Annotated in this window: 63 protein-coding genes, 1 pseudogene and 1 other annotated feature (1 of these 65 running past the window's edge); of the genes and pseudogenes, 14 read left to right on the forward strand and 50 right to left on the reverse strand. The window is 41.2% G+C overall.

Annotated features, from left to right (window positions below):
- Positions 1-308: 308 nt before the first annotated feature.
- On the reverse strand, positions 309-503 hold the full coding sequence (locus NV379_RS16305) for a hypothetical protein (RefSeq protein WP_258208397.1): 195 nt from the start codon (positions 501-503) through the stop codon (positions 309-311).
- A 14-nt stretch (positions 504-517) separates the two neighbouring features.
- Positions 518-1,417, reverse strand: a complete 900-nt coding sequence (locus NV379_RS16310; protein ID WP_258208398.1) for a hypothetical protein — start codon at positions 1,415-1,417, stop codon at positions 518-520.
- 255 nt (positions 1,418-1,672) lie between these two features.
- Between NV379_RS16310 and NV379_RS16315 the strand changes: the two genes are divergently transcribed.
- Positions 1,673-2,278, forward strand: coding sequence for a hypothetical protein (locus NV379_RS16315; RefSeq protein ID WP_258208399.1), 606 nt, complete (start codon positions 1,673-1,675; stop codon positions 2,276-2,278).
- A 69-nt stretch (positions 2,279-2,347) separates the two neighbouring features.
- Here NV379_RS16315 and NV379_RS16320 read toward each other — a convergent pair whose 3' ends face one another.
- The 9 genes from NV379_RS16320 to NV379_RS16360 form a co-directional block, all read right to left on the reverse strand.
- The gene (locus tag NV379_RS16320) at positions 2,348-3,013 is read right to left on the reverse strand and encodes a hypothetical protein (protein WP_258208400.1); all 666 of its coding nucleotides are present in this window, start codon (positions 3,011-3,013) and stop codon (positions 2,348-2,350) included.
- A 114-nt stretch (positions 3,014-3,127) separates the two neighbouring features.
- Positions 3,128-3,724 carry a YdeI/OmpD-associated family protein gene (locus NV379_RS16325; protein WP_258208401.1) on the reverse strand — a complete coding sequence of 199 codons (597 nt, stop codon included), beginning with the start codon at positions 3,722-3,724 and terminating at the stop codon, positions 3,128-3,130.
- Between the two features lie 91 nt (positions 3,725-3,815).
- Positions 3,816-6,071: an ATP-binding cassette domain-containing protein gene (locus NV379_RS16330; RefSeq protein ID WP_258208402.1), complete on the reverse strand. Its 2,256-nt coding sequence runs from the start codon at positions 6,069-6,071 to the stop codon at positions 3,816-3,818.
- Between the two features lie 129 nt (positions 6,072-6,200).
- Positions 6,201-6,620 (reverse strand): SRPBCC family protein, encoded by a 420-nt coding sequence (locus NV379_RS16335; RefSeq protein ID WP_258208403.1) that lies wholly within the window; start codon positions 6,618-6,620, stop codon positions 6,201-6,203.
- A complete protein-coding gene (locus NV379_RS16340; RefSeq protein ID WP_258208404.1) occupies positions 6,617-6,946 on the reverse strand; it encodes an ArsR/SmtB family transcription factor in 330 nt (109 codons plus the stop codon). Before NV379_RS16340 ends, NV379_RS16335 begins: the two co-directional genes overlap by 4 nt.
- A 274-nt stretch (positions 6,947-7,220) precedes the next feature.
- Complete coding sequence (locus NV379_RS16345; RefSeq protein WP_258208405.1) at positions 7,221-8,522, reverse strand: DUF4179 domain-containing protein; 1,302 nt, start codon at positions 8,520-8,522, stop codon at positions 7,221-7,223.
- Positions 8,509-9,057, reverse strand: coding sequence for an RNA polymerase sigma factor (locus NV379_RS16350; RefSeq protein WP_258208406.1), 549 nt, complete (start codon positions 9,055-9,057; stop codon positions 8,509-8,511). The genes NV379_RS16345 and NV379_RS16350 overlap by 14 nt, the downstream gene beginning before the upstream one ends.
- 200 nt (positions 9,058-9,257) lie before the next feature.
- Positions 9,258-10,067, reverse strand: a complete 810-nt coding sequence (locus tag NV379_RS16355) for a CPBP family intramembrane glutamic endopeptidase (RefSeq protein ID WP_373426122.1) — start codon at positions 10,065-10,067, stop codon at positions 9,258-9,260.
- Between the two features lie 78 nt (positions 10,068-10,145).
- On the reverse strand, positions 10,146-10,940 hold the full coding sequence (locus NV379_RS16360) for a MerR family transcriptional regulator (RefSeq protein WP_258208408.1): 795 nt from the start codon (positions 10,938-10,940) through the stop codon (positions 10,146-10,148).
- 328 nt (positions 10,941-11,268) lie between these two features.
- Here NV379_RS16360 and NV379_RS16365 point away from each other — a divergent pair, with 328 nt between their 5' ends.
- Positions 11,269-11,493 (forward strand): DUF6199 family natural product biosynthesis protein, encoded by a 225-nt coding sequence (locus NV379_RS16365; protein ID WP_258208409.1) that lies wholly within the window; start codon positions 11,269-11,271, stop codon positions 11,491-11,493.
- A 69-nt stretch (positions 11,494-11,562) separates the two neighbouring features.
- On the opposite strand, the gene NV379_RS16370 is transcribed toward NV379_RS16365, so the two are convergent.
- The 7 genes from NV379_RS16370 to NV379_RS16400 all read right to left on the reverse strand — a co-directional run bounded on the left by NV379_RS16370 (position 11,563) and on the right by NV379_RS16400 (position 19,775).
- Positions 11,563-15,090 carry an ABC transporter ATP-binding protein gene (locus NV379_RS16370; protein ID WP_258208410.1) on the reverse strand — a complete coding sequence of 1,176 codons (3,528 nt, stop codon included), beginning with the start codon at positions 15,088-15,090 and terminating at the stop codon, positions 11,563-11,565.
- Between the two features lie 24 nt (positions 15,091-15,114).
- Positions 15,115-15,273, reverse strand: a complete 159-nt coding sequence (locus tag NV379_RS16375) for a hypothetical protein (RefSeq protein ID WP_258208411.1) — start codon at positions 15,271-15,273, stop codon at positions 15,115-15,117.
- Between the two features lie 210 nt (positions 15,274-15,483).
- The gene (locus NV379_RS16380; RefSeq protein ID WP_258208412.1) at positions 15,484-16,479 is read right to left on the reverse strand and encodes a Gfo/Idh/MocA family protein; all 996 of its coding nucleotides are present in this window, start codon (positions 16,477-16,479) and stop codon (positions 15,484-15,486) included.
- A gap of 111 nt (positions 16,480-16,590) precedes the next feature.
- A complete protein-coding gene (locus NV379_RS16385; RefSeq protein WP_258208413.1) occupies positions 16,591-17,415 on the reverse strand; it encodes a GNAT family N-acetyltransferase in 825 nt (274 codons plus the stop codon).
- A gap of 45 nt (positions 17,416-17,460) precedes the next feature.
- Positions 17,461-17,698 (reverse strand) — a binding site (T-box leader).
- 144 nt (positions 17,699-17,842) lie between these two features.
- On the reverse strand, positions 17,843-18,529 hold the full coding sequence (locus tag NV379_RS16390) for a hypothetical protein (protein ID WP_258208414.1): 687 nt from the start codon (positions 18,527-18,529) through the stop codon (positions 17,843-17,845).
- Entirely contained in the window at positions 18,522-19,400 is an 879-nt protein-coding gene (locus NV379_RS16395) for an ATP-binding cassette domain-containing protein (RefSeq protein WP_258208415.1), read from the reverse strand. Before NV379_RS16395 ends, NV379_RS16390 begins: the two co-directional genes overlap by 8 nt.
- 6 nt (positions 19,401-19,406) lie before the next feature.
- On the reverse strand, positions 19,407-19,775 hold the full coding sequence (locus NV379_RS16400) for a GntR family transcriptional regulator (RefSeq protein ID WP_258208416.1): 369 nt from the start codon (positions 19,773-19,775) through the stop codon (positions 19,407-19,409).
- A 318-nt stretch (positions 19,776-20,093) separates the two neighbouring features.
- On the opposite strand from NV379_RS16400, the gene NV379_RS16405 reads away from it, so the two are divergent.
- Positions 20,094-21,020 (forward strand): cyclase family protein, encoded by a 927-nt coding sequence (locus NV379_RS16405; protein ID WP_258208417.1) that lies wholly within the window; start codon positions 20,094-20,096, stop codon positions 21,018-21,020.
- Positions 21,021-21,045: 25 nt separating this feature from the next.
- Here the strand turns inward: NV379_RS16405 and NV379_RS16410 are convergent, their stop codons facing one another.
- The 6 genes from NV379_RS16410 to NV379_RS16435 form a co-directional block, all read right to left on the reverse strand.
- Positions 21,046-21,366, reverse strand: coding sequence for a LysR substrate-binding domain-containing protein (locus tag NV379_RS16410; RefSeq protein WP_308860303.1), 321 nt, complete (start codon positions 21,364-21,366; stop codon positions 21,046-21,048).
- Complete coding sequence (locus NV379_RS16415; RefSeq protein ID WP_258208418.1) at positions 21,303-21,965, reverse strand: LysR family transcriptional regulator; 663 nt, start codon at positions 21,963-21,965, stop codon at positions 21,303-21,305. Before NV379_RS16415 ends, NV379_RS16410 begins: the two co-directional genes overlap by 64 nt.
- A 154-nt stretch (positions 21,966-22,119) precedes the next feature.
- A complete protein-coding gene (locus tag NV379_RS16420; RefSeq protein ID WP_258208419.1) occupies positions 22,120-22,596 on the reverse strand; it encodes an alpha/beta fold hydrolase in 477 nt (158 codons plus the stop codon).
- A gap of 104 nt (positions 22,597-22,700) precedes the next feature.
- A complete protein-coding gene (locus NV379_RS16425; RefSeq protein WP_258208420.1) occupies positions 22,701-22,934 on the reverse strand; it encodes an alpha/beta fold hydrolase in 234 nt (77 codons plus the stop codon).
- Positions 22,935-23,032: 98 nt separating this feature from the next.
- A complete protein-coding gene (locus NV379_RS16430) occupies positions 23,033-23,323 on the reverse strand; it encodes a transporter suffix domain-containing protein (RefSeq protein ID WP_258208421.1) in 291 nt (96 codons plus the stop codon).
- A 254-nt stretch (positions 23,324-23,577) separates the two neighbouring features.
- Positions 23,578-24,468, reverse strand: a complete 891-nt coding sequence (locus NV379_RS16435; RefSeq protein WP_258208422.1) for a LysR family transcriptional regulator — start codon at positions 24,466-24,468, stop codon at positions 23,578-23,580.
- A 114-nt stretch (positions 24,469-24,582) separates the two neighbouring features.
- Between NV379_RS16435 and NV379_RS16440 the strand changes: the two genes are divergently transcribed.
- Complete coding sequence (locus NV379_RS16440; protein ID WP_258208423.1) at positions 24,583-25,863, forward strand: adenylosuccinate synthase; 1,281 nt, start codon at positions 24,583-24,585, stop codon at positions 25,861-25,863.
- Between the two features lie 216 nt (positions 25,864-26,079).
- The gene (locus tag NV379_RS16445; protein ID WP_258208424.1) at positions 26,080-27,066 is read left to right on the forward strand and encodes a DUF3994 domain-containing protein; all 987 of its coding nucleotides are present in this window, start codon (positions 26,080-26,082) and stop codon (positions 27,064-27,066) included.
- Positions 27,067-27,182: 116 nt separating this feature from the next.
- Here NV379_RS16445 and NV379_RS16450 read toward each other — a convergent pair whose 3' ends face one another.
- From NV379_RS16450 to NV379_RS16490, 9 genes and pseudogenes are all read right to left on the reverse strand, one after another.
- A complete protein-coding gene (locus NV379_RS16450) occupies positions 27,183-27,680 on the reverse strand; it encodes a DUF4358 domain-containing protein (RefSeq protein ID WP_258208425.1) in 498 nt (165 codons plus the stop codon).
- 31 nt (positions 27,681-27,711) lie between these two features.
- Positions 27,712-28,860, reverse strand: coding sequence for a DHHW family protein (locus NV379_RS16455; protein ID WP_258208426.1), 1,149 nt, complete (start codon positions 28,858-28,860; stop codon positions 27,712-27,714).
- A 14-nt stretch (positions 28,861-28,874) separates the two neighbouring features.
- Positions 28,875-30,278, reverse strand: coding sequence for an MBOAT family O-acyltransferase (locus NV379_RS16460; protein ID WP_258208427.1), 1,404 nt, complete (start codon positions 30,276-30,278; stop codon positions 28,875-28,877).
- A gap of 26 nt (positions 30,279-30,304) precedes the next feature.
- Positions 30,305-30,973: a GDSL-type esterase/lipase family protein gene (locus NV379_RS16465; protein ID WP_258208428.1), complete on the reverse strand. Its 669-nt coding sequence runs from the start codon at positions 30,971-30,973 to the stop codon at positions 30,305-30,307.
- A gap of 162 nt (positions 30,974-31,135) precedes the next feature.
- Positions 31,136-31,789: an SDR family NAD(P)-dependent oxidoreductase gene (locus NV379_RS16470; RefSeq protein ID WP_258208429.1), complete on the reverse strand. Its 654-nt coding sequence runs from the start codon at positions 31,787-31,789 to the stop codon at positions 31,136-31,138.
- Positions 31,790-31,869: 80 nt separating this feature from the next.
- Entirely contained in the window at positions 31,870-32,505 is a 636-nt protein-coding gene (locus NV379_RS16475; RefSeq protein ID WP_258208430.1) for a PadR family transcriptional regulator, read from the reverse strand.
- A gap of 13 nt (positions 32,506-32,518) precedes the next feature.
- Positions 32,519-33,757, reverse strand: a complete 1,239-nt coding sequence (locus tag NV379_RS16480) for an MFS transporter (protein WP_258208431.1) — start codon at positions 33,755-33,757, stop codon at positions 32,519-32,521.
- Positions 33,758-33,905: 148 nt separating this feature from the next.
- Positions 33,906-34,169 carry a YiaA/YiaB family inner membrane protein gene (locus tag NV379_RS16485; protein ID WP_258208700.1) on the reverse strand — a complete coding sequence of 88 codons (264 nt, stop codon included), beginning with the start codon at positions 34,167-34,169 and terminating at the stop codon, positions 33,906-33,908.
- Positions 34,170-34,208: 39 nt separating this feature from the next.
- A pseudogene (locus NV379_RS16490) lies at positions 34,209-34,349 on the reverse strand (YiaA/YiaB family inner membrane protein); the annotation flags it as partial.
- Positions 34,350-34,857: 508 nt separating this feature from the next.
- Between NV379_RS16490 and NV379_RS16495 the strand changes: the two are divergent.
- Positions 34,858-35,532 carry an HAD family hydrolase gene (locus tag NV379_RS16495; protein WP_258208432.1) on the forward strand — a complete coding sequence of 225 codons (675 nt, stop codon included), beginning with the start codon at positions 34,858-34,860 and terminating at the stop codon, positions 35,530-35,532.
- A gap of 89 nt (positions 35,533-35,621) precedes the next feature.
- Here the strand turns inward: NV379_RS16495 and NV379_RS16500 are convergent, their stop codons facing one another.
- Positions 35,622-36,617: an aldo/keto reductase gene (locus NV379_RS16500; RefSeq protein ID WP_258208433.1), complete on the reverse strand. Its 996-nt coding sequence runs from the start codon at positions 36,615-36,617 to the stop codon at positions 35,622-35,624.
- Between the two features lie 111 nt (positions 36,618-36,728).
- Between NV379_RS16500 and pdxR the strand changes: the two genes are divergently transcribed.
- Positions 36,729-38,174 (forward strand): MocR-like pyridoxine biosynthesis transcription factor PdxR, encoded by a 1,446-nt coding sequence (pdxR, locus tag NV379_RS16505; protein WP_258208434.1) that lies wholly within the window; start codon positions 36,729-36,731, stop codon positions 38,172-38,174.
- Positions 38,175-38,199: 25 nt separating this feature from the next.
- Here the strand turns inward: pdxR and NV379_RS16510 are convergent, their stop codons facing one another.
- The 5 genes from NV379_RS16510 to NV379_RS26090 all read right to left on the reverse strand — a co-directional run bounded on the left by NV379_RS16510 (position 38,200) and on the right by NV379_RS26090 (position 42,763).
- The gene (locus tag NV379_RS16510; protein ID WP_258208435.1) at positions 38,200-39,567 is read right to left on the reverse strand and encodes an ABC transporter substrate-binding protein; all 1,368 of its coding nucleotides are present in this window, start codon (positions 39,565-39,567) and stop codon (positions 38,200-38,202) included.
- A 138-nt stretch (positions 39,568-39,705) separates the two neighbouring features.
- Positions 39,706-41,154 (reverse strand): sensor histidine kinase, encoded by a 1,449-nt coding sequence (locus NV379_RS16515; protein ID WP_258208436.1) that lies wholly within the window; start codon positions 41,152-41,154, stop codon positions 39,706-39,708.
- Positions 41,147-41,809 carry a response regulator transcription factor gene (locus NV379_RS16520; protein ID WP_258208437.1) on the reverse strand — a complete coding sequence of 221 codons (663 nt, stop codon included), beginning with the start codon at positions 41,807-41,809 and terminating at the stop codon, positions 41,147-41,149. The genes NV379_RS16515 and NV379_RS16520 overlap by 8 nt, the downstream gene beginning before the upstream one ends.
- A gap of 73 nt (positions 41,810-41,882) precedes the next feature.
- Entirely contained in the window at positions 41,883-42,431 is a 549-nt protein-coding gene (locus NV379_RS26085; RefSeq protein ID WP_308860298.1) for a sigma factor-like helix-turn-helix DNA-binding protein, read from the reverse strand.
- Between the two features lie 8 nt (positions 42,432-42,439).
- Positions 42,440-42,763: a sigma factor gene (locus tag NV379_RS26090; protein WP_308860299.1), complete on the reverse strand. Its 324-nt coding sequence runs from the start codon at positions 42,761-42,763 to the stop codon at positions 42,440-42,442.
- 179 nt (positions 42,764-42,942) lie between these two features.
- Here NV379_RS26090 and NV379_RS16530 point away from each other — a divergent pair, with 179 nt between their 5' ends.
- Positions 42,943-43,371 (forward strand): VOC family protein, encoded by a 429-nt coding sequence (locus NV379_RS16530; RefSeq protein WP_258208438.1) that lies wholly within the window; start codon positions 42,943-42,945, stop codon positions 43,369-43,371.
- A gap of 80 nt (positions 43,372-43,451) precedes the next feature.
- On the opposite strand, the gene NV379_RS16535 is transcribed toward NV379_RS16530, so the two are convergent.
- From NV379_RS16535 to NV379_RS16545, 3 genes are read right to left on the reverse strand one after another with little or no spacing between them, the layout of a single operon-like run.
- Positions 43,452-44,111, reverse strand: coding sequence for a DUF2306 domain-containing protein (locus NV379_RS16535; protein ID WP_258208439.1), 660 nt, complete (start codon positions 44,109-44,111; stop codon positions 43,452-43,454).
- Between the two features lie 16 nt (positions 44,112-44,127).
- Positions 44,128-44,760 (reverse strand): NAD(P)-dependent oxidoreductase, encoded by a 633-nt coding sequence (locus tag NV379_RS16540; RefSeq protein ID WP_258208440.1) that lies wholly within the window; start codon positions 44,758-44,760, stop codon positions 44,128-44,130.
- Positions 44,757-45,596 (reverse strand): GDSL-type esterase/lipase family protein, encoded by an 840-nt coding sequence (locus NV379_RS16545; protein ID WP_258208441.1) that lies wholly within the window; start codon positions 45,594-45,596, stop codon positions 44,757-44,759. The genes NV379_RS16540 and NV379_RS16545 overlap by 4 nt, the downstream gene beginning before the upstream one ends.
- Before the next feature lie 200 nt (positions 45,597-45,796).
- Here NV379_RS16545 and NV379_RS16550 point away from each other — a divergent pair, with 200 nt between their 5' ends.
- The gene (locus NV379_RS16550) at positions 45,797-46,495 is read left to right on the forward strand and encodes a response regulator transcription factor (RefSeq protein ID WP_258208442.1); all 699 of its coding nucleotides are present in this window, start codon (positions 45,797-45,799) and stop codon (positions 46,493-46,495) included.
- Positions 46,492-47,808, forward strand: coding sequence for a sensor histidine kinase (locus tag NV379_RS16555; protein ID WP_258208443.1), 1,317 nt, complete (start codon positions 46,492-46,494; stop codon positions 47,806-47,808). The genes NV379_RS16550 and NV379_RS16555 overlap by 4 nt, the downstream gene beginning before the upstream one ends.
- A 6-nt stretch (positions 47,809-47,814) precedes the next feature.
- On the opposite strand, the gene NV379_RS16560 is transcribed toward NV379_RS16555, so the two are convergent.
- From NV379_RS16560 to NV379_RS16575, 4 genes are all read right to left on the reverse strand, one after another.
- Positions 47,815-48,426, reverse strand: a complete 612-nt coding sequence (locus NV379_RS16560; RefSeq protein WP_258208444.1) for a polysaccharide deacetylase family protein — start codon at positions 48,424-48,426, stop codon at positions 47,815-47,817.
- Positions 48,423-49,115, reverse strand: a complete 693-nt coding sequence (locus tag NV379_RS16565; RefSeq protein ID WP_258208445.1) for a glycosyltransferase family 2 protein — start codon at positions 49,113-49,115, stop codon at positions 48,423-48,425. The genes NV379_RS16560 and NV379_RS16565 overlap by 4 nt, the downstream gene beginning before the upstream one ends.
- Positions 49,116-49,251: 136 nt before the next feature.
- A complete protein-coding gene (locus tag NV379_RS16570) occupies positions 49,252-50,730 on the reverse strand; it encodes an Lsa family ABC-F type ribosomal protection protein (protein WP_258208446.1) in 1,479 nt (492 codons plus the stop codon).
- Positions 50,731-50,980: 250 nt separating this feature from the next.
- On the reverse strand, positions 50,981-51,733 hold the full coding sequence (locus tag NV379_RS16575; protein ID WP_258208447.1) for an alpha/beta fold hydrolase: 753 nt from the start codon (positions 51,731-51,733) through the stop codon (positions 50,981-50,983).
- A gap of 131 nt (positions 51,734-51,864) precedes the next feature.
- On the opposite strand from NV379_RS16575, the gene NV379_RS16580 reads away from it, so the two are divergent.
- From NV379_RS16580 to NV379_RS16590, 3 genes are read left to right on the forward strand one after another with little or no spacing between them, the layout of a single operon-like run.
- Complete coding sequence (locus NV379_RS16580) at positions 51,865-52,455, forward strand: TetR/AcrR family transcriptional regulator (protein ID WP_258208448.1); 591 nt, start codon at positions 51,865-51,867, stop codon at positions 52,453-52,455.
- Positions 52,456-52,514: 59 nt separating this feature from the next.
- Positions 52,515-53,132: a TetR/AcrR family transcriptional regulator gene (locus NV379_RS16585; protein ID WP_308860300.1), complete on the forward strand. Its 618-nt coding sequence runs from the start codon at positions 52,515-52,517 to the stop codon at positions 53,130-53,132.
- Positions 53,133-53,156: 24 nt separating this feature from the next.
- Complete coding sequence (locus NV379_RS16590; RefSeq protein ID WP_258208449.1) at positions 53,157-54,350, forward strand: MFS transporter; 1,194 nt, start codon at positions 53,157-53,159, stop codon at positions 54,348-54,350.
- A gap of 61 nt (positions 54,351-54,411) precedes the next feature.
- Here the strand turns inward: NV379_RS16590 and NV379_RS16595 are convergent, their stop codons facing one another.
- Entirely contained in the window at positions 54,412-55,077 is a 666-nt protein-coding gene (locus tag NV379_RS16595) for a formylglycine-generating enzyme family protein (protein ID WP_373426125.1), read from the reverse strand.
- A 182-nt stretch (positions 55,078-55,259) separates the two neighbouring features.
- Between NV379_RS16595 and NV379_RS16600 the strand changes: the two genes are divergently transcribed.
- Entirely contained in the window at positions 55,260-55,607 is a 348-nt protein-coding gene (locus NV379_RS16600) for a hypothetical protein (RefSeq protein WP_258208450.1), read from the forward strand.
- 24 nt (positions 55,608-55,631) lie between these two features.
- Here the strand turns inward: NV379_RS16600 and NV379_RS16605 are convergent, their stop codons facing one another.
- From NV379_RS16605 to NV379_RS16615, 3 genes are all read right to left on the reverse strand, one after another.
- Positions 55,632-56,747: a sensor histidine kinase gene (locus NV379_RS16605; RefSeq protein ID WP_258208451.1), complete on the reverse strand. Its 1,116-nt coding sequence runs from the start codon at positions 56,745-56,747 to the stop codon at positions 55,632-55,634.
- A gap of 18 nt (positions 56,748-56,765) precedes the next feature.
- Positions 56,766-57,458, reverse strand: coding sequence for a response regulator transcription factor (locus NV379_RS16610; protein WP_258208452.1), 693 nt, complete (start codon positions 57,456-57,458; stop codon positions 56,766-56,768).
- A 150-nt stretch (positions 57,459-57,608) separates the two neighbouring features.
- A protein-coding gene (locus tag NV379_RS16615) for an FAD-dependent oxidoreductase (RefSeq protein ID WP_258208703.1) crosses the window boundary here: on the reverse strand, positions 57,609-57,671 show its final stretch. The gene runs 1,887 nt beyond the window's last position; 63 of the gene's 1,950 nt are visible here — the last part of the coding sequence; its start codon lies beyond the right edge, outside the window — the gene reads right to left on this strand; its stop codon occupies positions 57,609-57,611.

The raw sequence follows: 57,671 nt of genomic DNA on the forward strand, positions 1-57,671 counted from the left end.
TAAATATGTCTATAAAGTCATTATTGACGATATAAAACTTTCTTCGAAAAAACATAACGTAACCTCCTAGAGTACTTATTTATTTGATCTGTTCTTTCACGCACTTTCGGATATTTCCGATAACGTTCTTGTATCTACGAACCCTTACTGCCTTAAGGGAGTGACAGCGACGACCGTAGCGCAGTTAGGCAGTGCAGGGTTGTCTGCTGATTCTACTTCCGCGAATAATCATCGGGCAGACCAAGGAGCGTAGCGACGCTGCGTAGATACGCTGTTATGTGAAGTCATACACTTCTTGATACTGCTTACTAAAATCCTCTGTTTATATCTTTTTTTAAAACCACTTCATTTTTTATCTCACTAATTTCTTGGGATACAATATTCAATATCGCATCTACCAATTCTGAAATATAAGGATTGTCTAAATAAAGAAGAAGATCAGGATATTGCGATTCAAATTTTCGAGTCATTTTTTCTTTTATTTCTCTACTAGAAACATACATTTCTTATCCTCCTGTCAAAACAAACTGCTTTTCCGCTCGTATTTATTGGTTATTGTAATAATAATTAGTTCAAGAATTTCTACTAGTTCATTAAGTAAGGAGATAACTTTCTCCTTTATTCTAAAATAATCCTTTATTGAGTTAGTTGTATACAAATAGTTATTAAATGCTTCATTCATACTCTGCTTCTCTTCTTCTGTTAGATCTGGGATTCCAACAATTTTATCCTTTAGAATAACCGTACTCAAATAATCCTTTTTTGTATTAATTAAGTCTTCAACATTGAAGAATGATTTAATCCCTACTTCATTTTGTGTAATCTCATAGCCCAGATTTTCTACCTGAGTTTTTAGGAAATCAAACGCACTTTGTTTAATTTCTTCTATTTGTCCAACATAAGAAGTAATATTCTCCTCAAGGGATAATAAATATGCCCTTAGATAATTTGGCATTTGGTAATATCTCGAATCATTTTTAATCCTTATCCAAACTTCAAATTGAGCAAAATTTGAATGTCTATAGGTTGAGTCAAATGATATTCTTACAACCTCATCATTTAAAAAATCTTTAATCAAACTCTTAAATTCAATAAGCAATGGTTCATAAATTGTTTTCTTATTTATTATTGCACTTTTAATGTGGTTACTCTGAATTAATGACTGTATTGTAACGAAGTAAGTAATTATTCCACCAACAGTAGCCCCGAGTAGTGATGCAAGTATTGCTACGCTTCCTGAATTATTAAGGAAATTCGAAATACTGAATTTTGATATACTCAAAAAACAAATTATTAGACCGATTAAAGCAGCTAGAAGTAATAGTGATATAAATACGTAAAGTGTTTTTAATATTAATGGATTTTTCAATCTCTTTTTTATTATGAACGCTCTTAGTGATTTGCTCATTTTCTTCATTCTCTTCTCCTTTTGTATGATTGCACATAACTCCTTATTTACGTACTTCGCATAATTATACCATACATTGGTATTTACGAACTTCGTAGATTCCCCAACATTGTCGGTATTCCTGCTATATTATCACAACTCAACAGATCCATTTAATCTGTGCAATTTAAATAGAAATAATTCCCTATATATGATACTATTAAATCTCTTTATCTTTCAGTCTTATCATTAAAATATGAATACACCAAAGGAGCGTTTATACTAGTGAAGAATAAGCTTGTTCTATTAGCAGCCATCATGATTGTACTGGCTGGATGCAGCACTCAAAAAACGGCAGATACTGCAGGTAACACAACACCTACTGAAACACCTAAATCACCAACAGAAGCTCCCAAAGCGTTAGCAGAAAGTCCTAAGCCAGCTGCAGAACCCCCTAAACCACAACCAACAGAAGCTCCCAAGGACAACAAGGCTTCTACTGGAAAAAAACTAAAAGAAGAAGAAAAATTAGCACTCAGTTATGTAAATGAGTTTTTAAACGAAACAGATCCAAAAAAGAAAACAAAGTTTGTAACTGACTACGTACATAAGGAAGTAAAACCAATTTTCGAAATTGCAGCATTAAATATTCCAACCGCTGAGAATATGTATATTAATTCAAGAGTAATTGAATCAATGGCTGGTGATGATGTTGGGCAAAAGCATTTTATTCTCATTCAAGCTGATTCCAAAAGTGGTAATATGAAGGAGATCATCGTTCTAGTAGTAGATAAAAAAATTGGTCTAGGACTCACTCCTGGTAAGGAAAAAGAGGCAAACTCTAAATTTGAAGAATTAAGAGAGTTCTTCAAAACACCTATCCCAAAATAAACAAACCGAGTCATTAGACTCGGCTTTTATTTTCCCTAAATATTACTACTAAATAAGCTATGTACAACACTATAAATGAACAACTTCAGTTTCATTGTTTGTCAACAACGGCTCTAATTTAGTTACGAAACTATTTATCGGAATGAACCTATCGCCTACATCTAGCAATATAGATGCAAGTTCGCCGTCGTTATTTGTGTAATGAAACACTAAGAAAAAGTTGTAGTTCTTAATTTCTTTAACCTTTACCTTTGACTTCGATATTTTATAGGGATTATAAGTTAATATTGGTATAGGTCTACTAGTTTCAAAACTATCCATCACATGCTCAATCTCGATTTCATTTGTTAATTCTACTGATCGAATCTGTTCAAGTGTTAGATGAAAGACAGTTCCTCCACCTTCAATAGTCAGTTGGTCCTCTGTTACGGTCAAGATGCATTCTGTTTTCGGAGACAAAGGCAATCCTTGAACATGATATCCCCATCCTCCTGCAATAACTCCGAATTCATTATCCTCATCCTTCTTAGGGCGCCATAGAACTGCTAGCAAAGGATAGGTAAGACAACTAAATAATAGAAAAAGTATTAAACCCGTTTTTCTAAATCCCAAAGCTGGATCAGAATAAGCATAACTCATAATAAACATTATGAAGAAGAACACTGCTAATAATAAGCTAACAAATCCTAGAAATATAGGAATACTCTCCAGCTCCTTCCTTGGTAAATAATCCAATCCTATATTACCATGAACACTGAATTCACAACATAGCAAAGCCGCTCTAGTATCAACAATTTCTCGCTAGAACGGCATTCAATATAACACTTTTTCTATTATCGAGACAAACCACTAATCATTCAATCCCTTGCCACTTAGAATAGGCAGTACACATTTTTCAATGCGGGAGATGCGAGTCTTGGCTTGTTTGGCTTGAGAGAAGTAGAGCAGGTATTGTCTTTGTCGACCTGGAGTTAGTGATTCGAAGGCTGTTTTCAAGTTAAGATCTTGATTGAATTTGCTTTGAAGTTCTTCTGGAATGGTGTATTCATCATTCTTCTTATACTCAACTTCCAGACCCGATTTCTCAACTTCAATTGCTTCAAGGATATATGCTTTAATAATGTCTGCCATCTCATCAATCTGATTCGCATTGGTAAATCGAATCTGACGAGCGGCTTGTACATTCTCCGTCTGTTGGATGAGGATACCATGAGGGTCTTTTAACAAGACGCCTTTGTGAAACAGAATCGCACAGTATTCTTTAAATCCGTGAATGAGTAAGATGTTCTTATCATCTAACGTGTAACAAGGATGCATCCACTTCACATCTTCGGTCAGATCATCACAGCCCAGAATGATTTCTCTAAGTTTCTCAAACGCTTCTTTCCACTGCTTCTGTTTACGTAAAAATCCATCGACTTTGGGATTATATTTACTCATTGTCATGTAGGAGCACCTCTATTATTTATTTCCTTATGCTAATGACTGCCGATATGAACGACAGCCCTCTTTTTACATACATAAGTTTAATTTACGTTTACTTCAAATACTTCCCTGTAATCGACTGCTCCGCATGGATGATCTGTGAAGGCGTACCTTCAAACACCACTTGACCACCTCTGCTGCCCCCGTCTGGACCCATATCAATAATCCAATCCGCCTGGCTGATGACATCAATATTGTGCTCAATGACGATCACGGTATTGCCTGCGTCAACTAATCGATTCATGATCTCAAGTAAGTGACCGATATCTGACATATGAAGTCCAGTAGTCGGCTCATCCATCACATAGATACTGCCTTTCTTGTGCAACTCACTTGCCAGCTTGATACGTTGGCATTCCCCACCAGATAATGTGCTAAGTGGCTGACCGAGTGTAATATAGTTAAGCCCCACATCACTCATCGCTTGAAGTTTACGTACTACCTCTTTAAGCTCGAAAAATTCTAGAGCCTGCTCCACGGTCATCTCCAGCACTTCTGCAATTGACTTTCCATTAAGCTTATAGGCAAGAACTTCTTCCTTAAAGCGTCTACCTTCGCATACTTCACATGGCAACTTCACACTGTCCAGATAGGAAAGGTCTACGTACACGACACCCAAACCTTGACAGTTCTCACAAGCTCCTTTGGAGTTGAAGCTGAAGAGACCTTGGTTTACCTTATTTGCTGTAGCAAATGCTTTGCGCACATCATCCATGATTCCAGTATAAGTAGCAGGATTCGATCGCGAGGATACTCCGACTGCGGACTGGTCAATAACAATTGCATCCGAGTGTTCGCTCAGGAATATATCATTAATTAGTGTACTCTTACCCGATCCTGCGACACCTGTAACCACCGTTAACACGCCTGTTGGAACATCGACACTCACATTCTGCAAGTTGTGAAGTGTTGCATGATGAATGGACAACTTACCTGTTGATTGTCTGCAATCATCTTTTAGCTTAAGAGGACGTTTCATATAGTTGCCTGTCAGTGTATCTGATTGAAGAAGGCCATCATAGCTTCCTTCAAATACCACGTTACCACCGCGGCTTCCTGCAAAGGGCCCTACGTCAACAATATGATCTGCGACTTTAATGACGTCTGGATCATGTTCAACTACAATTACGGTATTACCCTTGTCGCGCAGCTTCACAAGCAATTCATTAAGACGATGTACATCACGCGGATGCAAGCCAACGCTTGGCTCGTCGAAGATATAAGTAACATCGACTAGACTACCGCTAAGATGTTTCACCATCTTCATACGCTGCGACTCACCGCCTGACAATGTATCTGTCTCACGATCTAACGTTAAATAATCAAGTCCGATATCGGCTAGATACTGTAGACGCTCAGTCAATGACTTCACGACTGGTCCGGCAACGGGATCTGTAATTTCCTTTATAATGCGAATAAGTTGGCCAACTTCCATGGAGGAAAGTTGTGCAATGTTGTATCCATTGATTTTACAATTAAGCGCAGCCTGATTGAGTCTTGCTCCTCGACAACTAGAACAAGAGCCCTCCGAAATGAATGGTGCAACTGTTTTCTGTGTTCGCTCGGACTTCGCTTTGACATCCTGCTTGATATATTTGTTCGAGAACTTCTCAATCGCACCTTCAACAGTAATGTTCGTCGCCTTTCCTGCGAAATCCATCTGCACTTTTCTTGCTTTGCCATAGAGCAATAGATCAAGTTCCTCTTCGGAATAATCACTAAGCTTCTTATCGGCATCGAATGATCCGGATTGCATCAACAAGTTCATTTCCCAATCGCCAAATCCATAGCCTGGTAGCATAATCGCGCTTTCATTGAGTGACTTTGACATATCCACTGCCTTGCCCATGTCCACGCTGAGTCTACGTCCAAGCCCATTACAATCTGAGCACATCCCTTGAGGATCGTTAAACGAGAACATACTTGCAGAACCAACATGCGGCTGACCTACACGTGAGAAGAGAAGACGAAGAATCGGGGAAATATCTGTAATCGTACCCATTGTGGAATGGGAACCACCGCCTAATCTCTTCTGGTCGACGACAACCGCCATGCTCAAATTCTCAATTGAGTCTGCATCTGGCTGCGGAAACCGCGGCAGGAAATTGCGGACGAACGTGCTGAAGTTTTCATTCAATAAACGCTGGGATTCAGAAGCAATGGTGTCAAACACGATCGATGACTTGCCTGATCCCGATACCCCTGTGAAAATCGAGATCTTCCGCTTTGGAATACGTAAGGATACGTTCTTAAGATTGTTCTCTCTCGCTCCCGTTATAACGATATACTCTTGATTAGATTGACTCATTAACTACATCCTTCCAAGTATAAGAATTACTATTGAATAACAACCAACCATATGTGACATAAACCAGCTGCAATCCAAATGCAGCCAGCTTATATGAAGTCGTTCATACCAAGTACTGCTAGCACGAAGTTATTGCTCCAACACCTCTTCAATTTTACCAAACCATGCACCCCATCCGTATTTAGCCCCATTAAGTGCTGGCTCGTTCGAGATTCCCGTCTGTTCCAGATGAAGATTGACCTTACCATCCTCTAATACTTGAAGTGTCCAAGTGACGGTATGCTTCTCTCCACCTTCCCATGTATAAGACAACTTGTGAGGTTCATCCACAATTAGTACTTCACCTTCAATGATGCCATTCCACCACTGCGAAGGCTCTGTACGGAATTGGAATCGATGCCCAACTTCCGCTTTAAAATCATTCTCCATTGCTACACCAGTCTGGATATTGAATACCCACTTCGCAAGCTTACTTGAATCCGTTAAAGCAGACCATACCTTTTCGATTGATGCATTATACTGATAATCCAAATTCAATGTTAAACTCATTCTTCTTCCTCCTCTAATAGATCGCCTAATCGTCTTAAATTCATACTCCAGAACTGGCTGTAGAACGATATCCAATCCTGAACTTCCCTAAGTGGAGCGGCATTTAAGCTAAATAACGTTTCTCTTCCGACTTTTCTGCTATTTATGAGCCCTGCTTCTTTAAGTATTGTCAAATGTTTGGATACTGCCGTACGGCCCATATCAAATTGTGCCGTTAACTCATGCAGCGGTAATTCCTTAGCCTCTGCCAGCATACGGATCAACCTACGCCTTGTTGGATCTGCAATTGCGTCATACACATCTCGTGTATGGTTGATATCGCTCACAACACCCTCTCCTAAATGAAATTATCATGGATACCCGTTGGATCAGTTCCCCCATAAGATGTTGTTCTTCTGAGGTTTAGCAACGCGAAGATAATTTTAATAAGACACCATTCAGTGTCAATTTGATTATACGACACCATTTGGTGACATGTCAATTCGAGATTTTATTTTTTGAAAATATTATTGCGATGCTCTTAACATCTCTCGACTTATAACATGTTAATTAAACAAAAGAGCCTCAACCAACAAGTGGTTGAGGCTCTTTATACTTCAATTATTTGATCGGGATATCTGATTTGTAGCCTAAATGTTTCGGGTAACTGAACCCTTTAATCTGTAAATAATCCCATCCTTCTCTATTTGGAAATACAAATGTCACGTTCATCCGAGTGGTTCCATCCGCTGCGGTATGATAAGTTGCTGGTCCTGATGTTACCCAAGACATAGAATCTGATTTATTCACAAGTTTAATTCCTTCAAGTCTAACCAGCGATTCTGTTTCAATTGTCACTTCAGTCTCTTTATCCACTTGTTCGACTTTAGCTATTTTAACCGGCTTGTCTTCAATAAATAGCTGTTTGTTTATATCGGTTAGAGGGATACGCATACTGGATTCATGAAAGTCTTGATATTCTTTCAGAATAAGCTGTAACGATTGAAGCTTATCTGTTAACGGACCATACTGAAAAATGAATTCATATCTCCCATCTTCTATACGTGTTAATCCACCTTTCCTTTTTTCACAAGTTATATCATTAGAAACCAATTGCAATCCATCTAACACTCTGGCTGCTTGATCGAGTTGTTTGGTTGATTCAACCTGCACCTCACCTTGTATAAACGTCATCGTTGGAGTCGCTGTGATCGATTTAAAAACAAGAGTATTGTCGTCTACAGTAATCGACTGATCCATAGGTTGCTTAAATATCGTTGTCAGCGCTTCATCCGGATGATAGGGAAGTACAATTTCACTTAATTGTCTATGGTCTGTTCCTGGTATACCCTCCCAGTATGAGAGTGTTAACTTCTTCGCAAGAGGGCTTACTGGTTCAAAAGAAATGTATCCTTTAACCTCTGTTCCATCCTTGGACGGACTTGCCCCACCTATACCTGGGGAAGAATTCGTTCGAAATCCTTTCATTTGGACAGGTGCGAAAATATTAGAATCAAGTTCAGGAATACCATTAGCATTGTTCAGCGTGTAAAACAGTAGTAATTGATTCTCATCTGACATAAGTCCATTAATCGTAAGCACTGTCCCATCCATAAGCTTGACCTGTTCATTGAGTACTTGTCCTCTTCCCTGATTGTTAAGCTGACTGAGTGTGCTGGTTAATACCTTGTCAAAACCAAGCAATGTCTTGCTGTAATAAGCGAGGGCATGATAATTATTCCCAACAAATAACGATAAAGCGATAATAGCCGCTGCAAATTTCCATTTGGTATTGAATACTGATTTCTTTACTTTCCGAACTGGTGCTGATTCTAGCGCTTTTCTAAGTCTCGCTTCCATATCTTCTGGTGCCTTAATCCCGCTTAATTCTGCATCATTTAAGGGTTTCTCAGTGTAATTCATTGTCGTTCCTCCCATGAATCTGTCTCATTTTCTTAATCCCATTAAAAATCCTTGATTTCACTGTTCCAATCGAAGTGTTCGTCATATCCGCAATAGTCCCATAGTCCAAGTCGCGGTAATACTTCAGAATAATCGCCTCCCGCTGCTCATCATTTAGATGAATCATGAGATCTTCTAAATCCATCTGATCCTCCACTTGACGATAATCAGCCGTGCCTGTCTGACCAACTTGCTCACTTGCTTCGTGCAGGCCATCTCCTAGCGTGATCACTTTGTTGTTCTTCTTCAACATCTGGATACACTGATTAACCAGAATCGTCTTGCTCCAGGAATAGAAGGACTCCACTTTCTTTAATTGCTCAATCTTCTCATAGAGCTTAACGATCATGTCCTCCAGTGCATCCATGGCATCTGCTTCATTCTTCATATACGAATAGGCTAGCCGATAATACGCATCCTTCTCCGCCATGATGAGCTGCAGCAAAGCCTCCTTGTCCCCTTTTTTGGCTTTCTTCACTTGCCTTGCTAACTTCATTTCTTCACCTCTCCTTTTCTCTAAGAGTAACGAGGCGTGCAAAAAGTTCATTTTCAAACAAATAAATATGTAATAGTATTAATAACACAAAAAAATCCGGACCCCATTACGCTCAGGAATCCGGATCACTCTATTTATCTTTCCCTAAATGAATCTTAGAATGTAAGTTAAAGCCCGACTCAGTCAATCATTTCAAGCCGCTACTGTTTCTTATGTTGCTCCCGTCCATACAACACTTTCTTCGGATTTATCAGGATAAGAATAATCGCTACAATCGAATACAAACATGCATAGTACATAATAAACTCAAGAATATCACCGTTCCTAATTCCGATACTGAAGTTAAACAGGAAATGAACGATAATAGGAACCCACAAATTCTTATTTAGATTATAAAATGTGGTCATGATGATCGTCGTAGCTATAATCGCAATCATAAAGAACACAATATATTGAAGCAGATGAGCGCCTGTGAACCCTGTTGTGAACCAGATTGGAGCATGCCACATCCCCCACCAGAAACCTATGATTACTGCTGAGCGCAATGCTGAATATCTCTTCTGGAGTTCATTCAGTGCAAACCCTCTCCAACCTAATTCTTCACCAAACGGTCCAGATACTAATGTTTTTATAAAATAATAAACAAGCATTCCAAGGGATGAAATCGTGATGCTTGGGCTTAAAGCATCATTTTTCATAAACATGATTATGATAACTACTACCGCTATACATACTTGGATGCTAACAATCACAGCTACTTTCGAGAATTGAAGTCGTTCTTTGAATCTGCTTTTTACATATGCAATAAAGTTCTGCTCTGGATAAATTCTCCGGAAAAGAATCATAAACGCAAAGGTTGATGACCAAGCTGAAATACCTAATATCAGATCAAACACAATCTTAGGCAGCTCCAACATGGCGGTTAATCCAACGAGCAAGAATAGCGGCCAGAATATGAGATTGGTTAATACAATAAAACTTACAATTGGTTTCTTTAATTTCTTCTCCATCATCCACATTCCTCATCTTATTAGTTTTTATAAAATGAGTGTAAACCTAGGAGTAAGACCCAGGTCAATACGGATTATTTACTTGATAGGCACATACACTTCTAAGAATACACGCTCAAGCCCCTCTTCATACGTTGCAAGTAGAAGATTGATATACACCAATCCCAATAATTCATAACCATTGTCCTGAGCGGCTTGTTTAATACTAGATTCCACCTTGTTGTCTGTATTCTTCCCACCTGTTGACCATCTACCATCTTCAATAACTGTGTACATACATCTTGGATGGGAACGAATCTCACCTTCTGTCTTTTGATCTAGATCATCAACCTTCTTGACAATGACAAATTGATCTCCGATCATACCTTGATCATTGAATTGGATAATTCTCCTTAGTGATGTGAGGGTAATTGCTTTTTTTAGATTGTCTGTATGTTTACTAAGCGTTTCATACTCATCGTATGCTGTGTAGTGCTCGAGTTCACCCTTGATCTCAATGGGTTTCATCTCTTTGATCGTGAATTTTCCTAAGAATTGTTCAATCTTCTGGCAGTCTTCTTTCACACTCTGCAGTTTAGTAAGAAGAAGCTTCTGGTATTCGATTTCCGCAAGTACGTCTTGTTCTTTCTCTTCTAATAGAGATTGTAATTCTGCTATGCTTTTGTTGTTACGAATCTCTTGAATCTTCTTAATCTCAATATCTATTTCTCTATAAAAATTGATCGTTGTGATGTCATAAATATCATGTCGATTGTAGGTTCTATACCCGTTCTCATCATTGTGTTTCGGCCTTACGAGTCCCTTATCTTCATAGAATTTCAACGTATCTCTAGACATGCCTAAGAACTTGGCTACTTGTCCAATTGTGTACATATGTATTATCCTCCCTTTAGGGCACGAAATAATGCAAGACTGTTAATTGTAGTTTTGCACAGCAGTTCTGTGATTTCTTTATATTTTATTGGAAAATATCATGATTTGGTAGTCTCACCATAGTCATGGTCAATATTAACTATACCTTTATACTGACCATACATTCACACTCACCATCAATCCTAATTTGGATGAAAGCCGCAGAGTGATGACACTTGAGACTTCTTATGGTCGGGTAATGGCAGTCTTAACGCCTACGATTCAAGCAGCAGGATTTACTCTTTTTGGAAAATGGGATATAATCTCTTGACTTGAAAAGGGGAATGTTATGGCTGGACTTATTGTTCTATTCATCATTATGTTACCACTGTTTGCTCTATTGATTTGGGGAATTATTGACCCTCTTGAGTTTTTACTTTTCGGAAGTAGATGGAAATATGATGTAGAGCCTGAATATTCGGAAGGTTATTTGCGGTATACGAGAATTGCATGTGTAGTATCGCTAGTAGTCATTACGTTGATTTTTCTATTTGGAATTATTTCAATTCTTTGATCTTCCTCTCGATAAAATAATAACATAACAAAAACCGGCTCTTATGCAAGCCGGCTTTCAATGATATCATTATGCTTTTACTACTTCCTCTAACGGTTTACGCAGTGTCCACCTCTGAGCTCTTCTGCGCTCTTCCCAGAAATGACGGTAAATGCCTCCGCTTGCTAGCAACTCTTTATGTGTGCCAGACTGTGCGACGCTTCCGTTGTCGATTACGACGATATGGTCAGCACGACGAACGGTATGAAGTCGGTGTGCGATAATAACAACTGTCTTATCACGGGCAAGCTCTTCGAATGCTTCTTGAATGTACCGTTCATTGTCAGGATCAACGCTAGCCGTTGCTTCATCTAGTAAAATTATCGGTGCATCTTTAAGGATGGCTCGCGCAATGGAAATGCGCTGACGCTGGCCGCCAGATAGCGTTCCACCACCTTCTCCTACCATTGTATCGTACCCATCAGGTAGCTTAATAATAAAATCGTGACAGCGTGCTTTACGAGCTGCGTACTCCACCTGCTCTATACTAGCCTCTGGGTTGCCGAATCTAATATTGTTCGCGATCGAATCATTGAACAGATATACATCTTGGAATACAAAAGCAAGCTGCTTCATCAATTCATCGGAGTTCATCCCACGCACATCCGCACCACCAATCGTTACCACGCCTTGCTGCACATCCCAGAAGCGGGCGATCAGATGCAACATCGTCGTCTTCCCACCACCTGAAGGTCCCACTAATGCTGTCGTCCCTTTCTCAGGTATAACAAGATTCAGATTGTTTAGCACAGGTTTATCTCCGTAGCCGAAGGTTACATTGTGGAATGTTATATGAGCATCTTGTATCGGACGACGTTCTGACTGCAAGATTGGCATGTCTTCGACTTGGATAATATCGTTCATATGGTGTACGGCTGTAGCGAACATCCTTTTAAATAACGCATAATCCATCAGTGGTATCGGCTCATAGAAGCAAATCGCGAGTACAAGTAGCACCATGAAACTTGCTGGCTCAAGCGTTCCTTGCCCCACAAATAATCCACCGACGATCAAAACTAGCGCCAAGCCTACTTCAAAAGCTATGTTATAAACAGCTGTATATGGCGTTAGTCCTCGATTAATTTCAATACTAGCATCTCTGTACTTACGAATCGTCTCTTCATAGCTTTGCATCCGACTCCCAGTAAGTCCGAAAGAACGAATGACGGCTATTCCGCGAATATACTCCAATATTCGGCTATTGGCAGCCTGCCTTGCGATCGACAACTTCTGCATGACTTCTTTCAACTTCCGCTCCGCAAGCCATGCTGATAGGACGCTAAGCGGAATGCCTACTAATGAAACTAATGCAAGTCTCCAATCCATCCAGAACATCGCAATCAGAATCAATGGCGGAATAACGCACGCCTTAATCAAACCGATAACGATTGAGGGCACGTAGATATAATTACCCGCATCTGTCTTGACACGAGATTCCAAGACGGAAGCATCCTTTTGCAGGAAAAAGCCATATGGTACTTTACTCAGCCTATCGCCTAAATACAGACGAATATGTGTTAAAAAATGACCGAACAACGGAAATGACCATTTGTTAGTTAGATAATAGAAAAATGCCTGACCGGCAAACATCAATGCCATAAAGCCCACTGCACGCCAAGCTCCTTCAAGCTGACCAGCAAGCAAATAATACAATACAGCTGCCACTGAAATTGATCCAAGAGCTGTAAATATGTTCTCGAAAAATGAAAACACGAGCGCACCACGAAGACGCTTTCCTTGCTCACCTGCTAACAGTAATGACTGTCTAAATTCGGACATTTCAGCCAAACGCATGTGTGGATCGTCCGCCTCTTTCGTGCTTAAACCTTGTTTGATGAAAGATTGTGAACTTGTAGCCAATGGCTCGTCCGTATGTGGATGTGAAGTTATATTTACTGACGTGGTTGCTGTTTCGACTGCAGGACAAGAAACTGCCTGATCGATTTCCAAATCTTCCGTTCCTGCCTCATATGCCTCCCACAAGCGACGATACAGTTCACTGCTCTTCTGTAGTTCACCATGTATACCAACTGCTGCAACGCATCCCTCATCAATAACTGCAATTTGATCGGCATTAACCACACTACCCAGTCGATGAGCAATTGCAAGAATTGTTTTGGGGTTTCCAGAGGTTGGATGAAGCAGCCCCGCCAGTGCATCTTGAATACGGGCTTCATTCTCAGGATCGACAAGTGATGTCGCCTCATCGAGCACGATGATTGGAGCATCTTTTAGAATGGCACGAACGAGACTGATGCGCTGCCGCTGACCACCGCTGAGTGCAATACCACCTTCCCCTACTGCAGTATGATAGCCTTGGGGCAATTGTTCAATGAACGTATGACAGCCAGCTCGATGGGCTGCATCGATGACCTCTTTATCAGTAGCAGAAGGCTTCCCGAATCTGATATTCTCCATAATCGTTCCTTGGAACAAGTAAGCATCCTGAAATACGAACGACACAAGAGACATTAACTGCTCTTCGCTCATCTCACCAACATCAATACCGCCAATCGTTACGCTACCACTGTCCGTATCCCAGAAACGAGGCAATAAGCGAGCAATGGTTGTCTTACCAGCTCCTGATGGACCGACCAACGCCGTCATCGTTCCTGCTGGAATTTCGAGTGATACATTGCTCAGTACGGCTTGCTTGTTGTAGGCAAAGGTCACATCCTGAAATCGGATAGTCGCATCTCTAGGTGTCTTCGGATGATCAGTCTGCAACATTTCCTGCTCCTCTAGCAACTTACTGACATTTTTAAGCGATGCTGCCAACCGGAAAGCGGTCATACCGCTCGAACGAAGCATTTTGAATAAAGCAGCCCCTACTCCTAGTGACATGAGGATAAAAAAGATAAGTACAGGAATCGTAATTCCCTCTTGCGAGTATAACCAAATTCCCGAAGGGACTATGATTAGCAGGATTGTCCTAGAGAGGAGGACTGCAATCGTCTTGGCTGGCATTCCCTTGCTCTCGATGTGAGAAGTCGTCTCTGAAAACTCGCGAACTGCTTTCGAAAAGGTATCAAATGCTAACTCTGTTCGGGAGAAGGCGCGTATGACTTTCATGCCGTATACATAGTTAAGGATGGCACTGCTAACCGCTGCTCCTGCCTTTCCATAACCAGCTTGAAGCGGTTTCAAATAACCCATCACGAGTACGTATCCGACAACCGTTATCAAGACAAAAGTAAGTACAGCAAGTCCCATCCGCCAATCCATCGAGAACATGATCGCAAAGGAAAGGATTGGCAAGGCCATGCTTGAAGTAATATCCGGAATTAAATGTGCAATACCTTCCTCCAGCTGCTCCACATCTTCGTTCAGCGTGTGCTTTATCTTGCCGCTATCCGTACGGTCATAATAGCCGAGCGGTAGCTTAGCAAGCTTATCTGCTAAAGCCATTCGAACCTCATATACCACATCGTAGGCAACACGGTGCGTCCAATTCGTCGAAAGCGCAGTTAGCAGACCTTTGAACGTGATTGCAAGAAGTGCAATTCCTGCTAGGATAAGCAATTGTGTTGGATCGCTGATCAAGTTACCGGATGTCAATCCAGCACAAATTTCATAGATGACCTAGTATGGAATAAGTCCCATCAGAACAGCAACAACACCTGTCGCAATTGATCCGACCAACGCTGCTTTTCGCTTGAGCAGGAACGGTTTTAAACGGGATATAGGGGAAGGTGGTTTTGATTTACCTGTCTTCGACGTTCTATTCGATTTGTCTTGCATGACTTTAGATTCCGTAAAGACCACTCCTTAAATGATATTGATAATCATTTTCAATTATAGCAAGAAGATATTTCCTCTTCAATACTATTTGTTAAGGATTGTCAAATAAGACGTTAGGCATTTATGAGAAATTCCAAAAAACCTTTCATCCACAAAGGACGAAAGGTTTATCTTCTGTGGTACCACCGTACCACCTCTATTGATTGATCGTTAAGCCCGATTCACACACTCGTTCACGTAACTTTCTTTTTGCAAAAGAGCCTCAAGTACACGTTGAACTTCATATCCCGCTTCGAAATCAACAAGATCAGCATCCTTACCATTAATTGCACGAACTAAATTCGTGATTAGATCCTGTGTGGAGTCATTCGGCTCTACGGTAATCTCTGCACTAAGCTCATTGTACTTGCCGACTTCAAGGCGACCCCAATTTACCAATGCGATTGTCCCCTTGCTGCCATAAATCACGAATTGAATCTGTTCCTCTTGACCGATCTGACTAAGTCCATTAATGAGTACAGAGTTCCCATTAGCTAACTTCATCGTAGCAATAATACCTGTCTCACATTTCGTTGGATCATCCGGGTATTCTAACTGAGACTCGATCCGATCCATTTTACCGAACAAGGCTTGCGTCAATTGAATGTAATGAGGAAGAACTTCTCGAACAAATCCACCCTGCTCACGTCCTCCGATCCAATCGGTTTGCTGCCATTCACGTGGCCATTGATGGAAATGTGTCATGATTTCAACTCTACGAACCTCTCCAATGGATCCAGAAGATAGACGGTTTTGGATTTCTTTAAACACGTTTTTATAATAAACTGGGAAATTCATTGCATGTATGACTCCAGCCTGCTTCGCGTGCTCTGCCATCTCCCTTGCTTCTATTAAGGAGTTCGCGAGTGGTTTCTCACAGAAAATATGCTTACCCGCAGCTATGACATCTAATGCTATCTGATGATGATATTTGGGAGGAACTGCTACATAGATTAGGTCAATATCTGGACGCTTCGTCAACTCCATATGGTTGGTATACCAAGCGACTCCATTTATCTGCTCGGAAATCGTCTTTACTCTGTCCTCAATTACATCACATATAGCTACAACCTTAATGTCTGTAAGCTTCAGAAACGCATTAAGTACATTCTCGCCAATAACACCTAACCCAATAATGCCAACACGAATCGTAGATGATTGCTGCATGGAGTTACCACCTTTTCTAATATCATTTATGTGATTAATATCTTCTAGCACTAACTACTCTAAATTATATAATCATTCCATCCATTTAAAAAGTCAATTTATTCGATCGCATCAATCGGGTAAACCGATAGTAAACCTCACATCAGCAATTTTTCCACTTACTACGAAACCAATGTCTTGATAAATCTTATTGGAAGTTGGATTGCTCAAGTCTGCATATAGAACCGGAATGAATTGTTCTTCACGAAGTATGGAGCAGATTTCTGCTGTTATCGCACTTGCATAGCCTCTCTTGCGCTGCGATTTCGGAGTAAATACCGAATTAATTCGTCCGTGTCTTGGAGAACGATGTGCAATGTTCGCCATTGAGACTACTTGCTCTTCAACAATCCATAGATACAAGTTGCCTGCATGAATTGTTCTTTCTGCAACTGGGATTTGATCCTCAAGGTTAACAGATAGCCCATGAGCTTCTTCAGCGTACTCAACCAGAAACTTAGCAACAACGTCAATATCCTGCTCCGCAGCTTTGCGAAGCTCCCCTTTCACACCTTCTGGTTTAACCAGATTCGGACAGCAGTAAGACTCCATCATCATGTGTGTATGGTAGTGCAGATTCGTCTCTTTCGAATACACTTGTGCAAAATGTTCGATTAGTTCCGGTTCTCCAGATATCCCCGGTATTGTCTGATGCTTCAAATGATTGACTAAGTTCATTAACATCTCTTCCTTAACGTCAGCAGTTGCTTCCCCCGAAACCCATAACCAGCCAGGGTTACCTTGAGTCTGTGCGTATATCATCTGCCCGTTAGATGACTTGATTAAGGTTGCACTGTCTGATTCCATAATCCGGTGAATCAAATTAAACTGAACTTCATTACGTATAAACTCACTTGACGTCAGAACAACATCATTTTGCAAAAAATGAACGAACATATTTCCGCACCTCCATATTTGTTAGAACACAAAAAAATCCGCCCCATTAGGGACGGACTTGATCCGCGTTACCACCCTGATTGATGTATATCACTACACCCACCTTAGCCATCATCTATCAATGATGCTCCAATATAACGGTCGGATTCCGGATCTGCCTACTTGAATTTCGAAAGACCTGCTCAGAGGTGATTGTTCAATTCTTGTCACTGACTGCTTCGCACCTACCAGCAGCTCTCTGAGCAGTATACTAAGATTTACTTTTCCTCTTCGTTGCATGTACATCTTAAATTCTTTATAGTCTACTATTTTGTGAAAATACAGTCAATTAAAGTAGGATGATTTCTTTATAATTGAGGGTATATTCTTTACGTTCTTCATCTGATATCATCCTTTCACAGACGATTACTATTATTTAATAATTCAATTAACTAAGCGTGCGTTTTTTTGTAAACCACCATCCACCATACAAGCAGATACACGAGATCACGAACGTAAGTCCGAAGCCTTGCAATAGTGAATCATTAAAGAGAAGTATTAGCAAGCCATCAGTCAAAATTGCTCGAAGTGGTGCTATTGATGTAAAGATAGGAATAGCAGCTATAAGAAATACCCAAATCACCCAACCTACAACATGACGTGATCCAGATATTAAAAGGGTGAACAAGGACAAGACTAACAAGTACGCACCGAACTGGTATATAAACATGCCCACTAAACCAAATTGGTTCCAATGGAAGATTTCAAGAATATTGAACGTTTGCTCATAAAGATGGATAATTCCTATTTCTACTTGAAACCATACAATGTTTATTACTGCGAACGCCGCAGCGAGTAGCGAATACACGCACAATATCCCTACATAATATTCTTTGCGTGTAGCTCCTAGATTGATCATGCGCTTGAAGAAGTTTCCCGGCAATACAGTACCTACAACCACAAGAAGCAACGTAAAGATATTGGCTATAGATACATGTGTATTCTCACCTTTTCCCATAGACAAGCTTACGATCACACTAACTAGCGTGTTTACTGCTATTATGATAAGGAATATCCATAAATGTTTTCTCAATTGCAAATAAGAAGCTCTCATCATAACGCTCGGCTTATTCATTGTGTTGACCTCCCTCTATTAAATAGGAGAAAAACTTCTGGAGCGGTAATCCTTCAATCGAGATACCCAGTTTGTTTGCCTGCATTTTATCTGTTTCTGTAAATGTACCGTATACCGCAGATAGAATGCCTCTTACGTGGTCTTCCATATAAAAGACTTGCCGATCACCAATAAAGCTTTCCATGACTTCATGATTTCCAACTAATACATACGAATGATTGCGAATGTTATCCACCTCATCTTCCATCAAGATTGTACCTGATTCCATGATATAGACACGTTCAACGACTTTCGCAATTTCATCTATTAAATGGGTAGAGAGCAGAATCGTTCTCGGGTAATTCGCATAGTCTTGAACCAGCACTTTGTAAAACCGCTCTCGCATCAATACATCAAGCCCAAGTACAGGTTCATCATAGAACGTGATAGGTGCTCGACTAGCTAACCCTATGGTATTGCCAACTAGGGACTCCATTCCTCTGGAAAGCTGTTTCATTTTCTTGCCTGCGTTGAGCTTGAAAAGTTTGATAAGTTCATTCGCAAATGCCCAATCCCAGTTCTTATGAAACTTAGACGCAAGCTGCAAGGTTTCCATGACTGTGGCATCTTCAAAGAACAAGTTCCTCTCCCTTATAAAACAAATACCATGGGGCGTGTCGCCTTCCTTAAGCCGATTACCTGCAATTTCGATATGACCAAAGTTCGGGAATACGCCTCCCGTAAGCATATTCAGTAAAGTTGTTTTACCCGCACCGTTACGCCCGAGCAGTCCATATATCGTATTCTCTTCCAGCTTCATATCCAGATTACGAACTGCTTCATGTCTACCATAATTTTTAACTAAATTCGAACATTCAAGGACTACGCTCATCTACCTTCATCCCCTATCCTTTTCTCTAATCATTTCTATGACTTCTTCAACCGACATCTCTAGCTTCTCAGCCTCATCAAGTAATTTCAGAACTAGCTCGTTGTAGAAGTGTACGCGTCGTTTAGCCATAACTACTTTTCTGGCGCCTGCTGCTACATACATGCCTAGTCCCCTTTTTTTGTACAAAATACCATCATTCACAAGTAGCGCAATTCCTTTAACCGCAGTAGCCGGATTAATCTGAAAAGTACTTGCGAATTGCGCCATCGAGATAATTTGATCATCTTCCTTGTAAGTTCCGTTTAGTATGTCATCTTCAATCATCTCCGCTACTTGCAGAAAAATCGGCTGACTCTCGTCAAAGCTGGTTCTCATACAATCACCCTATCGGTATGTTAGTCATGTAACATACTATAATACCAGTATTTGGAACTGTCAATTGCTAAATAAAAAAACGACAGCCGCGGATAGATCATCTAATCCTAGGTTGTCGCTATTTTTTAACCATATTTTACCACTAAGCTACAACTAAGTGCTCTCCATTCGTAACGACTTTTTTGTAGAAACATGTTTCCATTCATTAAGTCCGAACCTAAGAATCGCTTTATCTGTATGTAAAACATTCATTTTCGAGTTACGATTAGGATATTACATCAATTACACAAATGAACTTTTGGGGAGGATGGAATAACAATGCTTGACCATACGTCTATACAAGATAAGCGAGTGCAATTTGATTTTGAAGTGGATTTTTCCAATGGTGGTGGCATTCAAGGTCAAGGCTTTCGACTCGACATTGAGGGAGATCATATTTCAGATGATGCCTTATCGGATTATATTATTAAGGATCTACGGCTACTCATGGTAGGTACGGTTCGTATTCTGAACAAACAGATTATCCAAGAGCGCCATAAACGTAAGTCAGCATCTACTCCATCTAATGGTTCCAAATCAAAACTGATCGACCTCAGTCATTCAATCGTAAGTGGGATGGAGACGTATCCCGATTTTCCAAAACCGCAGGTAACAGATTATATAAGCCATGAAGAGTCTGAAGGTCGTTATGCCCCAGGTGTGACTTTTCACATTGGCCGAGTCGATATGGTCGCTAATACGGGAACCGCGATTGATAGTCCTGCGCACCGATTTGCAGGAATGGCTGACGTTGCTGGATTGTCCATTGATTCCGTCGCTGATCTTGAAGGAATTGTTATTCGACTGAATGGGATGACTGGGAGAGCAATCACTAGGCAAGCACTAGCTGCTTATCCGTTGAATGGCAGAGCTGTTCTTATTGAGACCGGTATGGGGCAAATGTGGGGATTAACCGCTTATTTCGAAAAACATCCTTATTTGACTCATGATGCCGCTGAGTACTTGCGAGATGAAGGAGCTGTCCTCGTCGGTATTGATAGCCTTAACATTGATAATACAACTGATCCATATCGCCCTGCCCATTCTATTCTTCTCGGTGCTGGCATTCCTATCGTTGAGAACCTCTGTAACTTGGAGCAACTTCCAACGGAAGGGTTCCGATTCTCAGCGGCTCCGATGAAGCTTCAAGGAATGAGTGCTTTCCCCGTGCGTGCTTGGGCTAGATTAACCACTAATCATGAATAGTCGAATCTGTACTATAAGTAGATGTTTATTGCGTGAATTCGCGAATAGCGTTTACTGATGCTTTTTCGGAAAAGAAGTTCGTCGTTACGTCAATGAAAGCCTGCATCGCAGGCGATTTCCACTTTTGCTTATGCCACACTAACTGTGTATAAAGTGCGTAATCGGAGAAATCGATATCCAGAGCAATCAAACGCCCATCTGCAAGTTCATCCAGTACTTCCATTTCTGGTAGAATCGCAATTCCAAGTTGATTCATCGCACATTGCTTAATCGCTTCAATACTTACAAAATCATCCGCTTTGGCATCGACACAATGCCTAGATTCGCTATGGACTGTTCGAACAATTTACGATATCTGCAAGTAGGCTCGGTTAGCAGAAAAGTTTCTTTTACAAGTGAAGATGGTTCAATTGTTGAATGGACCAAAGGGTGGCTTGGATGAGCGAGCATGAGTACCTTCTCCGCAAGTAATGGCAACGCAACTAGACTATCAGAATGAATCCGAACATCGGTAATGATTGCAAGATGAAGATCTTCAAGTAAAGAACGGTGCAAATCCGAATACGTACTTGTTTTAAATTGAACTTCGACGTTAGGATGCTCTGATCTATATTGTTTCAAGACAGATGGAAACCGATAAATACATAAGCTTTCCAACATTCCAATGGTAAGGATGCCAGAAGATTCACAATCTCCTACAGCCGCGTTCTTCGCTTCATCCATCAAGCTCAGCATTTGATAGGCAAAAGGGAGGAATTTCTCACCAGAACCAGTTAAACTAACACTTCTCCCTTTACGTTCAAATAGCGCAACACCAATTTCTTTCTCTAAGTATTGAATATTGGCAGTCACACTGGACTGTGCATAATTAAGAAGTTCAGCTGCTTTAACAAAGCTCGATTGCTGCGCAACCGCGCAAAAGGTTTCAAGGTATTTAAAATTCATACCGAACCTCCAATTCTGATTGTAGTGGATTGGAATAAGTAAATTCTCTACTCCCGAACTATGTAAGTCAAGACAATAATCTTAAGACATAAGCAAAGCCCATCCGCAACTAGGGTCGGACGGGCTTCATTTATTATATTCATAGAAAAACACTTTATTTCGTAAGCTGCTCTTTCTGATCATACTGCACAATTACTTCTGCAATAAGGTTTGGTGAAGTCACGACTGCTGAGTGCTCGAGTCCTGGTAACATATGAATCTCAGATTGCTTAACGAGTTCAGAGAGTGCTTGTGCAGCATCTGCAAACAGTTGACCACTATTCTCACCGACCATGATCAACACAGGAACATTGACTTGCCAGCGATCCGTTGGGAGCGGGTTACCTGATTGCGTAGTTCCCATCACCATTCCATCATAGGCTAAAGTGTGCGAAGTACTCTCCATCGCTGCCCAATGTGGAGCTACCTTCATATACTCGATGAACTCAGCTGGTACCCCGACAGCTTCAGTCATAAAGTATTCCACCGCATCACTACGGCGACCTTCTGCTATCAAATTGTTAAGCGTATGTACGTATTCGCTAGAAACTGGTGCGCGGCTATCATTCACGATGAATGGAGGCTCGTGCATGAACAACTTCGTTACACGATCCCCTAATTGACTGGCTGCCTCAAGTGCTAATACTGAACCGGAAGAACTTCCGAATAGGGATGCACTACCACCTGCTTCATGAATTAATGCTCAATATCTTCGATTTCTCTCTCAACCGCGTATGGCGCAGTGTCTGTACTTTGACCGCGACCGCGTCGATCATAGCTGTATACCGTGTATTGGGATGATAGGTGCTCTGCAAGTTGTGCGGTATCTTGATGCGTGGCTAGTGCCGCCGGTACCAATAGGAGTGCAGGTCCTTCTCCGATCTTAGTGAATCCGATTTGTGTTCCATCTTTTGAAAACAAAGTGTTCATCACAATTCCTCCTAATATATTTTCTGAATAAATAAAATATATATAAAAAGGAATATTCTTGTCAAGGAATATTATTCATTTTAATAAAAATAGCCGACCTAAGGTCGACCGTCTGAATTCTTCTTAAACCAATTCATAGGATTCAATTGTTTACGATAGCGCTTCATTACTTCTTTACCAAAGATGATGCCTCCTACGAAGAACGCAACTTCACCGAGCACGATGAATATTGGAGTAACGATCATTTTGGTATTTGTAGGAATAGGTGTAAACGCTACTACGGCAGCAATACCATATAGTACGAATGATAGAATGATAAGGAGCATACCTAGTTTCTTTGCTTGTCTTTTCGGTTTATGAATGGATTCATGATTACTATGTTCACTCATTACGAATACCCCTCTACCCTAGTATAGTTGGTCATTAATCACAACCTTGCATCAAACTAATACGTTGAATTATCAGACAAGTTTCATGGTGTTTCAGCTATACAAATAAAAAAACCGGCAACTACTAAATCGAGTAATTGTCGGGTTCATTTTCTACTTTTTGAAAAATACGGGATAGTTCCTCGGGCAACAGACGATTAACTTCGTCATGATTAAGTCCATAATAACTCCATGTACCTCTCGTTTCTTTCACGTTAAGCATTTTCATCCATTAAATGTGCTAAGAAACCCTTTGCTGCCGCGGATAATGGAACATCCTTGAGTGTGGCTATCCCGATGTGTCGCTCTGGAACTCGTGGTACGAGCGGAATTTCGATGAGATTTCCCGCTTCTAACTCTTCAATAATAAACTCACGCACGGCAAATGTCAGCCCGAACCCGCTTCGCGCAAATTGTACAAGCAAGTCCACACTGCCAAGCTCAAACTCAGGATTCAGCGTCACCCCATGTGATGCAGCATACTGATCGAGATAACCCCGCGTACTCCCACCTTTTTCAAGTAAGAGGATCGGATATTGATTGAGTTCTTTTAGTAAGAATGGCTTCTCTGTCAGATGTACGAATTTCGAGCTGCCAACCAAACAGTCTTGTTGTAGAGCGCTTTGGTAAAAATGTAGCTTCGTATCCTCAGCAGGAAGATTCACTACACCGAAGTCAATTATGCCTTCTTTTAATAGAGCAATCGTCTCCGGTGTAGTCCGGTTCGTAACACGAATCTTGATCTCGGGGTATTGCTTGTGAAATTGCTCAAGAAACGGTAGCAAGTAATGTTTACATAGCGTATCACTTGCACCAATATTGATTTCACCAATAAGCAAATTGTGCATCTCGGACATTTTCTTCTCACCAAATTCAATCAATTGCATGGATTGCTCCACAAACCGATAGAGTACCTCACCTTCAGTCGTTAACGTCACACCTTTGGAAGTACGGAAGAACAACTGACCGCCAAGACAGTTTTCTAATTGCTTAAGTGTATGGCTAACAGCTGGTTGAGTAATACTAAGTTTCTTGGCAGCGCTCGTAACTCCACCAAGCTTTGCCGTCCAGTAAAATACGCGATACCACTCTAAATTAATACTCATATGTCATTACCTCTATTTATGGGAGTCATGATTAATAACAATTATACTTATGATACATATTAAAAGTATAATCAATTATGTACGAAACACAAGAACTTGACGGAGGCGATTCAATTGACGGTTACAGCGATAGTAGGAGCAAATTGGGGAGATGAAGGTAAAGGTAAGATGACGGATTATCTCTCTGCTGAGTCATCCTATGTTGTACGTTACCAAGGCGGGCGCAACGCAGGACATACGATCATTAACGACTATGGGAAGTTCGCGCTACATATGTTACCATCAGGCGTCTTTCACCAGAATGTAATGAACGTAATCGGACCTGGGGTAGCACTTGATGTGGATGCCTTTTTTACAGAGCTAAATGAAGTTATCGATAGAGGAGTACCGAAGCCGCGTGTTAGTGTGTCCAATCGTGCACAGATCGTACTTCCTATTCACCGCTTATTCGATGAGTTAGAAGAAAAAAGATTAGGCGATCGTAGTTTTGGTTCAACCAAACAAGGGATTGCGCCTTTCTATTCCGATAAATATGCGAAGCTTGGTATTCAAGTAGCAGACTTGCTTAATGAAACAAGACTACGTAGCAAGCTTAAGCAAACGTTGGAAGCTAAGAACGTTCTTCTTGAACATTTATATAAAGAAAAACCAATTCAAGTTGATGAACTTGTCGCTCACCTATTAGAACTTGGTGAACAATTACGCCCATATATCTGCGATACAACTGTGATGTTGCAAGAAGCACATGCACGTGGTGAGAACATCTTGTTAGAAGGCCAACTGGGTGCTCTGCGTGACCCAGACCATGGAATCTATCCATTCTCAACATCGTCATCCACACTTGCTGGATTTGCTACTGTTGGTGCAGGCGTACCCCCTCATGCAATCACACGAATTATGGCTGTTACCAAAGCTTACTCAAGCTGTGTAGGATCAGGTCCATTCGTGATGGAACTTGAAGGTGATGAGGCACATGAACTTCGTATCCGCGGTGGTGACGCTGGCGAATTCGGAGCTACAACAGGTCGACCGCGCCGCGTTGGCTGGTTTGATGCGGTAGCAACTCGCTATGGCTGTATGGTACAAGGGGCTACTGAGATTGCTCTTACGAACCTCGACGTTCTAGGCTATCTGGATCGCATTCCAGTATGTACAGGATATAAATTGGCAGATGGTACGGAAACGCAGAACTTCCCTGTAACAGCAGAACTCGATGATGCGACGCCGATTATTGCGTATATGGACGGTTGGAAAACCGATATCTCCGACGCGCGTTCATTCGAAGATCTTCCAGCAGCTGCACAAAAATATGTGGAGTTCATCGAATCCGCGATCAAAGTGAAAGTTGCCTACATCTCTGTAGGACCTAAACGTGATCAATTGATGATTAGATAAGAGTAATCGCTCTCGATATAAAGAACAGAGTTAAGTCTCCTTATGGATGAACTTAACTCTGTTTTTTTTGCATGAAAGTAATGATCCCACCACACTTGATAAATCTATAAATTCAGTTTGTTTTGACTATTTTCATAGAATTGTTATACAATATCTACCATGTCTGTTTAGAAAGGAGAGCTTATTCATAATTTATGAGATTAACGATATGACTAAATGGAGGGACTTCATATTAAAAGCAAATGGCTATTAAGTTTCGTGCTCCCTATTCTATTAACAACGGGTTGCATAGACAAAGAAAGTAGTGTTACAACGGCAGAGTCTAAAGAAAGTTCGCAGCAAACGGCACAACAATCGTCAAATCAAACTTCACAACAGACACAAGCAACAGCCCCCCTATCCAAGGAGGAGTATGTTAAAGCGATTGGTGCTTATCATGCTGAAATGGGGAAAGAGCTACAAACTTTTTCGATTGAATCAAAAGATGGTAAATCACCTAATTACCTACAACGTAATAAAGAGCAAATTGATAAACTTAAACTGGTTATCAAAAAATACATAAGCTTAAATCCACCAAATGAATTCAAAAAAATTCAGGACTCTAATTTAGAGGCTATGTCTTACTTTGACAAAGGTCTAGACGAGCTTTACGATGCAGTAGTGAAAAGAGATCAAGATGCTCTTGATCGTGCAAGACTCACGCTTACTAAAGGACAGGACTTATGGTACTATGCCTTCGCACAATTACAATTAACAGAAGATATACCTGTACTTGATGGAACTATAACTACAAAAGACCAGAAAGAACTCGATAAAAACGCTGGGATTGATCGTGACTCTGTACTCAAGAACATCTCTCAAAATGGACAAGAACTGATTGGACAATGGGGAGTTCAAAAAGATGATAAATTTCAAGTGCTGATTGTTCTGAATGCAGACGGTTCTTACAAACGATACAAAGACTATCCCGATGAAAGCAGTATTCTGAAAGGAAGATGGGAATACAATTATTTAAGACGGATCCTCACATTGTATAATGACGAAGCCTATGAGAATGGAAAATCGATTAAGGACACAACACGACCTAAAATCGAATTAGACGTACAAGCATTTAATCATACAACCATTCAGATGATGAATAAAGAAACCACGAATACGATGAAATACACGAAGGCTGGATCTACGGTTTCGAAAAGGAAATGAAAATTATTTATGATAACGGTAAAGAAATTATAGTAGAACAAAATTAATAAATTGGTAATGAAGAAGCCTATCCTCTTAGCAAAGGACGGCTTCTTCTTTTTGTCGAATCGTACTTACTAATTGGATTTCAGAGCCTCTTCAAAAGCACTCCCTATCTTCTCCGCATCCGCTGATACGGCTAACAACACATAAGGACCAATTGTTTTCAGGACATGACTTTGTATAAGGGCATATTCTTCTGGTCGATAGTCTTTGAACTTCGTGGCTTGTGCTTCCATTCGTTTCTTTATCTGCTTAGTCACATTCCCCACCTGTTCCACTTTCTTAGTTCGGATAACTAGTAATTCCTGTGCTTCAACGTTCGATGAGGCTGTATACAGAGCAAAATCCTCTATCTCATCGCTATTGAGATGATACAGCTTTTCGAGCTTGTCTCGATCCCCTTCTTTCATCTCCCCGAGTTTTACACTCTGTTTCATATGCTCAACGATTTCTTGTGATGAGGCATTGCGAATACTCTCTACTTCATTCGAACAGCCTATTAACACCACTACAGTAAGTATGAATAGCTGCGGGAGCCCCCATATCCATTTGGTTCCATGTTTATTATTCATTAGAGCTTTCATCTCCCTGATCTCCTTTCTACTATGAATGCATATAGGTTAAATTACGAATTGATTCGTCGGTCATGAACGTCTGGACATTATAAAGTGTTAACATCGTGTCGATCTGACGATCTTGGATCAATTGCTTCAAATCCCTTTCAAAGTATCTCAAGTCCACGACATCAATTTCGCTATAATGTGCTGTTAGAAAAGGTACTAAACTGTTGGCATAAGAGTCTTTTACGATAAGCAATTTGCCAGCGTTTTGATGCTTGGTCGTTATTCGGACTAATGCATGATTACCATTTAAGAACACCGCATACTTGTCCTTTTTGTTCAAATGATCCATTTCATACAAGGAATCGGACATTTTCGCTTCCTCTACATATTCAACCGATATGTCTTCTTTGCTCTTCGGAACGAAGATTTCTAGAGGATCTGGCTTTACATTTCTAAATCCACTTTTAGAATACAAAGTTCCAAAAAATTCATCTGAAATTGTGGTCACATCGAATGAGGATTCATCCTGCGGTTCAAACCCTATATCCTTCGCCAGCTGATGATAAGCATAATAAGCGCCCCGCGTTGTCCAATGATGATCGGTTTTATAATAAATCGGTTGTTCCTTCTGCGCCCGAAGTGCAGGAAACACATCAATAATGCGAATATTTGAATTCAGTTGTTTATGCACGAGATCACGATACTTCATCTCTTTTAGATCGAATACATGATTCGGCAGCTTTTCGGGTAATACGCTAATTGCTGTTGGAACTAACATCATGAATTGGTTCAGATCAGGAAACTCACTTGCGAAAGAGTTTATCGCTTGTACTTTATCATTCAAGTCCTTGCGATTAGGAGGTGTAAATTGCTGAATCAGGTAGCCATCCCTACCCGCGTAAACACCGTTGTTCTCTTTTTTACCGATTGCAAGATCGCTGCTCGATTTCACACCAATCCATAAGTCTCTTGCCGCGAATTGATCCGAGATGTACGTTTCGTAATTATTCGTAAATTTTCCAGACATTAAGCTTTGCCAGGAGAACTCCGGTAATTGCTTCAATACACGATTCTCAGATTCTGAGAAGTGCCTGCTTGGTGTTACTATATTTAATACAAAGATCGTACCGATCGATAGGAGTAATAATATTACCGTCACTGCATGTGTGTAAGTCAGTCGCTTCTCCACCTTAACCCCTCCTTTCAGAAACGGAAATATAAGAATGGATTGTAAGTTTCGTTAACCAGATAGGCTGTTGAAACCATTAAAAATCCGAGATACATGACAGGGATAGCGAAGTCCACAACTCTAAACTTACTTTGAAGCCACATCATAAGTTTCCGCGGGTATGGTGTTGCGCACAGAGCTAGAATGATCAACAAGAATAGATTGGTCGATAATCCATACCAACTTGCCTCATTAGAAAGCGAATGGTTCCCCATACCAAACATCGTTTGGATATAGCTGAACGCGGACGATAAGCTACCCATTTCAAAAATCACCCACCCGATCATCACGATCATGAGCGTGTACACATGTGCTAAGATTCGAGGCAATTGTTGCAACCAACGTAGTAGAAAAAGCTTCTCCATCGTGACAAACAAACCGAAATACAATCCCCACACAATGAAATTCCAGCTTGCCCCATGCCAGAATCCGGTTAGAAACCATACAATCATCAGATTGCGTAGTTGCAGCTTGATTCCACCTCGATTGCCACCTAACGGAATGTACACATATTCACGGAACCATGACCCTAATGAAATATGCCACCTTCGCCAAAATTCCGTGACACTTCTCGATACGTACGGATAGTTGAAGTTTTCTTTAAAGTCGAAGCCGAACATCTTCCCAAGTCCGCGCGCCATATCCGAATAGCCGCTGAAGTCAAAGTAGATTTGAAATGTAAATGCCACAATCCCAAGCCACGCAGATAGTACGGTTAGCTCTGCCATTGGCGTCTGATGAACGCTTGTCCATAGTAAGCCGATATTATTGGCAAGCAACACCTTTTTCGCAAGACCACGAATGAACAATTCCGCTCCACTGCCAAATTTGTCCAATGTCATGGGTCGATCTTTCAATTGCTTAGCAATATCCCCATACTGAACGATCGGACCTGCAACTAATTGTGGGAACATTGTGACATATGTACCGAATGCAATCAGATTCCGCTGCACAGGGTACTTATTCAAATACACATCTACCACATATGACATCGTCTGGAACGTGTAGAATGAGATTCCTACGGGCAGCGGAAGTGATGTGATCGGAATATGAAGCCCAAGCAAGCTGTTAATATTTTCGATGAGAAAACCATAATATTTGAAAAAACCAAGTATGCCTAAATTCACTGCTATAGAGCTAATAAAAATAAATCTAGCGAGTTTTTTGCGACTACGATATTTATCAATAAGTAGCCCATTCGTATAATCGAATAAGGTCGAGAATATCATTATGCCGATATAGATCGGCTCACCCCAAGCATAGAAGACTAGGCTTGCAAGGAGCAATATCACATTACGAACAGCCCGAGGTGAAACATAATAAATTGCGATCGTCACAGGCAAGAACCAGTAGAGAAATATCAGGCTGCTGAATACCAAATCTTAACCCCTCCTGAAACCTAATGTCATCTCGTATGTTCCTGAATGAATTGAAGCAGCTTCGGATAAAACTCTGCTTTGAAATGAATACCATCCTTATCAAACAAGGTGATATTCTTCTCAACCAACTGCGTTAAATCCAAATATTCGACCTTTTTAAGTTCCGCTAATTCCTTCAGTGCTTCGTTATACGATTTGATACTCTTGTAACGTGGTTCTGCCTTCTCTGCATCAATCGTTACCGGTGTGACCGATAGAATGGTAATCTTGGAACCCGGCAGTTTCTCTTTAATATTATCTAAAAGTTTGGCATAGTTCGTAATCGAGAACTTCTGTGGGTCTTCTGTCGGCCATAGAATATCATCTGAACCAAGACCAATATAAACTTGCTTCGGACTTCGGCTTACTAAGTCTGATATATCATCCAATGCGAATAGCGCCGTCCCACCTGCTTTACCCATTACATTCTCCTCCTTTAGCACATCGTGAAACGACAATGCTTCAATGATCGAATCACCTAGAAAAACATGATCTTGAAATTGGGTTTTATAATTCTGATCCTTGGCATCGCTTGCATCAGCCGCCATCTCCTGAATAGCAGATTGCAGTTCTTGCCCGCCATTATTACTGCCACAAGCAGGCAACATAACGATAACAAGCCCCATTACTGAGATCGTGACCACTTTCTTAAGCATACGAATCTTCCTCTCTTCGTTTCGATATCTTTCTTGCTCATTAATTTACTTGTGTGAGATCAAGTTCAAATGCAGATCAAGATCATAATAGATAAAGATTGCTTGTAAAATAAAAAAAACTCCATCCCAATCGGGGCGGAGTTCAGTTTGAATAGAAGTCGTTTATGGTTTTAGCTGTACTTCAACACCACTCTTCTCTTCGTACAATTGATAGAACGCTTCTCCAACAAATCTAGAGTTAAAAGGTGTATCTTCTTGAACGAAGCCGCAGATCGTGACTGTACCTACGAAGATTCCATAGGCTGCAAGCTCCTCATTCAGACTGAATGCCAAGTTCCGAATTGCTGCTTTACCCATACTTAGAGATGCTAATGAAGCTTGCGGATAAAGTCCTAATCCTCCACCTGTAAACAAGATCGAACCTGCTCCTCGTTCTTTCAATTTCGGTAATACAGTCTGAACGGCAGTAAACGCTCCTAGTACATTAACATTAAACTCTGCGCGCAATCGTTCTTCTGTTAACTCGGTAGGGAGACCAGGATATATTGCCGCTGCGTTATATACTAGCACTTCAGGAGCGCCTTCAGACTCGATTAACCCTTCTAACGTTACTCGTAGCTCGTCCAGATTACCAGAATCTGCAATTACGCAAGTTGATGCAATGTCTTCGCTAAGTAAAGATTGTTGGACATTTAGAAGCTTATTATGATCTCTGGCAATGAGAACAGGTTTGTATCCCCGCTTACCGAACGCTTCAGCTATGCCCTGTCCATTCCCTTTTCCCGCTCCAATAATCCAGACTGCTTGGTTACCCATCGCCCTCCAACTCCTATCTAATTGTTTGTAATAAACAATGATATGAATAGCGATTTTGGATTAGAATCTTAGCTGCTTCTTTACTCTGCAAAATACTGTTCGAATATATCTTCAACGTCAGTAAATAAGTACGATTGGGATTGCGCTTGATTGTTCTTGTCCCAGAGGAACTTACATGTTTCAATTAATGTAATCGTATCCTCACACCACTTGATATACTGCACCTCTTGTTCGATTCCGCGCTTAAGTACGGTAGAACCAATCAATATTCTCGCACTCATGACATTACGTTCTTTAATACTAGCCCAACGCTCTTCAACGATTTGTTTCATCTTCGTCAGTCTTTGCATACGTTCATTCTTATAAATCTTTAGCTTTAGCAGCGCTTCTTCATAAGGAATATTGTCCATAAAGAAAGTTTGCATCAGGAAAGGATCCTTAAGCTTCGGCGTTTCAGGCGGAGTGAGTAGCCACTTCATGAGTGCTGTCTTCCCTTTTGCCGTGATAGTGTATATCTTCTTATCCGGTTTCCCCTCTTGCGGAACATGCGTACTCGTAATGAGTGCTTCTTCTTCAAGCTTGCTCAGTTCTGGATAGATTTGTGACAAATGCGAATGCCAGAAAATACTCATTAGGTCATCGAACTCTTTCTTAATATCGTACCCACTAGCTTCCCATTCACTAAGTAATCCAAGTAATCCATATCGTAAAGACACGCGAACATCTCCTCTAACCGCTTATACTTAATTCAGTTTTTGTCTGCTTCACTTCTTCTCTGTGACCCTTACCTAATTTCGGCGTCATGCTTACTCCAATGACTCCAATCAAGAAAAGCATTGCTGCAACGATTAGAATCGTGCTGAGCACTCCAATTTCTTCTAACATAAAACCCGTTAATAAGATCCCTGGCAGCGCCATTGAACTGGATAACATATGGTATAGGCTGAATGTCCTCGTATAATTCTCACTTGAGACTACGTCTTGCAAGTATGTAATGAATGTAACATTAAAGCACCCCAGTGCGATACCTTGCAGGAAGAAGAATGGTAGTATCCATACCCAATTCTCGATAACAAACAGACTACCAGTACCGAGACTTAATGCGAATAATGGCGGGATCATTAACCACTTACGATCGATATGCTTGTATAGCTTTGGTACGATCATTGCCCCTATTGCAAACCCACTTAGTGATGCTGTTCCAATAAAACTTAAATTCTCAACCCCAACAGCAAGTTGTTCTTTTAAAAAGGAGACTAAGATCAAGTCAATTGAAGTTGCGAATAGCATCGCGAGTCCTAGGAAAATAAATAGTAATTTTAACTCTCGCATGGTGAGTATGTAACGAACACCTTCTTTTACAGAGGATAATTGACTTTGCTTGTTGCTTGATTCGTTCTTAATAAATGGCTTTATTCTTCTGATAAAATAAACTGACATGGCAAGCAATACAATCGATGCAATCATTAATGTCATGGGTGCAAAAGATAGCTTGATTAGAAGTGCAGTCCCAATCTGACCAAGCACTTTAGCCGCCGTATAACCTAATTGTAGTAGACTATTAGCTCTAGGTCGATCTTCGTTGTCCACGATATGCGGGAGGAGTGATTGATTAGCAGGTATGAAGAAAAGCTGTAAGATGCTAATGATAATAAGTAATCCGTATACCCACTGATAGGCTAGAAAGGGATGAAGCAAGATAAATGCTGTTAACATCGTGATCTGAATCGTCGTTGAATAGGTCATGACTTTCTGCAACGTTTTATTGCTGATCCAAGCACCGATAGGTAATGCGAGGAATGTAATCGGTAGATAGAATGCCACATAGAACCAAGTGAAAGAGCTGCTTGTACTGGAGTGCTGCTCAATCCACTTAAGCATGGAGAAGAACATGATCGAATCTGCCAGAATACATAGAATTCTTCCTGCGAACAAATGGCGAAATGCACGATTTTCTTTAAGTAACATAATGATGTCCTACCTTTCATTAACGCTTATTGTTATTTAGAAGTATAATACCGGTGAAACTATATGTAAATATTTATATATAAAAATTTATATATATTACAAAATATGAACATAAAAAATCCCCACCAGATTTGGTGAGGAAATTTGATTACTGTTCTTGATGGAACTGCCTATTCGCTTCATAAGTTAATCGCTTGTCTTCTTCATTATCACGAATGACTTTCTGCAAAGTGAAGCTTGCCATAATGGAACAGAATACACCCATGCCATAATAACCTTTAACCGCAAATGGTTGATCCAAGTACCAGATGATCCCACCTAATGTTAGCGCTACAGATACTGCGAAGAAGACATAGGCTAAGAAAGTAAATGCAACTGTATTACGTTTGCGAGGTTGAAGATCTCCTGGCAGAACTTTCTCTTGCTTGTCTTCTTCATTATCGCGAATGACTTTCTGAAGAGTAAAGCTAGCCATGATCGTGCAGAAAATTCCCATCCCATAGTAACCTTTAACCGCAAATGGTTGGTCGAGATACGAGATTACTCCTCCTAATGTCAGAGCAACAGATACGGCAAAGAACAAGATGGACATGGCTGTGAATGCAGCTGTATTACGTCTCCTCAATGATTTTCTCTCCTTCAGTCGGTTATCTTGTCATCTCATACAAACAGAAAGCACCCCAAACAACGGTAATAGGCCAATGTTTGAGGTGCTTCCTCTAGATGATATGATTTCCATAATTATACTCAATGTGAGCTAACTTGTCACGATATTCCAATTCTCGACAAATAAATCAATGGATGGATAGCGTTCCTCTTATCCCGTTACGTACCTGTTGTGCTTATTGCAATTGGTAAAGCAGCTGCTTCCGCTCACGCAACATCACGGTTCATCGTTGAACAAACAACTGTATGGAATGGGTTCTAATTGAACTCTCTTCAAATTAATATCTGCAAAAAAACACCTGAACCACTGCCATAAGCCTCAGTTGAGGTGTTACTCATCGCTATAAGTTATCAAAAAGACTTGTCAACAAGTCTCTTCCAAACTTATGATGAAATCTAGTAAATAGATTCAACAAGAGATGGAGAGAACACCTATGACCTATTCCGTTATTTTTGATATGGATGGTACATTGTTTCAGACGAATACGATACTAGAGCCAGCTTTAGAAGAAACATTCAATCACTTTAGGAGTTTGAACTTGTGGGATCAGGAAACACCGATTGAAACGTATCGCAAGATTATGGGTGTACCCCTTCCAGTTGTGTGGGAACGTTTAATGCCTGATCATTCTGAAGCGATTCGTGAGCAAGCCAATGTTCATTTTTTACAACAATTAATTGCCATCATCTCAGTTGGTAAAGGCGAATTGTATCCTCGTGTAAAAGAAACCCTGCAACATCTAGTCGATCATAATTACAAGATCTATATCGCAAGCAATGGGCTTGTTGATTATTTACAAGCAATCGTAAACTACTATGAGCTTGATAAGTGGGTAACTGAGACATTCAGCATTCAGCAAATTTCCTCGCAGAATAAATCAGATCTTGTTCAACACATCAAGACAAAATACGGCATCACGTATGGTGCTGTCGTTGGAGATCGTCTCTCTGATATTAACGCCGCAAAAGATAATCAACTCACTTCGATTGGCTGTCGATTTGATTTTGCCCAAGAAGCTGAGCTTGCCCAAGCCGATGTTGTCATCAATAACTTCGATGAGCTTCGCACTGTCTTACATGAGCTGCATAACAGGTCCTCACTTGTTTAATAAATAATGGATCAATGTTGTTAAACGCAAAGAAGGCATCACTGCAGATGCCTTCTTTTTTGCTGGATTATTTTTCATTAAAACGTAATCTACATAACTGTTATCTGCGATCTCTCCAATATTCGATCAATCTCCTGCATCTGTGAAGCCGTTAACGCACCTTTCTCCACAGCTCCTGCTAATTCCGCTACTTGCTTTCTCGTCTTAAAGCCCGGAACAGGTAAGGTCACAGCACTTCTACCCCATATCCAAGCGAGCGCACCTTGCACAGTCGTTCGATCACTGCTCGTTAGAATCTCTTTAACAGCTTCAAGCTGCTCTAAGAATTCAGGGATTGGTTTCCCATTTTTAAAATAGCGTACCCACTCGTGACTGCTGCCTCTTACGTCATCTTCTGACAAAATCGAATTGGCATTAAACTTGCCGCTAAGTAGTCCCATTGCAAGCGGAGAATTGTTGATGCTTACCATCTCACGTTGCTCGCAGATTTCAACCATGTGTGGATCATCATGAAGCACATTAAGCGAATGCTGAATAGCAGCGCCAGAAGATTGAACAGCAAATTGTTCCGCTAGACTCATGTCCCACGTACTCCAGCCATACGAACGAATCTTGCCTTCTTGTACAAGATCATCCAGCGTTACGATTACACTGCTGATCTCATCGTCATTTAACTTTCCTACATGGATCTGATACAAGTCAATATAGTCTGTACCAAGCCGCTGTAAGGAGCGTTCGCATGCATATCGTACATATTCGGGCGACACATCATACTTACCGAATACTTCCTTCGTTGCTTCATTATTCGTATAGCCAAATTTTGTTGCAACCACAACTTGATCTCGCTTTCCTTGAATCGCACGTCCAAGTACTTCCTCACTGTGACCGACACCATAGGCATCCGCCGTATCGAAGAACGTAACCCCCATCTCAATCGCAGTCTGAATCGCTAAGATCGATTCCTGATCATCCACATTTCCCCAACCATCTGGTATCCCATCTAATGTAAACAATCCTCCAATTGCCCAACAACCAAGACCAAGCGGCCCTGTCTTAATACCAGATTTACCAAAGTTTCTTTTCAAAATTAATTCCTCCTTGTTGCTTATGTATACGTTTAGTATAGTGAAAGCAACGGGTTACCCTAAGGTCCAATTTGTCACTTTATTTAGGAACCAATTTTCAGGAGGATATCTATGTACGGCATTTATATTGATCGTCAGTCTCCCCACTCTGCGCTTCGGCAAATTTGTCAGCAATTAAGAAACCGAATCGAAGAGGGACTATTAGAAGCGGGTACTAGGCTGACGTCCACTCGTCTGCTCGCGAAAGAACTAGGAGTCGCCCGCAATGTCATCATTGAAGTATATGAGCAACTGACTGCCGAGGGATATCTCGAAACTCGTACAGGCTCAGGAACTTATGTAGCCGAAGTGCAATTTACAAGCTTCGCAACTAAATCGAATATACCTAACACAATGCCAGTAATTAATGAATCGAACATACGTTCTGTCGATGCGAATATCATCGATTTTGCAAGCGGCGTACCGTCTTCAGAACATTTTCCTAATAACCACTGGATTAGATGTATGAAACAGGCTGCTGAGCAGATGTCTACTCACAATTACGGCTTCGGTCATATTCAAGGGCTCTCCGACTTGCGTTTAGCGATCAGCCAATATTTATTTCGTGCCAAAGGTATCGAAGTCGACCCGAACCAGATTGTGATCGTAAACGGCGCTACCGAGGGCTTTCTATTAATCGCTAAAGCACTCTCCCCTCAGTATCAATCCATTTATATCGAGAATCCGACGATAGACTTCACAAGAGATATTTTTGAACAAATGAATTATTCACAGGTTCCTGTCGACGTAGATAACCAAGGCATGAATATGGATAGAATCACGCCGCTTGCGCCTAATCATCTCATTCTTGTTACACCGTCGCATCAATTCCCGACTGGCAGTCTGCTATCGATTCAGCGAAGACATCAAGCCATTCGTCTCGTAGAGGAAGCTGACACTTACTTGATTGAAGACGACTACGATAGCGAGTACAGACTTCGCGGAGCACCTGTTCCTCCACTTCAGACACTTGCGCCATCACGTGTTCTGTATGTGGGTACGTTTAGCAAGACCTTACACCCAAGCCTTCGCATTGGCTTTCTAATTGTCCCGCCCCAGTTAATGACGAACATTCTACATACCAAAGAAAAACTTAACATCTTCACGCCACTCATTATTCAACGTGCACTTTCCACTTTCATCTCAGAAGGACACTTTGAAAGTCATGTATATTCCATGAAAAAGCTATACAAGAAACGCAGAGCCTTACTCATCGAAATGCTCCAAAACACGTACGGAGAAAAAATGTTTGTATTGGGTGATGATGCCGGTTTGCACCTTCAGCTTCAATTCCACTTAAGTGCACTCCGAGACCTCCCTTGGCATGATACGCTCGCCTACGGCTTCAGAGTCGAACGAACCGATGAATACCTGTCTCCCGCGAATCAGAATCACACGCATCAACCCGGTATTTTGATCATATACGGAAATTTATCAGAAGCTGAGATTATTGAAGGTGTAAAGCGTATGGCAGCATTCACGAACTCCCTTACAACACAGCAAAAAAGCCGCGACTAATCGCGGCTCCACCAACTCATCTCTGCTACTCATTCAAATACGTCATTACACGGTTCTGAATGATCTTACCTGTCTCTTCACCAGACTTATGTCCTGCGAAATACGCTTTGGATTCTTCAAAAATAATCGTTACGATCTTCTTGTCAATTTTCGATATCGCCCCCGCTTCACCAATCACATCATGAACGGCTTGCACTTCTTCATCTGTTAGCGGTTTGGGTACAAATCCAGTTAGCAATTTAACACTTCCTTGTTTCAACGCATCTTGTATACCGTTTAGTTGCGCATCGATAGCCGCTTTATTAATCGGAATGGCTTTAAGCTCCGAAGAAGATTGCATCTCGGGTGATAACAAGAATTTCAGGAACTTCCACGCTTCATCTTTCACTTTCGTCTTGGAATTCATACCAAGCATCATCGACGAGCTAAATGCAATTCCTTTGTCATCTCTAGAAAGCGGCTTACGATACACTTTACCGTTGCCATCGTATACACCCTTCGGATACAGGATCAGATTCTCAACTGAATTGGCACGCCATTGCGAGAAGAATTGTTCACCCCAAGTGGCCGATTGTTCGGAGAATACATTATCGTCATACATCTTCTTAATTTGAGCAAGTAAAGCTTGGAATTCTGGACTATCAAAGTGCGACTCTAATTTCTGTTGATCTACATACTTGCCATAATCATCTCTCAAAAAATCGACTAACATGGAATCTGGCGATGTATTGGTCATGATGTATTTATCTGGCTTGCCATCTCCATTCGCATCTTTAAGCAATTTCTTGGTTAACTCCGCGAACGAATCCCAGTTCCAAGTCTTATCATCGATTTTCACTCCTGCATCTTTCAGTGAGGCGCTATCGCCAAGCATCATATGGAGCGAGAAGCCAAGAGGCATCGCATATACGCCATTACGTACCTGTGCAGATTCCCATATGTTCGATAAATACTCATCAGACTTGAATGTTTGATCTTTAGTTATCATGTCGTTTAAGTCGATAAGTGCTTTTTTCTCCACATACTTCCCATAGGGCAGATCCTGCAACGAGATGAGATCGGCACCTTTTCCAGACAATATTTCAGTGTTTAATGTGTTCAAGTATTTTTCAAAAGATAATTCATCCATTGCAAGCTGCGCGCCGCCATCCGCAGAGGCTGCCGTGTATTCTTTCAATTGAATATCAATATCAGGGTTTACTTCCTCGAATTTCTGTTCCGCTAATTTCAAGAATGGATCAGCTTGTCTGACTGACAGGGTGACAACAGTCTTTCCATCTGCACTCTTACCTTCTTTCGCAGAATCCGTGGAATTCCCACCGCTGCATGCTGTCATCGTGACCGCAACAAGTGCACTCATGACAGCTAAACTTGCTTGCTTTCTAGTTCTCATCTTGCACTCTCCTCTCCCATGTCTATCTCCACGTATTGGCGCCTCAATACGTGTAACATCATAACAATTCGTTGTGGAGTTCATGTGGAGTACGTGTGTAGTCCAGGTGTGTATACATAGTAAAAAAAAGAAACCCCTTCATCTTGAAGAAGCTTCTCTTGGAAAATAAATCGTAAATTGTACGCCTTGCTCGGTACTCGCAATGCCATATTCCAACATGTGTACGTCCATGATCTGCTTTACAATATACAGACCCAGACCACTCCCACCCGTGTAACGATTACGGGACTTTTCGATTCGATAGAACGGTTCAAATAGATCTTGCAACTGTGAATTATGAATAACCGCTTCGCTATTCGTAATTTGGAGCACATACCGAGTATCCTGCTCGATCAGCTCTACCGTAACGGTTGCACGTTCTGGTGAGTATTGAATCGCATTTTGCAAGATATTTGATAGCGCCTTTTTCAATAAATTACGGTCTGCTTGAACATACACGTCATCTTTCATTTCAACATGAATCTGCGTGCACTTGGCTTGAATGACATAATCGAGCGGTCGTAAACATTCCTTTACAAGTGGAGATAGTTCTATCGGCTTCAGACTCGCCTTCAAGATCGTATTCTCGAATTCATAAATCTGAAGCAGCTCTCTTACAAGCTTCTCCATCTCTTGCATAATCGTATATGATCGCCTTAAGTATTTATCCCGGTCTTTAAATATCCCAATCTGATCAATCATTCCTTCAATCTGCCCCATTACAGCTGTGATCGGGGTCTTCAGCTCATGGGATACCGCCGTAATAAATATCTTACGTTGATCTTCCATCTTCTTGACCTTGTCCATCTCTATCTGAAGCTGTCCATTCGTGTGCTGGAGTTCAGACATCGCATCCTGTAAATTCTCAGAAAGTCGATTTAAACTGCGAGACAACTCGCCAATCTCGTCTTTCGATCGAATGTCGCTCGATAAGGAGAAGTCCAAGCTTGCCATCCGCTTCGCTACACGATTCACACGTACTAGCGGCTTTGTAAGCATTCGAGAATAAATAACTGCACCTGTAATGGAAATCAAGATGACAATACCAATTGCATATGGGGCAAACAATAGAATGACTTGTGATACTTCATCTATAGGCTGAAGGGTTGCATTAGCGAACAATTTGTAATGCCCATCTGTAAATGCAATCGGTTTATCAACGGAATAGACGTTGCTTGGCATTGCAATCTCTATCTTTTTCGTATAAGGAACAGTCTTCGGCTCCCCAGTTGATGGCTCATCTTTATACTTGACATACGGGGAAGGGACGTAAATCATATTCCCATTAAGATCCCTAACCCCTAGCCACACATTATGTATTTGTGTAAAAGAATCTAGTTCCCTCTTCGCTTCCTGTAACGATTTCGTGCTCGAATCTTGAATTAATCGTTCCAACGCTGTGTTTAGCGTATTGATTTTATATTTTTGATAAAAAGAAGGCAACATCAGAGCCACAATAACGAATACGATGACCGTACTGACGATAAGCAAACCGCTTGTAATAAGTCCGATTTTGAAAGTAATTCCTTTGCGTGCAAGTCTATTCATCTATCTTGTATCCAACACCAGTCGCGGTTTTGATATAGGGTATCCCTAGCTTCTTACGCAAATTCTTGATATGCGTATCTACGATCCGCGCGTCCCCATAATAATCATAGCCCCACACCTCATCAAGCAGTGCTTTTCGCGTCGCGACATGCCCCTTATTCTCAAGTAAGTAGCGAATAATCTCAAATTCTTTGAAAGTGAGATCGACTTTCTTCCCGTTCACTGTGACTAAATAGGCATCAAGATCTACATTTAATTCATGAAATTGCAGAATCCTAGCTTCAGTTACCGGATAAACCCTGCGAAGAACTGCTTCCACACGCTTAATTAATATACTGAACGAGAACGGTTTCGTCACATAGTCATCAATCGCAAGATCATATCCTTTAAACTGATCTTCCTCATTATCCAGGGCTGTTAGCATCATTATTGGAATTTTGGGTGCTTCACTACGGATCATTTTACAAAGATGAAACCCACTTAGAATGGGTAACATGATATCAAGCAGAATGAGGTCATATTTATGTTCTCCAAAAAGCTTATAGCCCTCCACACCATCACTTGCTGTATCAACCTCATAACCTTCCGCCGATAAAAATTCCTTCAAAAGCTCTTGAATTTCAAGATCATCTTCAACTACGAGTATTCTCGCCATAGCCTCACCTCCGCTGACTCAAATGTTAGGGTTATTATATACGTCCCTTCGGATTGTTAGCAAATGATGGGGATTACTCATTACTTATTACAGTCATATCAAGCTCACTTAGCCGCGTCTTATCAGCAATCATCTCAATTTCAGTGATCTTATCGGCTACTACTATCACTTTAAGTGCGAACATCATGCGACCACGCGGAGCAACAATAATTCCAACTGACCCATCGATAAGCACTGCGCGAGCACCTTGCGCACGTCCTGAGAATTGCTTCGCCACTGCTGACGCACCATGAACAACTGGTATGCCTGCAACAGGGGCGAACGATGTATCATTATGCAGCACAACATTCGGGTCTAACACCAATAATAGCTTTTCAAAGTTACCCGTGCGTGATGCGGCAAGGAATGCTTCAACAAGTTCTTGTTTATGCTTATGTTCTTCCGTATGTTCCACTGATCCCGCTCCTTGTACACGTCCGCGTGCACGGCTGGCTAACTGCCTTGTTGCCGTTTCATTACGTCCAACAATGTTTGAGATTTCGGAGAAGGATAAGGCAAATACATCATGCAGCACAAAGGCAATTCGCTCAGCTGGATTCAAGTTTCCAAGTACCACAAGCATCGCAAGGCCTACCGAGTCGCAAGTAAACCTTCATGTTCTGGATCACTGCCTTCCTCCCGACTTGTGACAGGTTCAGGTGTATGTACAATAGATAAATCCTCACGCCGAGATTTACGGGAACGCAGCATATCTAGACACACCCTAGAGACGATAGTCGTTAGCCAACCTCCGATATTCTCTACAGCTTCCGTATTCGATCGATTAAATCGAATCCACGATTCTTGAACGGCGTCATCCGCTTCCCCTAAAGATCCGAGCATTCGATAAGCAACTGCTTGTAGATGTTTACGGTGTTCCTCAAATTGTTCAACTTGCCACTCGTTATGGTTCATTCGTCACATTCCTTCCTAAACTTACTTTTTAATAACACTGTCGTAAACAACAGTAGTTTTGTGACTGAAGAAAAGGTTTTTATTAAAAATTTTAAGAATCCGGTCACGTTTAAATAAGACCTTCCGTCATAGTTAGTGACAAGAGTAAACATGAATAAACCTTTAGGAGATGATTGATAATGACAACGACTTTTATTCCTTTTCTTGAAATGAACGGCAAGGCTCGTGAGGCAATTGATTTTTATGAGAAGGCACTGGGTGCGAAGGTTGTTTACAAGCTCATGCTTGCTGATTTACCGAATAATAAGGGTGTGGAATTGCCAGCTGAGAAGAAAGATCAAGTTTCTTACGCGGTTTTGAAAATTGGGGAAGCGGAATTACAAATTTCAGATAATGTAACAGGTTCACAGTACCACAAAGGCACTCAAATTACACTTGTGCTCCAAACCCCTGATAAAGATCAGGCTACTCAATATTTTGAAGCATTACAGCAAGATGGTCAAGTCAATGAACCGCTGCAATCCAGCTTCTTCAGCCCCGCATATGGCAATGTAACCGATAAGTTCGGCATCACTTTCCGTGTCTTAGCCAAAGGACGTCAAGGCTAATTTAATGACATGTTCCTATTGTGAAAATAAGAAAAGGACCCGAACGCACCTTCCCGCGATCGGGTCGTTCTGTTATCTTTTCAATGATTATGGGTATTCTTACTCGGGCTAATAAAAAGCCATTCCGAAATCACAATATTCACGACTAAACCAACCCAAATATTAACCTCTAACACATGCTTTAACACCGCTTCAACACTAGTAAAAGGTTCGGTTTGGTTTGCGACCAAGTAGATGAGTATACATATTGGAGTCACAAGTCGTGCTGTCGCTGCAACTAATGTGACCGCGTAATTACGAATCATCCACTTGCGATGTGCATTGAAATTGCGATTACGAGCTGTTGTGTAACCTTTCCAACCGGTATACAACCACAACAGCACTAACGTAAGAAATGACATCTGTCTGATGTAACTATCCGTATACATACCTACGACAATTCCTGTAATACCTCCGATTGCAACCAAAGAAAGATAAATACGACCAATTATGCGATGGATGTGCGGTCTCGTTTTCCGAAGAGTAGGTAGAAATTGTAACCAGCCAATCACGAGCGCGATAAATGACGAGAAAATATGAGTGAGTAGGAGCGGGTAATGTAGAGTAAATGAGGTACTAATTGTAACCCGACTATATGAAGAATCAAGCGGCACATAAGGGGTAATCGCGAATATTGCGGCTCCGAGTGTAAGGATAACGACGATTAGCCACCGCTTTGGGATCTGAGAACGTTTCGTCATCAGTCACTCCCCCTATTTAATAAGAAATTTCAATACGGCTTAAGAGTGCGGATTCATCCTTGATCGATTTCAGCATATAATCCGCTAAATCTGCACGTGAAATACCACTAATTCCGATTAAAGGCATGTTCTTCGCAATACGATATTTACCGGTTTTTATGCTATTGGTTAACCTAGGAGGACGGATTACAGTCCAATTTACTTGCGAGGTAAGTAAGAGAGACTCCATACGTGCCATATCTGCGTATGCATGCTTATACATGGGCTGAATGATGGATCGAATGACCAGACGTTGAAGAAAAGGCGTATCATTAGGAATTTCAAGACCAGCAGATGACAAACAGATCAGACGACGAACTCCTGCACTTTCCATTGTCCGGACGATATGACTAACTCCTTCCGAATAAACCGTTGTTGGGTTCCGATGTGAGACACCAAGCGCAGATAGCACCGCATCATGTCCAATCAAGATATTCTCATAAGTTGCGGGTTTCAACACATCACCTTGGGTAATTGTCAAATGTTCATGCCTAATATCCATCGCTTCTGGATTCCTTACGATTACTGTTACTTGATGTCCATGTTCAAGGGCTTGCATGACAATTTGGCGTCCCGTTCCCCCTGTTGCACCGAATACAACCAATTTCATCGTTCTGCTCCTCCTGTTAGTTCCTCAACGAACTGAGTCACAATCGCGATATGCCCTTCCACTGTTGGGTGGACTCCATCTATCCCTAAGTAGTTGCTCGGAGGCTGCAATCCGAACACAGATTGAACATCAACAATCGGATCTGCAAACTGATTAATCGCGTTACCAATTGCAAGCAAATCTGCATTCTGCCAACTTAATTGTGCCTGCTCAAAATAATGAAACTTCGCTACTTTCTGTTCATCTACAGTAGGCGGTGTCAGCCATATCCACTTTGAAGTGGTATGAGTTCCTGCTAATCGACGCACTTCCACCAAATTCTGAACGGTTTCCGCAAGACTCACCTGCGTTTTGCATGAATCTGTACCTACCCGCAGCGTGTCATTCCCCCCAATCATACATAAGATCCAATTTGGCTGTTTCGCGATGATATTGCTGAACTTACCCAACACTTGCGTGGAGGTATAACCAGATACACCTTCATTGATCATCCGAATCCCCTCTTGCGGTCTTTGCAGTTCGAGCACATGCCGAAGAATCTCAAACCATGAAAGCAGATCATCCGTTGTACTCTCACCAATCCCTACAATCGTATCTCCTGTTTGAAATGGTAGATGATCGATCCGATCTGCAAAGATTTTATCTTGTAACATCTGCTGGGCAATACTTCTTGCTTGCTCCGTCAATTGTTGCTTTATCGTTTGGTAACTGCTCACATCCAGTCCGTATATCGCTCCTAATACATGGTCACTAAGGTTACGTGCGAACGGCATTATTTTCTCGGGGTGCTGGGTTTGGATCAACTTAACATGCTGGGGGTTCGATATTGTCTCCATGTAGCTCCATCTCCTTTTTCTTAATTAATGAAAATTGACTAATCACATAACTAACCGTAACATCAGACACTCACAAAATGAGGTATGAAATAATCACAATTCAGTCACGAAGCTCTAATTATCTGATCAATCGACGTACGGAAGGAAATGGATATGCTACAATGTTTCCAAGTCATGAAGTTGGTGTTAGGGGGATCTGTATGAGTCGAGGACGTACTGTATTGATCGTGGACGATGATAAAGAAATCGTGGAAATGATGACCGATTTTCTAGAAGATGAACAGTTCAACGTGCTGTCTGCCTATAACGCTTCACAAGCCATAGATCTATTAGAAACAAACGGTTGCCACATTGATTGCTTGCTCCTAGATGTTATGATGCCAGGTACAAGCGGTCTTGAGTTATGCCGGCAACTACGTAGAACAATGGATATCCCGATCCTCTTCCTAAGTGCGCGAGGTGAAGATGTTGATAAAATTCGAGGGCTCAGCTTAGGAGGCGACGACTATATCGTCAAATCCGCTACACCAGAAGAAGTCGTCGCACGTATTAAAGCCGTACTCCGTCGTTCGGATAGAAACGAGAAAGCGGCTAACATCGAACTTCGTTTCGGTAGACTTGTACTCGACATGACTGCTCATGAGGTGAAAATCAACGATCAGCCAATCTCCATAACGCCGAAGGAATTTGAAATTCTAAGCCTGTTTGCTGAATACCCGCGCCAAGTGTTCACATATGAACAGCTCCTGAATCGCTTCTGGGATGGCGTTGGAGATAAGCACACAGTTACGGTACTAGTAGGTAGAATTCGAGAGAAGATCGAAGTAAATCCGCGTAAACCGACCTATATCATGAATGTTTGGGGCGTCGGCTATCGCTTTGAAGGGGTGCGGCAATGAAAGGGCTTCGCATTCGGCAATGGATGATGATTGGCATGTTGATTGTCCTCATCATCCCCCGATTATTCTACGAAATACCGAATCTAATCGAACATTATGGATTTGAAAATACCACTCACATTAAAAAATTAACTGCGTTAGATACCATCATGTTAGAAGTGAATGAAACCCCTGTTACCCATTGGCTTGATCCGAACTGGCAACAAACTCTACGTAATATTGCAGATTCCTTACAACTTGGCGTCGTCCTCCTAGATGCATCGAATCAAGAAATTGTTCGCATTGTACCGTCCAATGTAGATAGCAATGTCCCTGCCCGGCAAATCTCGGTCACAGAACAAGGCAAAGTGCTTGGAAGTGCCTTATTCTTCATCCCTGCCAATAAGAGTTGGGTTGCGAACATCCTTGCACTTGTTGCTGGTCTTATCGCGATCCTATTTATTGGCTGGCAGATGGGTCGTGTTGTAGTAAAGCCTCTTGAAGCAATGAGCGCTGCTGCAAGGCGGATTGCGAGTGGAGATCTTGATTTTCAACTCCCAAAGTCCACTGTGCTTGAAGTTGCAGATGTACGCTCTGCTTTCCAAGCGATGGGCACGAGCTTAAAGGAGTCTCTTATTCGCCAATCTATATTAGAAGAAGAACGACGCTTCTTTATCAGCTCCATTGCGCATGATCTCCGATCACCCCTATTTGTACTGCGGGGCTACTTATCGCGACTTACGCGAGATACTTTCGATCAACCTGATAAAACGACGAAGTCGATCTCCATTTGCAGCAAAAAAGCCGCTCAACTTGAGCGACTTGTATCCGATCTATTTTCCTACAGTCAAATGGCTTCCTTCGAGCAGATTATGCGGTTAGGGTCAATTGAGATTACGGCATTATTCCAGGAAATTGTCGTCGAATACATGCCTATTGCTAACGAAAAAGAAATAACGATTACCTTCGTTGCACCGAATGAACAACGCAATATTCAAGGTGATGCCCATCTCCTAAGTCGAGCAATTGGGAATTTAATTGATAATGCGATAAGGCATACGCCAATTCATGGCACGATCAACATCTGCCTACAGTTAGAATTGTCTCGAATCCATTTTACAATCGAGGATACAGGTCTAGGCTTTCCAGACCATATGTTGAATAACCTGTTTAAAGCCTTTTACCGTGGTGATGATTCACGAAATCCTGACCATGGCGGTACGGGTCTCGGTCTAGTTATTGCCAAACGGGTCTTAGAAGCGCATAACGGCGATCTCACAGCTAACAATAGCAGCCTAAGTGGTGGAGCAATCCTAACCGGATGGATCAGTTAAGACGAATTACAACAATATAGGCTTCATGGAAGGCGTAAGCTTCTCGAGTTCATAACCCTTTTTAATAAGAAATATTAAAATTGTTTCAAGAAAATCTGCTGTCTCGTCCAGTCGATCATGCATGAGAATAACGGGATTCTTATGCCGTCTTTCTAGTTGAATCACCTGTTTCGTGATTAAGTGTACCATTCGCTCATCTCGATACTTCCAATCCAGACTGTCCACATTCCAATCCCACAGTTGGTAACCCGATTCATTCACAGCCTTCAAGTAAGAAGCTTTCATATAAGGTCTACTTCCATGTGGGGTTCGAGCAAGCGTCGTATCCTTTCCTGTGATTCTCTTAATCGTGCGCCGTGTTTGATCAAACTCTTGAACAACCGAGTGCTTAGAGGCATAGAATTGGGAAATCGAGTGGGTTACTCCATGTAATCCTAGTGTATGCCCCTCTTCTACCATTCGCTCTACCGCAGATGGAAATCGGCGTATTCTCGACTCTAACATGAAGAAAGTAGCAGATGCTCGATAATGATCTAGTAAATCTAGAATACGATACGTGACTTTTGTTGGACCATCGTCAAAAGTAAGATAGGCGATCTTTTTCTTACGCGTCGTCATTCGTTCACATACTTTCGATAACTCTCTGTTTTACGAATAACATTACATCCCTTTAACAGGCTTCGATTCGAGACATCCCATGTATGATCGCTCGACTTCGCTCTGCGAACACATACATAATTCTTTCTATTCGATGCATAGACTTTAAACTTTTTCTGCACGCATTTCTTAATAAAGCCACTGTCTTCTCCACGATTCTTACTTGGGAATTGAACCCTACTACAAATTTCCTTTTTAAATACCAGGGTAGCCCCCTTTGCAGAGCGTATACTTTTCGTAAATCGATTTTCTTGTCCGGGAACGTGAATTGCGAGTGTCTTATATTTTTCAAAATACATATATACAGATTTTTTGACAACAACGGATGCTCCTGTTCGTTTTAATATTTTCATAGAATCACTTAAATACTTAGGACCATAGTAATCATCATCATCAAACTTCGCAATATACTTGTAATGTGACTTCGCCACCCCGAAATTTAAACAATCCCCAAGCGTAATATGCGCAGGTAACTGATACACATACACATTCGGATATTTCTCCGCTCGCTCACTCCAATCATATATATCCATGTCATCATGATTCAAAATAATAATGAGTTCCTTACTCTTCCAAGTTTGTCTTAAATAATTCGCAAATACGTTATCCATGTAACGCTCACGCATTGAACAGCATATGACAGAAACCAACCTTCTCCCCCCTTTGTTTCTTTCATAGCTGTTATATGAAAATAAAATCTATTTGCTTGTATGCGTATAATGATAGATTCGAATTGAATAATAAAAAAATCCCCTTGGGTAAGGGGACTTCTAATATTCTAATGCTCTAAAGCTCAACTACCTTCGTCGCTATATGCTCACAGAACGTGCTGTCATGCTCAACAAAAACGATCGTTGGTGCATATTCCAAGAGTAACTCTTCGATCTGCATGCGCGAAATGACATCTACGAAATTCAATGGTTCATCCCAGATATGTAGATGCACTTTCTCGCAGAGACTTTTGGCGATAAGAACCTTCTTCTTCTGACCACCGCTGAATGAAGCAATATCTTTCTCGAATTGAATTCTGGCAAAATCAAGCTTGCGCAGGATCGCCTTAAACAGACTTTCATCGATTCCATTCTCTCTAGCATAGTCCGTCAAATTGCCTTGCAGATGCGAAGTATCCTGTGATACGTAAGAAATTTTCAACTGGCTCCCCTTACTCAGGGTACCGGAATGATCCAGCTCTACTCCTAAGATCAGCTTCAGAATACTCGATTTTCCCGAACCATTGATTCCAGATATCGCAATGCGATCCCCTTGTTCAATTGTAAGATTCACATCGCTGCACACCTGTTTCTCCCCGTAAGCAATCGATACATGATCGAGTTGCACGAGTTGTCGCTTATGATAAGCTAGCTGCGCAATCTTCAAGCTGTCAGAGCTCTCGATATTCTTGAGCAGCTTCGACTTCTCTTCAATCGCGGCATTCTGTCTGCCTTCGATCGACTTCGAGCGCTTCATCATTTTTGCAGCCTTATGCCCGACATAGCCTCTATCGACCTTTAAGCCTGAATTCAGCGTACCATTCTTCGTCTTCTCGACTGCATCCGACCAGTCACTTGTACGTTTCGCGGCTTCTGACAGGCGCTTAATATCTTTCTTCAGCCTCTCATTCTCACCTAGCTCATATTGATCTTGACGCTGCTTATTCTCCCACCAGTCCGAGAAATTGCCGCGCTGCACTTCAATGTTCGTTCGGTTGATCGATAGAATATGATCGACACAATTATCCAGGAATGCACGGTCGTGCGAGACGAGAATGAAGCCGCGTTTGTTCTTTAGATATTGACTGACTAACTTCCGAGCGTGTAAATCCAGATGATTCGTCGGTTCATCGATGAGTAAGAAGCTGTTTTCTTTTAAGAATAACGCCGCTAGCAACACCTTCGTCTGCTCCCCATTCGATAATGTTTCAAATGGTCGATACAGCACATCCTCAGATACTTGCAACAAGTTGAACTCACGCATGAGCTGCCAATGTTCATAATCGGAGTAAATGCGCTCCACCACTTCATAGGTCAGAGCACTCTTATCTTCCACATGGAATGGGAAATATTCAAAGCTTACACCCGACGAGATACTGCCACTGTACTCATGTATACCAAGCAACAGGTTCATGAACGTCGTCTTTCCACGACCATTCCTACCTGTGAATCCTAGCTTCCAATCGGTATCCATCTGGAAATTGACATTCTCGAATATATTGTCATAACTGCCCTCATAGGCAAATGTTAAGTTCGTTACGTTAATTAATGACATAAAAAAGCCCCCTTATCCGACGCTTGGACAGGAGGCAGGCATATACTCAATAAGACGTTCTTGTTCTTATCACAAAACAAGACGTTCCATTCGTATGTGTAAAAAAGCCCAGACTAATCCTATCCTTAAAAGCATCGTGTTTTCACGAATTTTGCTTGTGTGGGATTTGGATTAGAATTTCATCGGCAATTATACACCCTTTCGACTTTAACTATTCGTAAATGTAACACATGAAATTTACAGAATCAACCTATTCTTTTAAAAATGAGACAATTAACTCTGCGAGTTCCTCAGGGTGGGTGAAATTCAACTTCTGATCTGCACCCACAATCGTCGCAAATTGAATATGCTGCGCAACCTCATATTGCTCAGCAATCTTCTTACTATCAGGATGATCCAAAGTTCCATGAATATGCAAAGTTCTAGGCTCTAGTTCATTCAGATGCTCAATAGCAGGGATTGTCGGCCAGATTGGCGGACCGCTAGCAGCCCATTCCATTAATCGATGTGTGTTATGCAGGTTGATGGTCTTCATGAAATCAAAGTGTGGGCTATTCTTTATTACTGGGAAAAATGGAGCTTCCATCGCAAGTTCAACCATATGTGCAACATCTGGCAGGGCCTCCATTACGGTTCTGTGATAGATGCAAATGTCTGATGCATGACGGAAATTCGCTAATTCAGGTGTAAGGAGCACAAGTTCTTGCACACGTTCTGAATGCTGAAGTGCAAATTCAGTAGCGATCTGACCACCAACTTGCAGTCCTAGAAGTGTCGCCTTCTCAAGCTGAAGTTCATCTAGAAGTTCAAGCAGATCCGCTACATAATTAGCTGGACCTATAGGTGCTGGCGACTGCCCGCATCCCCTTGCATCGACCATAATCACTTGATAATGTTCAGACAATAAGGGAGCCAAGAACGTCCAATCTCTAGAATCTCCTCCCCCGCTATGCAGCATGACAACAGACTTTCCTTGACCTATCCTTTCAACATGTAGATCCATCTCAATCCCTCCACATCAATATCGATTCATCTCGATTTTATTATTGAATGAATATTTAGTCAATAATAAATTGACAGAAATATTCGCCTGTTTTATGATGAGAACAAGATCAATATGAGGGTGAATCCGATATGCCAAGAACACCAGAAGAAAATGAACGTATTCGCACGATTGCGAAAGATAAGATACGTACCGCCGCTATTGACGTCTTTATTGAAAAAGGCTTCCACAAGGCATCCATTGATGATGTTGCGAAGAAAGCTTCAATTTCTAAAGGTCTCATGTACAATTACTATAAGGGAAAGACTGACCTGCTTGCAGAATTGGTTCAAGTACGTATGGATGAAATCGTGCAAGTGATGGAGGAAGCCATGAAACTGCCTACTCCCAAAGAACAATTGCATTATATAGCCGAAAACTCGATTCGCAATGTGCAGGAGAAACCACATGTGTATCGCTTTTACTTGAATTTGCAGACCCATCCCGAAGCGGACGAAATCGTGTCCGTGTATAGCCAGCAGTTGAAAGACGAAATGGCTCACCATTCCAAGACCCAAGTTGAGATTTTCCGTAACTTGAACGCGCCTAATCCATGGCTTGCATCACTCCACTTCTCAACTGCTTTACATGGGATCATGCTCATGTATGCTTCCTACCCGGACAACTTCCCGCTCGAAGAGCTGCGTCACGATATGGTTACATCATTCATCGATCAATATTAATAGGTTTAGATTTATGAAATTGAATCATTCATTTGCATTAAAAAAATTTTTTTGATAAAATGACTGACGAACGTTCGTTAATTGAGGTGATTCTATTGAAAAGTAAAGCGATCAAAGACGTCGCTTTAAAATTTTTCACAATACATGGGTATGAAGGAGCTTCTCTATCTCAAATTGCCGAGGAGCTCGGTATGAGAAAACAGTCTCTCTACGCTCATTTCAAAGGTAAGGATGATCTCTTTCTACAAGTTTTACAAGATGCCAAAGAGACAGAACTTTCTTCCAAACTTGATTATTTGCGTAAAGTGGATGCCCAGAATCCGAAAGCAGCCTTATTAGGCTATCTTCAATTGGTCATTCATTTGTTTCAAAAAAACGAAAAGTTAAAGTTTTGGCTTCGCATGTCCTATTTTCCACCTCAACATCTTGCAAAAGCGATTGATAAGGAAGTACTCGATACGGAGAACAAGATTCAAACCGTACTCGAAAGCAAATTTCACCAATGGATCGATTCCGAAATTATCATAGAAGAAGATGCCCTCATCCCTACTCTTGCCTTCTCTGGTATCGTTGATTCGATCATGGTTGAACTTGCCTATGGAAATGACGAAAAACGATTACACGATAAACTTAATGCCTCATGGATTGTATTTTGGAGAGGTATTTCACGGCTATGATTTTACAAAGAGAGGTATTACTACATGAAGAAACCATTAAGAGAACAGAAAACCGTCTTACTCATCCTATTAAGTAATATATTTATTGTTTTTCTAGGCGTTGGACTCATCGTCCCGGTGATGCCATCCTTTATGAATATGATGCATTTATCCGGTCAATCAATGGGTTATCTTATGGCCGCATTTGCGTTCGCACAACTACTCATGTCTCCACTCGCAGGACGATGGATTGACACTTATGGCCGCAAGAAAATGATCGTCATTGGCTTATTCCTATTTAGTATTTCAGAACTGATCTTTGGTTTAGGCACACATGTATCTGTCCTTTATTTTTCCAGAATTCTTGGAGGTATTAGTGGTGCATTTATTATGCCTGGGGTAACTGCCTATGTTGCAGACATTACCTCAGTAGAGGAAAGACCTAAAGCGATGGGCTATATTTCTGCCGCCATTAGTCTTGGTTTTATTATTGGACCAGGTGTCGGAGGTTTTATTGCTGAGCTAGGTGTGCGTGCCCCTTTCTACTTTGCTGCTATTTTCGCATTAATAACCTGTATTTCATCCCTATTTATATTAAAAGAGCCACTAACCAAACAGCAGCTTTTGGAAATTGCTCAGCTGAAAAAGGCTACAAACTTTGTTCTTGATCTCAAACGATCACTTCATCCTCAATACATTATTGCCTTTGTTATCGTGTTTGTACTGGCCTTTGGTTTATCAGCCTATGAAACTGTATTTAGTCTGTTTTCTGATCATAAATTTGGCTTCACTCCACGGGATATTGCAATCATTATTACAATAAGTTCCATCTTCGGGGTTGTTGTTCAGGTCTTTCTATTTGGTAAAATGGTCGATAAACTCGGTGAGAAGAAACTCATCCAGACATGCTTAATTGCTGGTGTACTATTTGCGGTCCTATCCACCATGATCTCTGGCTATATAGCCGTCCTTATCGTAACTAGCTTCATCTTTCTCGCATTTGATTTACTGCGACCAGCCTTAACGACCTATTTATCAAAAACAGCTGAAAAAGAACAAGGATTTATCGCTGGGATGAACTCCACCTATACAAGCTTAGGCAATATCGTCGGACCCGCGTTAGCCGGTATATTATTTGATGTAAACATCAACTATCCGTATCTCTTTGCTGCAGTCATTATGTTTATTGGTCTTGTCATTACGATGATGTGGAAAGCCCAATCCGCTCACACAGCTTGACAAACCGTCATTCTAAAAAAAGGAGTAGCTGCCTCGGCAAGCTACTCCTTCTTTACTTCGTTCATATGGACCTTGCCAGTCGAAATCCAAGATCATCAATGGCAAATGTCGGGTGACTTCGCCTGCGGCAAGTTGATCCGCAACCTCTCGACTGCTCCGCCCAGCTTCCACCACGGAACACTCGGTATGTACCATACACTTCTTTATCATATACATCCCAACACCATTCCCACACATTACCTAACATATCATAAAGCCCCCATGGATTCGGCTCCTTACCTCCGACTTCATGAGCGCTGCCACCTGAATTTTCATCATACCAAGCGATTCGGTCAAGCTCACCATACACATAGCTAGTCGTACCAGCTTTACATGCATATTGCCACTCTGCTTCAGTCGGCAGACGATAACCATCTGCTCCCCAGTCACAAGTAACCGTCCGACCATCATCACTAATTGAGTAACACACTGTTAACCCCATTTTACGAGAAAAATGATTACAGAAAGCGATCGCATCCTGCCAGGAAATATTGACTTGAGGTTTATCGATTTCATCTGTATTTACAGCTGATTCACCCATAAGCGAGTTGTACAAACCCCTTGTTACAGGAAATATCCCTAGTTGAAAAGGTTGGACTTCCACTTTCCACTGCGTCTTCTTACGGTCATCCCTCATACTCTCTTCACCCTTAGGGATATGTATCATGGGATAATCCCAATCATTCATCTGATCACTCGACAATCGATCATCCTCCTCATATATAGATTAACAGATTTTACCTCAACTTCGCTTATGAAGGCAATACCTTAGAAACGATCTAACCCTACTTCACACTTCTGCATTCGGATAAGAATGTTGGTTTTGAGAAACATTAATGACATCTTGCAATTATTTGTTGGAGGTCAAACATGCCATATGTCTATAGTCTCACTCTCCTTTTCAGCGGTTTAACGGGTATCAATCTCATTTTATCTTACCAAAGCAAGCATATTGACCCACAGTTCTGGACGACGCTCAAGTTTCAACTTCTAATGATTCCTCTATTTTTAATTGCGAATTTATGCATCGGATATGGGATTAAGTTCGGTTTCAAAGCGATAAATCACTTAGGTGGTGTACTCGTTGCCGCCAAATGCATAGAAGTGCTTATTTCCTTATGGATGGGATACTTGTTCTTAAAAGAAATGCCAACCTGGAAGACGTGGGTTGGACTGATTATCATCGCGGTAGGCGTTGTAGTAGTTAAACAAAAGTAATGTTTGCGATAGTAAAAAAAGCCGTTATTTCGACGGCTTAATCGGTTCTTGAAACAAAGGCAATCTCGTTTCAAACACCGTTTCTTGCATGGTGCTGCGAGCACTGATTAGTCCATGATGCAGTTCAATAATACCTTTTGTGATGGCAAGTCCCAGACCCGTTCCCCCATTATGGGAAGACCTTGCGCGATCCGCCCGATAGAAACGGTCAAATATATAAGGCAAATCCCGCTCCATAATTTGATCACCATAATTAACGATTTCGATGACTGCGTCTCTTCGATCCCTACGAATCCGAATATCAAGATAACGTCCGCTGCTACCATGTCGAATCGCATTAGAGATCAGATTCTCATAAGCACGCATGAACTGGTTTCCATCGCCTTCCACAATCATGCTATCCTCTTCGACGAACATCCGATACGTCATGCCTGCTTTGTTCAGCTGAGGATTAAATTCTTCAGCTAATTGCTTGAGGAAACTAATCATATTTATTTTCTTAAATTGTGGATGAAGAGCTTCTCCTCGAAGTGAGGTGTACTCAAACAAACTGTCGATTAGATGTTTCAGGTTTTTAGACTTATCATATGCAATTTTAGTGTAATAACGCAGTTCCACCTCATCTTGATATCGATCTCTTTCAATGAGCTCCAAATACCCTAGAATGGATGTTAGGGGTGTCCGTAAATCATGTGATACACCCGTAATCAACTCATTCTTTGTTTTCTCTGCATGACGCTCTTCTTCAATGGATGTCCGCAGTTTTTTCGTCATCTCATTGAATTGGTCAGCTAACCTTCCGATTTCATCCGAAGACTTTGCTTTAATCTCATAGTGCAGATTCCCCTTAGAAATCTCCACTAATCCTCGTGAAATTTCATCTAAGAAACGAAACACTTTCCGACTGTAAATAAAAAAACAAAGCAAGAACAACAAGCTGCCCATTAAAACTAGAATAGGTAGTGAACCGATATTCTCCACAACCCATTTAATCGTAGAGCGATAAGGTGCAATATAGACGAGTTTTTGCGATATTTCATAACAGATGTATACAAAAAGCGCTGCAGATGCAAGGCTTAGGAAGAATATCAGAATAAACTTCCAACGCATCGTATAGATAAAACTAAATTTCATTTTCATATGAAGTACCCGCCTTCACTATTCAATCGTATACCCGATTCCCCATATCGTCTTGATATATTGCGGTGAGCTTGGATCTTTCTCCAGCTTCTCACGGATTTTGCGAATATGTACCATGACTGTGTTATTGGATTCGTAAAAAGGCTCTTCCCACACCGCTTCATAAATCTGCTCCATACTTAGCACACGTCCTCGATTCACTGCTAACGTGTACAAAATCGAAAATTCGCGTGGCGTCAATTTAATGGGGATCTTATCTACAGACACTCTATGTTGAGTCAAATGAATCACAAGTTCATCAATCACAATCTCATTCTCACTCTTCACATCATTCCCGCTAAAATGACGGTAACGGCGCAGTTGTGATTTCACCCGTGCTAATATCTCTAATGGACTAAACGGTTTGACGACATAATCATCTGCTCCGATACTTAAACCCGTAATCTTATCGATTTCTTGTCCTTTGGCTGATAGCATAATGATGGGCATTTGCTTTTCTTCACGTATCTTAATACATGCCTGAATCCCGTCCATCCGAGGCATCATGACATCCAGAATAATTAGATCGACAGCATTAGATTGCAAGAGTTCCAATGCCTCTAGCCCATCATTGGCAATTAATAATTGATAACCTTCATTCTTCAAATAAATTTCAAGAAGATTCGTGATTTCCTTTTCATCATCAACCAAGAGAATTGTACTTCGATTCATATACACCCTCCTTGATCCAACTTCGATCAATAAGCTTATCCAACCATCATAATCAATCTTAGCTATGGTTACAACAGTGTAAAAAAAGCAGCACAGCCAGCCCATGCTTCACTTGAAAGCCGGCAGCTACGCTGCTTGTTGCTAATCGGATTACTTCATAATGGTTCCTGCTAAACCTTCTACAGCATCTTTAAGCAGGAGATACATATCCCC

It is taken from the genome of Paenibacillus radicibacter, from assembly GCF_024721995.1.
GTDB lineage: Bacteria > Bacillota > Bacilli > Paenibacillales > NBRC-103111 > Paenibacillus_AM > Paenibacillus_AM radicibacter.

Coding starts and splice junctions, on each gene's coding strand:
- NV379_RS16305 (WP_258208397.1), bottom strand. CDS start 503: ATGTATGTTTCTAGTAGAGAAATAAAAGAAAAAATGACTCGAAAATTT.
- NV379_RS16310 (WP_258208398.1), bottom strand. CDS start 1,417: ATGAAGAAAATGAGCAAATCACTAAGAGCGTTCATAATAAAAAAGAGA.
- NV379_RS16325 (WP_258208401.1), bottom strand. CDS start 3,724: ATGACAATGAGTAAATATAATCCCAAAGTCGATGGATTTTTACGTAAA.
- NV379_RS16330 (WP_258208402.1), bottom strand. CDS start 6,071: ATGAGTCAATCTAATCAAGAGTATATCGTTATAACGGGAGCGAGAGAG.
- NV379_RS16335 (WP_258208403.1), bottom strand. CDS start 6,620: ATGAGTTTAACATTGAATTTGGATTATCAGTATAATGCATCAATCGAA.
- NV379_RS16345 (WP_258208405.1), bottom strand. CDS start 8,522: ATGAATTACACTGAGAAACCCTTAAATGATGCAGAATTAAGCGGGATT.
- NV379_RS16350 (WP_258208406.1), bottom strand. CDS start 9,057: ATGAAGTTAGCAAGGCAAGTGAAGAAAGCCAAAAAAGGGGACAAGGAG.
- NV379_RS16355 (WP_373426122.1), bottom strand. CDS start 10,067: ATGGAGAAGAAATTAAAGAAACCAATTGTAAGTTTTATTGTATTAACC.
- NV379_RS16360 (WP_258208408.1), bottom strand. CDS start 10,940: ATGTACACAATTGGACAAGTAGCCAAGTTCTTAGGCATGTCTAGAGAT.
- NV379_RS16365 (WP_258208409.1), top strand. CDS start 11,269: ATGGCTGGACTTATTGTTCTATTCATCATTATGTTACCACTGTTTGCT.
- NV379_RS16375 (WP_258208411.1), bottom strand. CDS start 15,273: ATGCAAGACAAATCGAATAGAACGTCGAAGACAGGTAAATCAAAACCA.
- NV379_RS16380 (WP_258208412.1), bottom strand. CDS start 16,479: ATGCAGCAATCATCTACGATTCGTGTTGGCATTATTGGGTTAGGTGTT.
- NV379_RS16385 (WP_258208413.1), bottom strand. CDS start 17,415: ATGTTCGTTCATTTTTTGCAAAATGATGTTGTTCTGACGTCAAGTGAG.
- NV379_RS16390 (WP_258208414.1), bottom strand. CDS start 18,529: ATGAATAAGCCGAGCGTTATGATGAGAGCTTCTTATTTGCAATTGAGA.
- NV379_RS16395 (WP_258208415.1), bottom strand. CDS start 19,400: ATGAGCGTAGTCCTTGAATGTTCGAATTTAGTTAAAAATTATGGTAGA.
- NV379_RS16400 (WP_258208416.1), bottom strand. CDS start 19,775: ATGAGAACCAGCTTTGACGAGAGTCAGCCGATTTTTCTGCAAGTAGCG.
- NV379_RS16405 (WP_258208417.1), top strand. CDS start 20,094: ATGCTTGACCATACGTCTATACAAGATAAGCGAGTGCAATTTGATTTT.
- NV379_RS16415 (WP_258208418.1), bottom strand. CDS start 21,965: ATGAATTTTAAATACCTTGAAACCTTTTGCGCGGTTGCGCAGCAATCG.
- NV379_RS16420 (WP_258208419.1), bottom strand. CDS start 22,596: ATGCACGAGCCTCCATTCATCGTGAATGATAGCCGCGCACCAGTTTCT.
- NV379_RS16425 (WP_258208420.1), bottom strand. CDS start 22,934: ATGAACACTTTGTTTTCAAAAGATGGAACACAAATCGGATTCACTAAG.
- NV379_RS16430 (WP_258208421.1), bottom strand. CDS start 23,323: ATGAGTGAACATAGTAATCATGAATCCATTCATAAACCGAAAAGACAA.
- NV379_RS16435 (WP_258208422.1), bottom strand. CDS start 24,468: ATGAGTATTAATTTAGAGTGGTATCGCGTATTTTACTGGACGGCAAAG.
- NV379_RS16445 (WP_258208424.1), top strand. CDS start 26,080: ATGGAGGGACTTCATATTAAAAGCAAATGGCTATTAAGTTTCGTGCTC.
- NV379_RS16450 (WP_258208425.1), bottom strand. CDS start 27,680: ATGAATAATAAACATGGAACCAAATGGATATGGGGGCTCCCGCAGCTA.
- NV379_RS16465 (WP_258208428.1), bottom strand. CDS start 30,973: ATGCTTAAGAAAGTGGTCACGATCTCAGTAATGGGGCTTGTTATCGTT.
- NV379_RS16470 (WP_258208429.1), bottom strand. CDS start 31,789: ATGGGTAACCAAGCAGTCTGGATTATTGGAGCGGGAAAAGGGAATGGA.
- NV379_RS16480 (WP_258208431.1), bottom strand. CDS start 33,757: ATGTTACTTAAAGAAAATCGTGCATTTCGCCATTTGTTCGCAGGAAGA.
- NV379_RS16495 (WP_258208432.1), top strand. CDS start 34,858: ATGACCTATTCCGTTATTTTTGATATGGATGGTACATTGTTTCAGACG.
- pdxR (WP_258208434.1), top strand. CDS start 36,729: ATGTACGGCATTTATATTGATCGTCAGTCTCCCCACTCTGCGCTTCGG.
- NV379_RS16510 (WP_258208435.1), bottom strand. CDS start 39,567: ATGAGAACTAGAAAGCAAGCAAGTTTAGCTGTCATGAGTGCACTTGTT.
- NV379_RS16515 (WP_258208436.1), bottom strand. CDS start 41,154: ATGAATAGACTTGCACGCAAAGGAATTACTTTCAAAATCGGACTTATT.
- NV379_RS16520 (WP_258208437.1), bottom strand. CDS start 41,809: ATGGCGAGAATACTCGTAGTTGAAGATGATCTTGAAATTCAAGAGCTT.
- NV379_RS26085 (WP_308860298.1), bottom strand. CDS start 42,431: ATGCTTGTGGTACTTGGAAACTTGAATCCAGCTGAGCGAATTGCCTTT.
- NV379_RS26090 (WP_308860299.1), bottom strand. CDS start 42,763: ATGAACCATAACGAGTGGCAAGTTGAACAATTTGAGGAACACCGTAAA.
- NV379_RS16530 (WP_258208438.1), top strand. CDS start 42,943: ATGACAACGACTTTTATTCCTTTTCTTGAAATGAACGGCAAGGCTCGT.
- NV379_RS16535 (WP_258208439.1), bottom strand. CDS start 44,111: ATGACGAAACGTTCTCAGATCCCAAAGCGGTGGCTAATCGTCGTTATC.
- NV379_RS16540 (WP_258208440.1), bottom strand. CDS start 44,760: ATGAAATTGGTTGTATTCGGTGCAACAGGGGGAACGGGACGCCAAATT.
- NV379_RS16545 (WP_258208441.1), bottom strand. CDS start 45,596: ATGGAGACAATATCGAACCCCCAGCATGTTAAGTTGATCCAAACCCAG.
- NV379_RS16550 (WP_258208442.1), top strand. CDS start 45,797: ATGAGTCGAGGACGTACTGTATTGATCGTGGACGATGATAAAGAAATC.
- NV379_RS16555 (WP_258208443.1), top strand. CDS start 46,492: ATGAAAGGGCTTCGCATTCGGCAATGGATGATGATTGGCATGTTGATT.
- NV379_RS16560 (WP_258208444.1), bottom strand. CDS start 48,426: ATGACGACGCGTAAGAAAAAGATCGCCTATCTTACTTTTGACGATGGT.
- NV379_RS16570 (WP_258208446.1), bottom strand. CDS start 50,730: ATGTCATTAATTAACGTAACGAACTTAACATTTGCCTATGAGGGCAGT.
- NV379_RS16575 (WP_258208447.1), bottom strand. CDS start 51,733: ATGGATCTACATGTTGAAAGGATAGGTCAAGGAAAGTCTGTTGTCATG.
- NV379_RS16580 (WP_258208448.1), top strand. CDS start 51,865: ATGCCAAGAACACCAGAAGAAAATGAACGTATTCGCACGATTGCGAAA.
- NV379_RS16585 (WP_308860300.1), top strand. CDS start 52,515: ATGACTGACGAACGTTCGTTAATTGAGGTGATTCTATTGAAAAGTAAA.
- NV379_RS16590 (WP_258208449.1), top strand. CDS start 53,157: ATGAAGAAACCATTAAGAGAACAGAAAACCGTCTTACTCATCCTATTA.
- NV379_RS16595 (WP_373426125.1), bottom strand. CDS start 55,077: ATGAATGATTGGGATTATCCCATGATACATATCCCTAAGGGTGAAGAG.
- NV379_RS16600 (WP_258208450.1), top strand. CDS start 55,260: ATGCCATATGTCTATAGTCTCACTCTCCTTTTCAGCGGTTTAACGGGT.
- NV379_RS16605 (WP_258208451.1), bottom strand. CDS start 56,747: ATGAAAATGAAATTTAGTTTTATCTATACGATGCGTTGGAAGTTTATT.
- NV379_RS16610 (WP_258208452.1), bottom strand. CDS start 57,458: ATGAATCGAAGTACAATTCTCTTGGTTGATGATGAAAAGGAAATCACG.